Here is a 52,556-nt window from a genome sequence, read left to right as displayed (position 1 = left end):
ACCCGCTCCTGAGGCCAAATATGGCCTCGGCGCACCGTTGCGACGACCCATAACGACTATTATAGTCGTTTTTCTGGTGCGCGCAGATCGTCTGTCGGAGGTGATCATGAATGATCACCGGCCGACAAGTGCGGGCGGCGCGAGCCTTGCTGAATTGGACGCAAGAGATGCTCGCCGAAAAAGCCCTGGTGGCGTTGACCGCCCTCAAACGTCTGGAGTCCGAGCGCGGGCTCCCGACGCACGAGAGCACGCGGGACCAAGTTCGCCGCGCGCTGGAGGCGGCGGGGATTCTTTTTGTCGAATCCGACCGTGGCCGCGGAATCATGCTGCTTCACGAGGCAAAGCCTGCAACGGCTTCAGGGCGAAGGTCGGCAAACTTGAAACGTTGAAACCAGCATGTGTTAACGTTTAAGAAACCGTGTCGTCGAGGAGCTTTGATGCAGTCGCCACCCCGGGATCCAGCAGTGGATGATATCGCGCCGACAGCCGCAATCCTGACCGGCTATGACGAGCGCCACCTCGTGACATATCTCCGTCTGCTTGATGCCGACTCCGATGGCGCCGACTGGCAAGAGGTCGCAAAGCTCGTGTTGCGCATCGACCCGGCGACGGAACCCGATCGCGCACGCCGCGCCTGGGAGACGCATCTCGCCCGCGCACGATGGATGACGGAGAAGGGTTACCGCCATCTTCTCTATGGTGGAGCGCCGCACTAGAAAATAGTTCCGTGCAGACCGCGCAGCATGCGCTGCTGTTGCTGTGGGTTTCAGAACACCACCTGAACGTGCATTCTCCTATCCACATCCGCGCATGAGCGGACGCTGGAGGAGACATCACAATGAGTGCTGCCGATTGGCGATCGGCGGACGCGTACCAGGAACTGCGGTTGCTCGACGCGCCGGCTTTCGCATTTGAATTCTTGCGCCGGAACTCCGAATTTCAGGAAGACCATAGGCGGCTTGCACACCGGAGCCGGGGCCGCGCTATCAATCCCTTGGACGCCGAGACGGCTGCGTTCGCCGAACGCTGGGGGGTGCGATTTCGCCCCCGAATTGCCCGACCTCCCCGCAACGGCCGCTCAATGGACAGCCAAAGCGCTCCCTCGCGTCGTCACCATCACAGATGCGCCCGACGAACTCGTCAATCCTGAACTCGGCTTGCCGCCGAGACTTCTTAGCGCAATTGCAAGAGCGGCCGCCGCACGGGCTCTAACGCTCGGCGGCACGCCGGTCCGTGTTGAATTCCTCAACACGGATGGTCCATACGCTGTGCTCCTACCGCTCGACCGGCTTTTCGAAATCCGCGTCGCTACCGCGTTACGCCTTTGGCATGGCCTCGGCGGGCGTCGAACGCCACCGGATGCCGGCGCCCTTACTCAAGAGCGCCGCAAGCGCTTCATCCTTGCGCTGCGCGCGCTCGATGCACGCCTGCTCGGAACGACATATCCGGACATCGCGGCTGGTCTCTTCGAAACCGCCCCTATCACCAAACGTGACTGGATTTCGCACGAACTGCGGGATCAGACCGGCCGTCTCGTGCGGCTCGGTTTCGAGATGATGAAGGGCGGCTACCGGCAGCTTGTTCTCTATCCTTACCGGCGCCGCATCTGAGACCGGTGCGATCTCACTGCCTGCCGACATCGCACTATTTTGGCCGAGACCCCTCCGCCACCGTGATCGCCAGTAGCCGCCGTCCTCCGACGGCCGCCCCAACGATCACCGAGGTATCCCATGTCCACCACTCTCGCAGGCGTGCCGCAACGCTACCTGCGTACGCCCGAAGCGGCACGCTTCGTTGGTCTTTCCATCCGCACGCTTGAAAAGCACCGCATCTACGGCACTGGCCCGCGCTATTCGAAACTTGGCGGACGTGTCGTCTATCGCGTCGAAGACCTGCAGGAGTGGGTCGACGCAGCCGCCAAGGCGTCGACGTCCGACCCTGGCAAAGCCGTCGTCCTGCCCGCGCGCCGCCATTCGCCTGCCGAGCTCGAGCAGGCGCGTCATCCGCGCCGCTGATCACCGCCATGTCGTCGCGCCACCGCTCACGCTCCGAACGCGAGCAGCTCGAACTGTTTCGGGCGCTGCCAGGCGATCTCGCGCCGCGCGACGCCCAGGACCTCATGGCCTATCCTTTCTTCTCGCTCGCCAAGACCCATCGCATCACGCCGATCGACTACCGGAGCGGCGAGATTGCCATCCGCGTCGAGGCCGTGCCGGAGCACGGCATGGCGACCATCTGGGACGCCGATATCCTGATCTGGGCCGCCTCCCAGATCGTCCAGGCACGCGACAGCGGCCTGCGCACCTCACGCCTGATGGCGGCAACACCCTATGAGATTCTGTCGTTCATCGGTCGCGGTGACAGCGCACGCGACTATCACAGGCTGAAAGCGGCCCTCGACCGCCTTCAATCGACGACCGTCGCCACGACGCTGCGCCAGACCAACGAACGCCGCGCGCACCGCTTCTCGTGGATCAACGAATGGACGGAGCGCGCGGATGCGCATGGGCGCGCCGACGGCATCGATCTCATCGTACCGGACTGGTTCTACAAAGCTGTTCTCGACGAAGCGTTGGTGCTCACGATTGACCGCGACTACTTCAGGCTGACCGGCGGCCTGGAGCGCTGGCTTTATCGCATCGTGCGCAAGCATGCCGGTCGCCAGCGTGCAGGTTGGCGGTTCGCCTTTCGTCATCTCTACGACAAGTCCGCAAGCCTTTCGCCGTTCAAACGCTTTGCCTTCGAATTGCGCGACATCGCGCGCCGCCAGCCGCTTCCGGGCTATCGGCTCGATGTCGAGCGCGACCGCGGCGGACATGAACTGCTCGTTTTCCTTCCGGCTCGTTTGTCCACAGCAGCATGTGGACAGCCTGTGGAAGCGGTCGTGCCATCAGGAACCACCGTTCCCGTGCCATCGGGAACCGCGCGCCCGTGCCATCAGGAACCGGAAGGCGCATTTTCAAACGGAAAATCCGCTGCTTACGACGCCCCTAACTTAGAATCTAACAAACAAGAATCTAACGATTCTGTTGTTTCCCATCGGCCCGCAGGGTGGAAAACCGATGGTGACGCGCCGTGATCGTCGCGCTGCTCAATCAAAAGGGCGGCGTCGGCAAGACGACACTCGCCTTGCACCTCGCAGGACACTGGGCCCGTCACGGAAAGCGCGTGACCCTCATCGACGCCGATCCCCAAGGATCGGCTCTCGACTGGTCCGAGCAGCGCGCCCGGCGCCACCACGCACGTTTGTTCGGCGTGGTCGGTCTCGCCCGCGATACGCTCCACCGTGAAGCTCCCGAGCTTGCCCGCGATGCGGACCATATTGTCATAGACGGCCCGCCTCGCATCGCCGCCTTGTTGCGCTCGGCGTTGCTCGCGGCCGACGCCGTTCTTGTACCGGCCCAGCCATCGCCGCTCGATGGCTGGGCGTCCGCCGAGATGCTGGCCCTGATCGCCGAAGCGCGCATCTTCCGTCCTGCCCTTGTCGCACGCTTCGTGCTCAACCGCTGTGCCGCGCGCACCGTCATCGCCCGCGACACGGCGCAGAGTCTCGCTGACCACGATCCGCCGGCGCTCGCCACGCGCATCAGCCAGCGTGTGGTTTTCGCGGACGCCGCGCGCACCGGTCAGCTCGCCTTCGAGCAAAGCGCGACGAGCGCCGCTGCCCGCGAGATCGCCTCCCTCGCTGTCGAGACCGAAAGGCTCGCACCATGACGGCGCGGCGTTCGAACGGCGGCTTCGCATCCCGACCACGCGATGCGGACGCCTGGATCAAGGCGCCCGATCGCAGCGCCGGTGCGACGCCGGAGAGCGATCCCTATACGGCGCGCCTCACCGTGGACATCACGCCCGCGCTCCGCGGCCGCATCAAAATCGCGGCCTTCCAACGCGGCCAGACGGTCGCCGACATGCTGCGGGCGCTCCTCACGCGCGAATTCCCCAACACCGATGGAGAACAAACATGATGACCAATCCCGCCTTCGCACACGCGCGAGCCGGTTCGCCTGACACGCTGACGGCAGTCGAACTGACGTGGCTCGAGAAACGCATCGAGCACTGGATAAGATTCGGTCACGACACGGGCGAAACGATCATCGATCGTCGCCGACGTGTCCTCACCTTTGCGCCGAACACGATCTTCGGCTTCGTTCGCTGGGCTTCCAACGATTACGGCACGATCGTTTCACGCATCGACATCTTGCGCGCGATCGCGCCAGGCGAGGCCTATCAGACGCTGCCTTTTGTCCGTCCCGGCGGCGAGATCCTGCTCCGGATCAGCGGCTGGCCCAAAGTCGAGCGCGTCCTCGCCACAATCGACACGGTCGAAACGCTCGGCATTGATCCTGCAGCCGTCGCGCCGGACTACTGGAGGCACGTCCACAATCGCCTCGGGGCAGGTTACGAGCCCCGCCCCTACAGCCGCGACCAGCATCGCGCGTGGCTCTTGCGCGACCGGGTGCTCAAGTGACGCGGTTCGGCTACGTCATGACGACGTATCTGGTGCTGCTCGTCTCCGCCTGCAGCGCGATCTTCCCTGTCTCGCCCAAATTCATTTGGAACGCCAGCGACAGCGTGCCGATCGGCCTCTACGCCATCCACTCTGTCGGCGCGCTCCACGTCACCCAACTTGTCGTCGTGCGTCCACCGGACGCCCTGGCCCAATTCCTCTCCGACCGCCGTTATTTGCCCAAGGGCGTGCCCATGCTGAAGCGTGTGCTCGCGCTTCCAGGCCAGACGGTATGCCGCCGCCAGCGCACCATCACCGTCGACGGCATAGCGATGGGCGATGCGCTCGATCGCGACACGCACGATCGACCGCTGCCCGTCTGGCAAGGCTGCCAGCGCATTCCCGACGGCCAGGTCTTCCTCATGAACTGGCAATCCGCAGACTCGCTCGACGGCCGTTATTTCGGGCTGCTTTCCCGCACGACGATCGCCGGCCGCGCCGACCCGATATGGACGCGGGAGGAGGACTGACCGTGCTTCACCTCCAGCCGTCCTGCGGCCGAGCTTCGTCGGCGCACGGTCGATCCCCCTTCTCCTTTCCGGCCTGCCGATCCGGACAGCCATCGCATCTTCGCATCGCGCTGATCAGCGCTTGTCTGTCCGCCGGGGTGATCGCGGCTGGCGGGCCGGTGTGCGCCCAATCGACGCCCATCCATCATATCGCGCGCGTTCCAGATGCCACACGCTTTGCAGCGTTCGTGGCCGAGGCCTCGCAGCGCTTCGGCATTCCGACAACGTGGATGCGGGCCGTGATGCGCGCCGAGAGCTTCGGCGACGTACACGCGATATCGCCGAAAGGGGCGATGGGCTTGATGCAGATCATGCCGCAAACCTGGGCGACACTGCGACAACGCTACCATCTCGGCGCTGATCCCTACGACGTCCATGACAACATCATCGCCGGTGCCGGCTATCTGCGCGAACTGCACGACCGCTATGGGGTTCCCGGCTTCCTTGCGGCCTACAACGCCGGTCCAGCGCGCTGGGAAGATCATCTCGCCACCGGCCGCCCGTTGCCGGCGGAAACGCGCGCTTACCTGACCAGGCTCGCGCCCATTGTCGGTGGCAGCGTGATCGACGACACGACATTGCTCGCGTCCGTCGTCCGATCATGGACCGAGGCATCGTTGTTTCCAAAACAGCCGTCCACCGCATCGGACGACACAACGAAGACCGGCGGGCCGCAGTCGTCCAACGCGCCGAGCGTCCGTTCGCCGCAGGATTGGACCGGACTCGCACCGCAAGCCGACGGGCTCTTCGTCGTGCTGTCGTCTGATCGACGAACCCCATGAGCGGTGTCAGTTCGGCAGGTGCATTGAACTGCGTACCCCGACAGTTGCGAGGGTCGGAAGGTCGGCAGAGGAACCACAACCACGGACGGCAAGGGAAAAGGCCGGCCTTCGGCGCGGCTTATGTGGTTGGTTGTATTGGACAATTTACCGATATCACCGACTACCCCTGCTGGCGCTCACCTCGATTTGTCCAAGCAAATCAATGTCTGAACCGCCGTCGCACGCCTGAACACCCGGATTCGGCCCGATGACGACGCGCGACGACGACCTGCGCATCCGGCCCGGCCGCATCCAGCATGGCAACCGCGGCGGCAAACGTCCGCAGACCTTCGTCGGCGAGGTGATGCGGGCCGCAAAGAAGGCCGGGCATGTCGGGAACAGCTTCCGCTCCGGCCAGGGGCGGAGCCGCTCCCGCTTCGGCCGTGGCCGGCGCGCCGCAGTCTCGATCCGGCTGCGCTCGAATGCCCGGCGCGTCGTCACCAAGGCGCGCGTCGTCCGTCACCAGGGTCCGCGATTCCGCTCGGCGCCTTTGCCGAAGCACATCGCCTATCTCAAACGCGAAGGCGTCACCAAAGACGGTCAGCCGGCGCGGATGTTCGATGCGGCCGGAGACGAAGCCGACGAGCGTGCGTTCGCCGAGCGCTGCAAGGACGATCGCCACCATTTCCGCTTCATCGTCTCTCCAGAGGATGCGGCCGAGATCGGCGACCTCAAGACGTTCACGCGCGAGCTGGTCACCGACATGGAAAGGGACCTCGGCACCCAGCTCGACTGGGTCGCCGTCGATCACTGGAACACCGACAATCCCCATGTCCACCTCCTGATCCGCGGCCGCGCCGATGACGGCCAGGATCTGGTGATCAGCCGCGACTATATCAGCCGAGGAATCCGCGACCGGGCCGCCGAGCGGATCACGCTCGAACTTGGTCCCCGCACTGAACAGCAAATCCACAGCGCGCTTCAACGCGAGGTGGAGGCCGAGCGCTGGACAAGTCTCGATCGGGCGCTGCGCGACATTTCGGACGAATGCGGCGGCGTCGCAGATCTTCGGCCTGGTCCGAACGCCGAGGATCCGGAGCTGCGTCGCCTGTTGCTCGGACGGGCGGCCAAGCTCGAACGTCTCGGCTTGGCCGATCCGGTTGGCCCGGCCTGCTGGACCCTCAAGCCCGGCCTCGACGGAACACTGCGCCAGCTCGGTATCCGCGGCGACATCATCAAGACGATGCACCAAGCCATGAGCCGAAGCGGATCAGAACCGGACGTCAGCCGCTTCGCGCTGCATGGCGACGAGCCTTCCCATCCGGTGCTCGGCCGACTCGTCCAGCGTGGTCTCGATGACGAGCTCAAGGGCACGGCCTACGTCATCGTCGCCGGCGTCGACGGCCATACCCACCATTTGCGGTTTGCAGACCTCGAATTCACCGGCGATGCCACGCCCGACGCGATCGTCGAGGTGCGCGCTTATGACGATCCCGATGGACGACGACGACTATCGCTCGCGACCAGGTCGGATCTGTCCATTTCTGATCAGGTCGGGGCATCGGGAGCGACCTGGCTCGATCGTCAGCTTCTTGCGAAAGACCCACCGCTCAGCGCCAGCGGCTTCGGCGCCGAAGTCCGCGACGCAATGGATGCCCGCGCTGATCACCTGGTCGAGGAAGGCCTGGCCAGACGACAGGGCCAGCGCGTGATCGTCGCCCGCGATCTCCTTTCGACACTCCAGCGACGCGAGCTTGAGGAGGCCACGGCCAGATTATCAGCCGACACGGGTCTGGCGTACCACCCGGCCGCTGAAGGCGAGCGTGTCGCTGGCGTTTATCGCGAACGGGTGACACTCGCGTCGGGGCGCTTCGCCATGATCGATGATGGGTTGGGATTCCAACTCGTGCCGTGGCGTCCGGCTTTGGAAAAGAACCTCGGCCGCGAAGTCCGTGGCGTCATGGCGCCGGGCGGACGAGTCGACTGGGACCCGGGGCGGAAACGGGGACTGGGCCTGTGAAGGCGCGCCTGCGGTGCATCCGATTTCTGACCCAGCGTGTCCGGCCCTTTGATCCCATACGGTTCGTGCTTGCAGCAAGCGATCGCGGAAGCGCTGGTGTGGCGCCATGAACCCGACCAAAATACTCTGGCTGCAAGTCTTCGTTGTGTGCTCGACCACGCTCGGCTTCGTCTGGGCCGCGACGCAATGGACGGCGTGGCAGCTTGCCTTCCAGCCGCAGCTCGGCAGCCCCTGGTTCTCGCTCTTCGGATGGCCGGTCTATTTCCCGGTGGCCTTCTTCTGGTGGTGGTTCTCTTTCGACGCTTACGCACACGACATTTTCGTCACCGGCGGCTTCATCGCTGGCGCAGGCGGGGTCGCTGCCTTCGTCGTCGCGGTCGCCATGTCGGTCTGGCGTGCGCGCGAGGTAAAGCGCGCCACGACCTACGGTTCGGCTCGCTGGGCCGAGGAACGCGAGATCCGCGCAGCCGGCCTTCTTCACCCAGATGGCGTATTGCTCGGCCGCTGGCACGGAGCCTACCTCCGTCACCATGGGCCCGAGCATGTGCTGTGTTTCGCACCGACCCGAAGCGGCAAGGGCGTCGGTCTTGTTGTTCCGACGCTGCTGACCTGGCCGGGAAGCTGCATCGTCCATGACATCAAGGGGGAGAACTGGACGCTCACCGCCGGCTGGCGTGCGCGGTTCGGCCGCGTGGTCCTGTTCGATCCGACCAATCCGCAAAGCAGCGCTTACAATCCTTTGCTCGAGGTCCGGCGCGGTGAGTTTGAAGTCAGAGATGTCCAGAACATCGCCGACGTGCTGGTTGATCCCGAAGGGGCACTGGAACGCAGGAACCATTGGGAGAAGACCAGCCATTCGCTTCTGGTCGGCACGATCCTGCATGTCCTTTACGCCGAACCCGACAAGACGCTCGCCGGCGTCGCCAATTTCCTCTCCGATCCGAAGCGACCAATCGAGAAGACGCTTCGGGCGATGATGACCACGCCGCATCTCGGCGAGAAGGGAGTCCATCCCGTCGTCGCCAGCGCCGCGCGAGAGCTGTTGAACAAGAGCGAGAACGAGCGCAGCGGCGTACTGTCGACCGCGATGTCCTTCCTGGGCCTCTATCGAGATCCGGTGGTCGCGGCGGTCACACAACGCTGCGACTGGCGCATCCGCCACCTGGTCGAGGCTGAGCATCCGGTGACGCTCTATCTCGTCGTGCCACCCTCGGACATCAGCCGCACGAAACCGCTCGTGCGCCTCATCCTCAACCAGATCGGAAGACGGCTAACCGAAGAGCTAGAGAACAAGCGGCGGCGACATCGCCTGCTGCTGATGCTCGATGAGTTTCCCGCGCTCGGCAGGCTCGACTTCTTCGAGTCGGCATTGGCGTTCATGGCGGGCTATGGATTGAAATCCTTCCTGATCGCGCAGTCGCTGAACCAGATCGAGAAGGCGTACGGTCAGAACAATTCCATCCTGGACAATTGCCACGTGCGCGTCTCGTTCGCCAGCAACGACGAACGCACGGCGAAACGCGTGTCGGATGCACTTGGCACGGCCACCGAAATCCGAGCGATGAAAAACTATGCCGGCAGCCGACTCAGTCCGTGGCTTGGACATCTGATGATCTCCCGGCAAGAAACCGCGCGGCCGCTGTTGACTCCCGGCGAGATCATGCAGCTCCCGCCCGACGACGAGATCGTCATGATATCGGGAAGTGCGCCCGTCCGGGCGAAGAAAGCTCGGTATTACGAAGACCCCGAGCTCGCCGGGCGGATTCTTCCGCCGCCCAGATCATCGGGCGGAAACGCTGTTCTTCGACCGCCAGCCCCCAACATGTCCCAGGTGAATACCTGGAGCGGCGCGATCGCGTCAGCGCCAACCGCCGCAGAGACGGACGATCCGGACAATGCGGGAATCCGGCGCGAACCCGAACTTCCGGACCATGAGGAGATTGTTCCCGAGCCACGAAAGCCGGTGCAGGAATTCGAGCCCGTCGAGGACGAGCCAGACGACGACGCCCAGCGCCAGCGGATCATGCAGCGCAATTTCGGCAGCGCGCGACAAATCTCGCTCGACGCGGACGATGACATGCAGATGTAGCCGTGCGCACGAAGCACACCTTTCGGCTTCCACCCGACCTGGCTACGAAGCTCGCCGATTACGCCGCCCGCAAGCGCGTGCCGCAGGCGTTGATCGTCGAGGCAGCGCTCGCCTCTTATCTTTCGCCCGATGCCGCGGACCGACTAGAAGCGGCGCTCGCGCGACGCCTGGACCGTATGGTCCGCGACATGGAGCGCATCGAGCGCCACGTCACGATCTCAAATGAAGCGCTCGCGGTGTTCGTCCGGTTTTGGCTGACCAGCACGCCGCCGCTGCCTGACACGGCGCTTGCCGCCGCGCAAACAAAAGGACGAGAGCGCTACGAAGGTTACATCGAAGCGCTCGGCCGTCGTCTCGCGCGCGGTCACAAACTAGCTGACGAGGTGATTCGCGACGTGCCGCCGCAAAAGGAGGGTTCAGCAGACACGCAGTCAGAATAGCGATCGTCCTTCTCGCTTGTCATTCTATCCCAGAGCCCTCCCGCCTCCTTGTTGTTGTTGCGCAGTCCCAGTTCCGGCTCTTTCTACTCAACCCCGCTGACATCTGCGCCTCCACAGGAGGCTAATTTGCGGGGCTCTTGTGACGACGATCTCCCTCCGATCTGAAGTATTCGCCCGAGGCGCGCGCATGCTGCGCACGGCGCTTGGTCCGGCGATCTCCGGCTATCTCGAAGATCCCAGCATCGTCGAGGTGATGCTCAACCCTGACGGTCGCCTCTGGATCGATCGGCTGTCAGGCGGTCTTGAAGACACCGGCTGTCGCGTCACGCCCGCGGACGCCGAGCGCATCGTGCGCCTGGTCGCGCACCATGTCGGGGTCGAAGTGCATGCCGGCAGCCCGCGCGTCTCGGCGGAATTGCCGGAAAGCGGGGAGCGGTTCGAGGGCCTGGTGCCGCCCGTGGTGGCTGCGCCGTGCTTTGCCATCCGGCGGCCGGCCGTCGCCGTTTACACGCTCGGCGACTACGTCGAGGCCGGCATCATGTCGGCCGACCAGGCCGAGCTGCTCCGCGCGGCCGTGCGCGACCGAAAGAACGTGCTGGTCGCCGGCGGGACGAGCACCGGCAAGACGACGCTGGTCAACGCGATCCTCGCAGAAGTCGCCAAGACCGGCGACCGCATCGTGCTCATCGAGGATACGCGCGAGTTGCAATGCGCCGCGCCGAACCTCGTGGCGCTGCGCACCAAGGACGGGGCTGCGTCGCTGTCTGATCTGGTCCGCTCGTCGCTGCGCCTGCGGCCCGACCGCATCCCAATCGGCGAGGTTCGCGGGGCAGAGGCGCTCGATCTTCTGAAAGCCTGGGGCACGGGACACCCCGGGGGCGTGGGCACGCTGCACGCAGGCTCCGCCATCGGCGCACTGCGCCGGCTCGAACAGCTCATCCAGGAAGCCGTGGTCACCGTTCCGCGCGCGCTCATCGCCGAGACGATCGACCTCATCGCGGTCCTCACCGGCCGCGGCTCCGCGCGCCGGCTCGCCGAGCTCGCAGCGGTGAAGGGCCTCTCGCCCGCCGGCGACTACGTCCTCACCCCCGCAGGAGAACCGTGATGTTAATCAAGGATGCCCGCCGTGCGTTCGCCACGGCAACCGCCTTCGTCTTCGTCGCCCTCGCAACCGCGCCGGCCTATGCGGCCGGATCGAACATGCCGTGGGAGCAGCCGCTCAACCAGATCCTGGAGAGCATCCAAGGGCCCGTGGCCAAGGTCGTGTCGGTGATCATCATTATCGTCACCGGTCTGACGCTCGCCTTCGGCGAGACCAGCGGCGGCTTCCGTCGCCTCATTCAGATCGTCTTCGGCCTCAGCATCGCCTTCGCAGCGTCGAGCTTCTTCCTGACCTTCTTCCAGTTCGGCGGCGGGGTGACGGTGTGATGGAGCAAGATGGCGCCATCGCCGGCTTCTATGCGCCCGTTCACCGAGCGTTGACCGAGCCGATCCTCTTGGGCGGCGCGCCGCGCGCCGTGGCGATCGTGAACGGCACGCTTGCTGCCGCGATCGGGCTCGGTCTTCGGCTCTGGATCGTGGGCGGCCTCATCTGGCTTGTCGGTCACATCGCCGCCGTTTGGGCGGCGAAGCGTGACGCCGCCTTCGTCGACGTCGTGCGTCGGCATCTGCGTTATCCGCAGCACATGGTCTCGTGAGGTTCGCCCGATGATGAACCTTGCCGAGTATCGTCGCCATAACCAGAGCCTCGCCGACTTCCTGCCGTGGGCGGCGCTCGTCGCCAAGGGCGTTGTTCTCAACAAGGATGGCTCCTTCCAGCGCACCGCACGCTTTCGCGGTCCAGACTTGGATTCTTCCACGCCCGCCGAGTTGGTGGCCATCACGTCGCGTCTCAATAATGCGTTGCGTCGCCTTGGCTCCGGCTGGGCCGTGTTCATTGAGGCCCAGCGCGTGCCGGCGCACAGGTATCCGTCAACTCAATTTCCGGATCCCGTTTCGGCGCTGGTCGATGCCGAACGTCGAGCCCAATTCGAAGAAGAAGGCGCGCATTTCGAGAGCGGCTACTTCCTGACACTGCTCTGGCTGCCGCCCGCCGATGACGCGGCCCGCGCGGAAGCTTGGCTCTATGAGAACCGCGCCCAGGGCGCCGCCGACTGGCGTGCCACGCTCGAAGGTTTCGTCGACCGCACCGATCGCGTGCTCGCGCTGCTCGAAGGCTTCATGCCGGAATCGGATTGGCTCGATGACGCCGAGACCCTGACCTACCTGCATTCCTGCATCTCGACGCGGCGCCAGCGCGTGCGCGTGCCGGAAACGCCGATGTACCTCGACGCCATCCTGGTGGACGAGGACCTGACGGGTGGCCTCGAACCACGGCTCGGCCGCGCACATCTGCGCACGCTCACCATCATGGGCTTTCCATCACAGACTTGGCCGGGCCTGCTCGACGACCTCAATCGCCTGGCGTTTTCCTATCGCTGGGCGACACGCGCCATCTGCCTCGACAAGACCGACGCGGCCAAGCTCCTCGGCAAGATCCGCCGTCAGTGGTTCGCCAAGCGCAAGAGCATCATGGCGATCCTCAAGGAGGTGATGACCAACGAGGCGTCGGTGCTGATGGACTCCGACGCCGCCAACAAGGCGCTCGATGCCGACGCCGCTCTGCAAGAACTTGGCACCGACCTCGTCGGCGAGGCCTACGTCACCGCCACTGTTACCGTCTGGGACGATGATCCGCGGATCGCGGACGAGCGCCTTCGCCTGGTCGAGAAGGCCATTCAGGGCCGCGACTTCACCTGCATGCGCGAAGGCGTCAACGCGATCGAAGCCTGGCTTGGGTCTCTCCCAGGGCATGTCTACGCCAATGTCCGGCAGCCGCCGATCTCCACGCTCAACCTCGCGCATATGATGCCGTTTTCGGCGGTTTGGGCCGGGCCTGAACGGGACGAGCACTTCCAGGCGCCGCCGCTTCTCTTCGCCAAGACCGAGGGATCGACCCCGTTCCGCCTCAGCCTCCATGTCGGGGATGTCGGCCACACCTTGATCGTCGGCCCGACGGGCGCCGGCAAGAGTGTGCTGCTCGCGTTGATGGCCTTGCAGTTCCGGCGCTATGCCGGTGCACAGGTCTTCGCCTTCGACTTCGGCGGCAGCATCCGGGCGGCGGCGCTCGCGATGGGCGGCGATTGGCACGATCTCGGCGGAGCGCTCTCCGACAGCGCCGCCGAGCCCGTCGCGCTCCAACCGCTCGCGCGGGTCGATGATCCCGGAGAGCGCGCGTGGGCCGCCGAATGGGTCGCGGCGCTCCTCGGTCGCGAGTCCGTCACCGTCACTCCGGAACTGAAGGAACACCTATGGTCAGCGCTGACTTCGCTTGCGTCCGCGCCTATCCAGGAGCGCACCATCACCGGGCTCTCGGTGCTCCTGCAATCAAATGCCCTGAAACAGGCGATCCAGCCCTACACCGTGGCAGGCCCCTGGGGACGACTGCTCGACGCCGAGACGGAGCGGCTCGGCGAGGCCGAAGTCCAGGCTTTCGAAACGGAAGGGTTGATCGGCGCGGGCGCGGCTCCAGCCGTCCTATCCTATCTCTTCCATCGCATCGAAGATCGCTTCGACGGCCGACCCACCTTGCTCATCGTCGACGAAGGTTGGCTCGCCCTCGACGATCCCGGCTTCGCCGGGCAACTGAGAGAGTGGCTGAAGACGCTTCGGAAAAAAAATGCCAGCGTCATCTTTGCCACGCAGTCGCTTGCCGACATCGACGGCAGTGCGATCGCACCAGCCATCATCGAGAGCTGCCCGACCCGCATCCTGCTTCCCAACGAGCGCGCGCTCGAGCCGCAGATCGCGGCGATCTACCAGCGCTTCGGTCTCAACGATCGCCAAATTGAGATTCTGAGCCGCGCGACGCCGAAGCGCGAATATTACTGCCAGTCGCGACGCGGCAATCGCCTATTCGAACTCGGGCTGTCCGAAGTCGCGCTCGCCTTCACCGCCGCCTCGGCGAAATCCGATCAGACCGCCATCGAAGAGCTGCTCGCGGAACACGGCCGCGGCGGCTTCACCGCCGCCTGGCTGCGCCGAAAGGATCTCGACTGGGCAGCGGACATGCTCACCCACAACCAGGAGACCACGTCATGATCCGTCACCGCTTGCGCGCCTTGCTCATCGCAGGCGCCGCCGCTTTCACCATTACGGCCATCGCCAGCGGACCGGCGCGTGCGCAATGGATCGTGTTCGATCCGACCAATTATGCGCAGAACATCCTAACCGCCGCGCGTGAGCTTCAGCAGGTCAACAATGAAATCCAGATGCTGGAGAACCAGGCGACGTCGCTGATCAATCAGGCGCGCAATCTCGCAAGCCTGCCGTACTCGTCGCTCACGCAGCTTCAGCAGCAGATCACCCAGACCCAGCAGCTCCTCGCGCAGGCGCAGCGCATCGCCTACAGCGTCTCAAGCATCGACCAGTCGTTCACGCAGACCTATCCGCAGGCCTATTCCAGCGGGACGTCGTCGCAGCAGCTTCTCACGGATGCGAAGAGTCGCTGGCAGAACGCACTCGCCGGGTTCCAGGATACGATGCGCGTGCAAGCCGGCGTTGTGAGCAATCTCAACACCACGCGGACGCAGATCAACGCTTTGGTGTCCTCCAGCCAGTCGGCGACCGGCGCGCTGCAGGCCGCACAGTCGGGCAATCAGCTCGTGGCGCTTCAGACCACGCAGCTTGCGGACCTGACCGCGCTGATGGCGTCGATCGCACGCGCGCAGAGCCTCGATGCCGCGCGGACCCTTGAGACGCAGGCGCAGGCACAAGCGCAGACACAGGCATTCCTCAACTACGGCGCTGGTTACCAGGCCGGCTCCGCGCAGATGTTCCATTGATGCGAACCCGGCTTCTCAATCTGCCTGCTGTCGGCCGGGCTGTCGGCTTTTTGCTTGTCGCCATCGCGATCGTCGCGGCGGCACTGCACTTCCACACATCGCCTCCACGCCTCGAGCCGCGTGCGATGGAGGAACACACGCCCGACTCGCTCGCCGAAGAGCTCAAGCGGTGTCAGCTCATCGCCGACCAGGCCAAGGACGATCCGGCCTGCGAGGCGGCCTGGGCTGAAAACCGCCGCCGCTTCTTCACCTATACGCCGGCCTCCGGACCGAAGAACCCGACTCCGGCTCCAGCCAAGAACACCGACAGGTAAGCATCATGGGCGGCACGGGAGTCATCGACAATTTCCTGGGCACCTTCACCCAGTATATCGATTCCGGCTTCGGCCTCGTTCAAGGTGACGTGCGCTGGCTCGCCAGCGTCCTCATCGCCATCGACATCACGCTGGCGGGGCTCTTCTGGGCGATGGCGCCCGACGAGGACGTGCTCGCGCGCCTGATCCGCAAGACGCTCTATATCGGCCTCTTCGCCTTCATCATCGGCAACTACAACAATCTCGCGCAGATCATCTACAACAGCTTCGCCGGCCTCGGGATCAAGGCCGGTGGCGGCACGATGAGCGCTGCGCAGCTCCTGCAGCCCGGCAAGATCGCCGAGGTCGGGATCGATGCCGGCAAGCCGATCCTCACCGCCATCTCCGGTATGATGGGCTTCACCAGCGTCTTCGCCAATCTGGTGCAGATCGTCATTCTTCTGGTCGCGTGGCTGATCGTCGTCATCAGCTTCTTCGTCATGGCGATCCAGCTCTTTGTGAGTTTGATCGAGTTCAAGCTGACGACGTTGGCCGGTTTCGTACTCGTGCCGTTCGGGCTCTTCGGCCGTACGGCCTTCCTCGCCGAACGGGTGCTGGGCAACGTGGTGTCCAGCGGGATCAAGATTCTCGTGCTCGCCGTCATCATCGGCATCGGCTCCACGATCTTCAATCAATTCACCAGCGGCTTCAACAATCCGCCGACAATTTCCGACGCGCTGACGCTGATCCTCGCAGCGCTCTCGCTCCTTGGCCTCACGATCTTCGGTCCAGGCATCGCCAATGGCCTGATCGCGGGCGGACCGCAGCTCGGCGCCGGCGCGGCTGTCGCGACAGGATTGGGAGCGGCCGGGATCGGAGCGGCCGGCATTGCGGCGACCGCCGGGGGTGTCGCCGCGGCCGGCGGCGCGATCGCCGGGACGGCGCGCGCGGGAGCCGCGGTCGCGGGCGGCGCCAGCGCCGCATATCGCGCGGGTGGGGCAGCGGGTGTCGCCCAAGCTGCCGGCTCAGTCGCCATGAGCCCACTGCGCCGCGCCGCCAGCAGCCTTCAAGAAAGCTTCGCCTCTGGCGAGCGTGCCGTCATGAGCGGCGGCGCGCGCTCGTCGTCATCCGCCGGCGCGTCCGCCGCGTCGGACAGCCCGCCAGCATGGGCCCAGCGCATGAAGCGCGGCCAGACCATCAACCGCGGCGTCACCGCCGCCGACCACGCAATCCGCTCCGGTGATCGGGCAAGCGGCGGGCATCAGGTCGATCTTTCCGAGGGGGAATAGCTCATGTTCCGACGATCGACCGTGCGCTATGGCAAGACGCCGGACGCGGAGACGCCATATCAAAAGGCCGGCCAGGTCTGGGACGAGCGGATTGGCTCCGCGCGCGTTCAGGCCAAGAACTGGCGCCTGGCTTTCTTCGGCGCACTCGTTCTCAGCGGTGGGCTCGCCGGCGGCCTGGTCTGGCAATCGGCCCGCGGCACCATCACGCCTTGGGTTGTGCAGGTTGACAAGCTCGGCCAGGCCCAGGCCGTCGCGCCCGCCACCGCGGACTACCAGCCGACCGACCCGCAGATCGCGTGGCACTTGGCGCGCTTCATCCAGGAAGTGCGCGGCATCCCCGCCGACCCCGTGGTGCTGCGTCAGAACTGGCTCGACGCCTACAACTACGTCACGGACAAGGGGGCGCTCGCGCTCAATGACTATGCGCGGACGAGCGATCCGTTTTCCAAGGTCGGCAAGAACCAAGTCTCCGTCGACGTCGCGAGCGTCATCCGCGCCTCCGACTCCAGCTTTCGCGTCGAATGGACGGAGCGTCATTACATCGACGGCGCGCTTGCCTCGACTGAGCGATGGAGCGCCATCCTCACCATCGCGCTGCAGATGCCGACCGACGCCGATCGGCTGAAGAAGAATCCGCTCGGCGTCTACGTCCACGCCCTCAATTGGTCAAAGGAGCTCGGCTGATGCGCCCGCTTGCGATCTCGTCGCTCTTACTTGCGTCTGTCTCCCTCGGCGCCTGCGCCACAGCCTGGAAACCGCCGCAGATCAGCTACGACAACACGCCGAAGCCCGCGGTGCTGCAGGCCGAGCCGCCCAAGCCCATTCAGATCGTCGAGGTGCCGAAGCCGTTGCCGCTGCCCGGACAACTCAAGCCGCTGCCCGGGAACACGAAGCGCGCCCCCGAACCTGCGGATCCGCATGCTCGCGTCGATCAGGCCAATGGCGCGGCCCGCGTCCAGCCGACACGGGCAGGCTATCTCAACGCTATCCAGGTCTACCCCTTTTCCGATGGCGCGCTGTATCAGGTCTATGCCGCGCCGGGCCAAATCACCGACATCGCGCTCGAGCCGGGCGAGCAGTTGACGGGCTCAGGGCCTGTCGCTGCCGGAGATACCGTGCGGTGGATCATCGGCGACACCGAGAGCGGCGCCGGGCCAGCCAAACGTGTCCACATCCTGGTGAAGCCCACCCGTGCGGATCTCATCACCAACCTTGTCATCAATACAGACCGCCGGACCTATCACCTCGAGCTGCATTCCGACGACAAGACGTATATGGCGTCGGTCTCTTGGGCTTATGCGCAGGATCAGCTCATCGCGCTGCGCCAGCAGAATGCGGCCGCCGAGGCCGCTGCCCCCGTCGCAACCGGCGTCGACATCAATGCACTGAACTTCCGCTATCGCATCGAGGGCGATACTCCGCCGTGGCGGCCGCTGCGCGCCTTCGATGACGGCCGGCAGGTGTTCATCGAATTCCCGACCGGGATCTCACAGGGTGAGCTGCCACCGCTCTGGGTGATCGGCGCGGAAGGCGACGGCCAGCTCGTCAACTACCGTGTCCGCGGCAATCACATGATCGTCGACCGCCTGTTCGCTGCGGCGGAGCTGAAGCTCGGCGGCAAGCACCAGGAGCTGGTGCGCATCGTCCGCACCGATGGGAGGCCGCGGTGACGGACGAAGCCAGGGATGACGTGGGGCCGAGCGCGGCCGCACGTCCGGCTGAGGAGATGCGCTTGCGCGCCAAGCGACCGCCGGTAACCCGGCTGTCCCGCAAGGTCCTGCTTGGCGTCGGCGCCGCCGCGGCCATTGGCATTGGAGGCGCACTACTCTTCGCCTTGAAGCCGCAGCATCAGACAACCGGCGCCGAACTCTTCAACACCAACAACCGCAACACGCCAGATGGTCTCGCGAACCTGCCGCGCGATTATACGGGGCTGCCAAAGCCCGTGCCACAGCTTGGACCGCCGCTGCCCGGTGATCTCGGCAAGCCCATCCTCAACGCCGGAGCGCCTTCGCCCAGCATGCCAATGCCGGGACCGACACCGGAGGAGCAACGGCTCGCTCAGGAGATGGAGGCCGCCCGCACCAGTCATCTCTTCGCGACAACGAACGTCGTCGCGCCGAGCATGCCGATCGCGCCATCTCCAACGGCTGTCTCGCCGGGACAGACGCCGGCGAGCACATCGTCTGATCTCACGTCGCAAGATCACAAACTCGCATTCCTCAATGGCAACATCGACCGCAGAACAACGAGCTCCGATCGCGTCCAGCCGCCAGCAAGCCCCTATGTATTGCAGGCGGGCGCCGTGATTCCGGCATCGCTGATCACAGGCCTGCGGTCCGATCTGCCCGGACAGGTCACCGCGCAGGTGACCGAGGACGTCTACGACAGTCCGACGGGCAAGACCTTATTGATTCCGCAGGGGTCGCGCCTCGTCGGCCAGTATGATGCGCAGATCGCATTTGGCCAGTCGCGCGCCTTGCTCGTCTGGAACCGCCTCATCATGCCGAATGGCAAGTCGATCGTACTCGAACGCCAGCCCGGCGCCGACACCGAGGGCTATGCCGGGCTCGAAGACGAGGTCGACAACCATTGGGGCATGTTGTTCAAGGCTGCGATCCTCTCGACCATCTTATCCGTCGGCGCCGAGGCTGGAACGAGCAATAGCGAGAACAACCTCGCCCAGGCGATCCGGATGGGCGCGTCGCAAAGCTTCAACCAGGCTGGCGAACAGATCGTAGGCCGCTCCCTCAATATCCAGCCGACGATCACAATCCGACCGGGCTTCCCCGTGCGGGTCATGGTCACACACGACCTGGTCCTCGAACCCTACAAAGGCTAGGTGCCCGATGAGCAAACTCAAACTAAGCGCATTGGAAGACGACAAACCGGTGAAGATGACGATCGAGCTGCCGGCGGCCGTTCATCGTGACCTCCAGGCCTATGCCGAAGCGCTCTCCCACGAGACCAACCAGAGCGGTATCGAGCCCGCCAAGCTGATTCCACCGATGCTGGCGCGCTTCATGGCGACGGACCGAGCCTTCCGAAAGACCCGCCGGACCTCGTCGTCGCAGAAGACATCGTGATGACGTGCCGAGGCTGCCTCTGCTAAAGCAGCCCGCGATCCTTCGCTTCATCGCGCATAAACGCGACAAACCGTCCTACAACGGGTTCTTCGCATTCAGGAAGCCACACGAGATTCACACAAAATGATGCATTCGCCTCCGAAATCGGCCTGAAGACCACGTCAGGAAATCCGAGCTCGGCTTGGCTCTCTGCCGCGAGCGTCACGCCAAAGCCCGCTGCCACAAACGCGAGAATATATTGCTTGCTGGCGGCGTGCGACTGAAAGTCTACGTTCCTGCCAAGAAGCGAGGCGAAGAATTCGCGCTGCGCCTGACTTTCGCCCCAGCCTTCGACAAGAACCGTCTCGCCCGACAATTCCTTCCAACCAAGCGCCTTACGCCTCGCCAGGGAATGTTTCGCGGGAAGCGCCGCCATCAGCCGCTCACTATAGATGGGCAGCATCGCCGCATGCGGCCACAACGCGAAGCTCGGGACAAACGCGGCGTCAAGTCGTCGATCGGCCAGCGCGGCGGCGATCTCCCGTTCATGCATCTCGAATTGCACCACCGAAACACCAGGGTATCGTCCGTGCCAGCACCGCAACAAATCCCCCAGAGGCTTTCCGATCGGCGGCATTCGTAGGCCCAGACGAATCTCGCCCGTCGTGCCAAGGCCGTTGTGATGACCTGCGGCCTTCACGGCATCGACTTCAGCGAGGACACGTCTAATGTGCCGCATGACCGTCTGTCCGCTCGGCGTGAGCCGCACACCGGCACGGTTGCGCTCGAAGAGGGTGAGGCCAAGCTCATCCTCAAGCCGTGCGATACGCCGACTGATCGTCGACGCATGCAACCCGAGCACGAGCGCTGCACGCGCAAAGTTTCCTGCATCCACCGCCGCCGTCACAAACTGGAGGTCGGCGAGGTCCATTTCATAAGACCGCGGCGTGACGATCCTGCAAATTGATCGCGACCACCGCTATCATTGCGCGCCTTGCAGCTCGGATTCGTTGGCTTCTTCTTCTGCAGTTCCTTCTCGCGCCGGTGTCCCATCAGCGGTGCCGGCACCGTTCAGGATCGGATATGCCAGCGCTGCGATGTGCGAGTGAACGCGCCGGAGGTCTCTGACAATACGCAGAAACTGGCCGCCATCTTCGGCGACACGAGCGACTCCCTCGCCAGCATCCGCTCGCGCCGTGGTAGCCGCGACCCGCAGCAACTGCACATGGAGCGCGGTCGCACGCGCCTCCAGTCGCCGCAGAGCGCTCTTTCGCGAGATGAGCCGGTTCGCCTCGGCGGGATCACGGGTCAGAAACACTGCAAGCCCCATGTGGAGGCTTTCCAGGATTTCCGCATTCATCGAAACGATGAGATCGCGTTCGTCCTTCGCAAACGGCCTCCCCCGCTTGATCCGTTTGACCACGAATTCGATGAGGTTGTTGGCGACGACATCGCCAACGTGCTCGAGATTGATGACGGCTGACAATATCTCCTGGACCCGGGCGCCTTCGCTATCGTCATGCAACGGCTGCTCATTTCCGAGATCTGCCAGATAGCTGCGTATCGCGGCTCCAAGACGGTCGACCGATCGATCCATCCGGCTGATCGCGGTGGCGCGCCGAGGATCGTCTTGTTGGAACACCTCCGAAGCGCCCTTCAACATTGCTTCAACCATGTCGCCCATGCGAAGCGTCTCGCGCGCGGCATTCGCCAACGCGACGGTCGCCGCCCCTAATCCTGCCTCCTCCAAGTAGATTGGTTTTCCGGGATCATCAGGCGCCGGCGGGTCGGGAAGTATGCGGACGAGCAACCGCGCCAACCAATGAGACGGCCCGATAAACACCGCCGCCAGGATCAGGTTGAACGCGGTGTGGAAGTTCACCACGATCCGCCCCGGCGCAGGATCGATGTGGGCGAGAAGCGTCACGCATATTGCCAGCAACGGAAGCGCCACGACCGCGCCCACGATTCGAACCAGGGAGTTGCCGAGCGGAAGACGACGAGCAACCGGTGAACCCGCCTCAAAGAGCGCGGGCAATGTGCCGCCGATGTTGGCGCCAACAACGAACGCCAGCGCGCCGATCGGCGAAACGGTCTGACTCGCAGTCAGCGACACGATAAGAAGCACGACCGCCACGCTGGAATGACAAGCCCAGGTGAGCAGCGTTGCCACCAACACCGCAAGGAGAGGCTCGTTGCCGATTGCAGCGAGAACGTTTTTCAGCAAAGGCGCGTTCTCGATTGGCGCAAACTCATGCGCCATCCCCGACAAGGCCAGCAACATCAGTCCCAGCCCGATCGCGATTCGCCCGGCATTGCGCAGCCGATCATCGTCGAACGAGCGGAAAGCCATGACCCCGAGCAGGACCAAAGGAGGGCCGACGACACCGGCGTCGAACGACAGCACCTGCGTAACCAGCGTGGTTCCGACGTTGGCGCCCAGCATCACCACCAAGGCGGGCCCGAGCCCGATAAGACCGTTCGCCGTAAATGCGGAGGCCATGAGACCCGTCGCGGTGCTGCTTTGCAGAAGCGCCGTAATGCCGACGCCGGCAAGAAACGCCCGCCACCGCCGCGTCAGATTGTGCTCCAGCCATATCCGAAGGACATGGCCGAAGCCTCGCTGGACGCCGGTCGTCACCATATGAGTGCCCCAAAGGAGCAATCCGACGTAGCCGGCGAGCTCGAACAGAACGATGGTCCCGGTCATCAGAACCACCCCCCGTCATCTGGCAAGTACACGCGGTCCATGGCTCAGAACTCCGCGTGAAGACGGCCAGAAAAGACCGACACCGGACCGCGGTCGGCGTTGTATGCAGGGTTGACGATCAGTTGGTAGTCGGCGGTGAAGGTGAGCCCGTTCCCGATCGCCAGCGCGTAATAGCTTTCGAAAATCCGCTCGGTGCTGTAGTTCAGCGCCCCATCACCGATCAGGAGTCCGTTTCCACCAGCGGCAAGGAAGTCGCGATGGGCCGCAGACAGCCCATTGATGGCCCCACCGATCCCAACGGTATCGTTCGGCCGACCCCAAGGATTGCCCTTGATCGAAACGCCGCCTGACAGGCTGCGGTCAATGTCGGTGAACGACAGCGTCTCGTTTTGCCCGTCGTTCCAGCTCACGCGACCGAAAACGCCGATCCCAGGCGCAATCTGCTGCTCCAAGTTCGCGTAGAAGCCGTATTTCGGATTCACGTGGCGAATACTCGCCATTACCGTATTGATGTCTTGCGCGGAATCCTGGCTCTCGATTGCCAGTGCCTGGCGGTAGTTGCCCATGACGCCCTGGGTGCCGAAGACGCCGAGCCGCAGTTTTCCAGGCTCGCCCGCGATGGCGTAACGCTTCTCGAACTCCACCACGGCGCCGCCCGTGTTGAATTTCAAGACATCGCTGTTGGGCTCGGACGGCACCTGAACGAATGCCGCGCGGACTGCCCAGTCCTTCTTATTCAATTCGACGATTGCGCCGCGCGTGTATCCGGGGAGATCCGCGGGGAAATCGTAAGCCGCGGACGACCACAGCGCCCAGTTCATGAAATCGGCGCGAGGATCGTGCGCATAGGTGTTGTTGTCAAAGAAATCGCCGATGGCAAAGCGTCCGACGATCACCGTGATGCGATCGATATCACGTTTGCCCGCGAGCTGGTTGGGACCGTCGTCGACGTCCTCTTGTTCGCCGCCGAGGCCAAAGGTCTGCTTGAAGTAATAGCGTTGCGGCCGAATCTTCGGGAATGCGGCTCCAGCCTTTTGCGCTTCGCCGTTCGGGAAGCCCGCCAGACCCAATGTCCCATTCAGGCCGAATCCCTGCGCCAATTCGGGATTGAAATAGAACTCGCCGCCCTGCCACAGCCGCACCCCGATGAAGGCGGTCGTCGTCCACGTCTCGCGGACCTCGCCGCCCCCCGGCAAGCTGTTCGCACCCGCTTGGGGGGAGCGGAAGCTTGGATATCCCTGCGCAATCACCGTCGTTTGCGCATGGACGTTCCAGTCACTCGAATCCGGCAAGCGTGGCGTCGCGCTCTGCGAGCCGGACGCCGCCCACGGCAGATCGTTGAAGTGGTAGTTCAGTCCGATTTTGGCGAGGTGAAGCCCGGGAGCAAGACGGGCGTTCGGCAGATCGAAGCGGCCCAGATCATAAGTAGCCGCAGAAAGATTCACATAGTCGTACTCAACTTTCGCCGTCCAATTGCCGCTCACCGCGAATTCCGCACCGAGGCCTGCGGTCCAGCCCGTCTGATAGCGGCCGAGCTGCGCACCGCTGCCGTCGTTGACCTCGATATGACCATGCCCCCAGGCGAAGCCACCCGTGACATAGGGCATCCACCGATCGAATGCGTAACCCACTCGGCCACGCGCGGTGCCTACGTAGTCGACCGTAGAATTGAACGGCGACGGCGCCAACGCCGGCTCGTCGGTCGGGCTCGTGAACGACGCATCGGCTTCAACACCGAGCACCAGATGATTGGCGAGTTGCCGGTTATAGCCGACCTGAAAACCACCAATGAGGCCGGTCGGACTATGAGGCAGGAAGACGCCCTGCTCAGGCTTGGGGTGGGAGTCATCGCCCAAGCGGCCGCCACCGTAGCCGAAGTGACCACCGACATAAAAGCCGGTCCAGTCATAAACCCTCTTCATTTCGGCCTCGCTGGGCGGCCGATCCGCTTTGGTCCGAACATCAAGACGCCGTTCCGTGCCCAAGCGGTCGGCGCCGGCCGGAATCTCCTGGGCGTGCGCGTTTCCCGCGCCTGTCGCGGCGACAAGCACCAGAACGGGGAAGCAGGCGCGCGCCGACAGACCGCGTCGACCGAACCGCGGTTCACGGCCGTAATTCCGTACAGGCGCATCCTTCTTGCGAACTTCAATTTCATCACAGATCATCAGCAGCTCCACTGATCACGGGACGAGCAAGCCATCTCGTGATCGACGTGAGGCCGCTCTATTTTCGGGGTATTGGGGCGCTGCGTGAGTATTCACTCACGCAGCAACTAGGAGGTTCTGGCATGGTTGATTCCTTTCGATTTGGTACGCAAAGTTTGCTCACCAGCGATCTGTTCTAAAACGCTCCCGCTGCCGCAGGCGGATACTTTGCCGATTGACCTGCGCCGCCATGCGCAAAAGCGCCTTTGCTTGCGCAACGGAAATCAAGCGCTCCCGCGCGAGTTGAAAGGCAGTGCGGGCGAGCCAATGGGCACCCGCCGCCAACAGCCCGCCGACCCGCAGACGGACAGCAACCCGAAGTGCGGCGCTTGAGCGCCCCCGCGTTTTCACGATGTCCCGTCGCCGCTCGGTCACCAACCGGCTGCCGAATGCGCTTCTTTCGCCATGAAAGAATTCAGCTCGCTTTCTCATTTGCACTGCACGTCTCCTCAGTAGACTTCGCTGCTGGCCGACCGAGCCAGGTCAGTTGGACTCACCCCACATTGCGCTTCGACGGCGGGCTCGCTCGGACTTCCAAATGCGCCACGACCTCCTCGAAAGGCGCGACGAAAGGCGAAACGCCGCGAACGCGCCACGCCTGTTCAGAAACCCCTCCCGCACAAGAATGCGCGCGACCCTCACAACCCAGATCGCACCGAACAGGCAGGCCCGTTCTTCCAAGTGACGCGCGATTGACCGCGGAGAGCGCATCAGCGCTTCCCGCCGGTTTCGTTGCGACCGAGCCTTTGCCGGATTCGCACGTGGCTCTGGTCCACCCATGCGAGAGCGGATCGCGCAAACGGGCCTTTCGGCACGTGTTTGAGAACAAGGACCTCCACTTTCCCGAGCCACCAGAGCTGCAGCCGAACGCTGATAGGCCGCTCCCGATGCTGGATCTTGCGGGTCATCATGGCTGCCTCCGCCAAACAGAGCCGATAAGCTCACGACCTCCAGCCCAACAGAGCCGTCGCGCTCTCTGAGGGCCGCAAGCGTGCAGGCGCGCAACCACAGCTCCGGATCGGCAAACGGGGCGAAACCCGATACAAGCCGGTCCCAGATTGTTGGTCGGCGCCGGCCAGACGCCGCAGTCGTCGAGTGAGGCCGCAGCGATGTGGAATGACGTATGCACATGCTCCCCCCTTCACCGGCCGACGAGCGAAAGCTGCACGATCCGCACGAGGACAAGCCCGCCGGCCAAGATCAGATAACCGCGCAAGACCAGCATCCAGAGACGAGTCATCGGCGTCATCCGAGCTGACGGAAGCTCATCCAGCGGCGGCATGCGGTACGTCGCGCGCACCATCTCGTTCTTCGCGTTGGCCGGCTCTTCGCGGTGGATGAAGAGGAAGGCGACAGCGACGGCGAGCGTGAATACGCCTCCGATCCCGAGTATCGCGAGGATCGTGCTCTCGCTCATGTTTGGATACAGCACCGATGCGGTCAGGATGATTGACAGCATCACGAGGACACCGACGACGGCGCCGGTGAACAGGTTCATCCACCGCCCATTGATCCACGGACCCAGAACGGCTTTGTCGTTGCAAAGCAGCAGCAGGAACACGGTGGCGCTCGGTAGCAACACGCCGGCCAGAGTCTGCACGGCGTTGGTTAGCAGGCCGAGCGGCATGCCGGGGGTCAAAACCAGCGCAGCAGCCAACGTAACGAGGCCGCCATAGACCGCATAGAAGCCCTTGGCGTCCTGCGGCTTCCGATGCAGCGAATGCCGCAGCGACAGCACATCGCCTATCGCGTAGGCCGTCGACAGCGAGACCGCCATCGCGCCGATCACGCTGGCATCGAGCAGCGCAAGGGCGAAGAAGACGCCAGCCGTCTTCCCGACATAGGCGCCAAGCCCGGCAGCCACGGCTCCGGCGTCCTGGAAATTCCCGAACTCCGGACGACCTGCGAACGTCGCTGCGGTGAACGCCATCATCGCCACTGCGCCGATGACGACCAGCACAATGCCAAGGACGAGATCGATGCGCCCGTAGCTCAGAAAGCGCGTCGTGATGCGCTTGTCGATCACATAGCTCTGCTGGAAGAAGAGCTGCCAGGGCGCGACCGTTGTCCCGACAATGGCAATGATCAGGAGCATCACCTCGCTCAGCTTCCCGCCTTCAGGAAACTGCGGCACGACGAGATCATGGGCGATCTGGCTGACCGGGGGATGAACCCAGACGAGCACCGGCACCAACAGAAGACTGCCGAAAACGAGAAACAGCGAAAATCTTTCGAATCGCCGGAAATTGCCCGTCCCAGCCGCGGCGATAATGACGGCCGCTGCGGCAATGACGCCTACGCCTCGCGGAAGCCCGAGGTACTCGAGCGCCAGGCTGATTCCGATGAACTCGGTGACGATGGTCAGAGCATTCAGCAAGAAAAGGTCGACAACGCTGAAGGCGCCCCAGAACTTGCCAAACCGTTCGAGAATGAGCCGCGCGTGGCCGACGCCCGTCACCGAGCCGAGCCGCAAAACCATTTCCTGGTTCACGTACAGGACGGGAATGAGCAGGATGAGCGTCCACAACAGCGAGGTGCCATAGTTCTGGCCCGCCTGCGTGTAGGTGCCGAAGGCGCCGGCATCGTTGTCACCGACCATGACGATCAGGCCCGGTCCAAGGATTGCCAGCAGCGTCATCAAACGAGCACGCCAACCGTTCCTGGGACCCGTATCGTTCTTCTTGATTGTGCCGAGCGCGCCTTTGATGTCGCCGATATGCGCTTCATCCAGCACAGCGTGACGCACGGGAGTATCGAGGTTAGACAGCATGATTAACCGCCTTTGAAATGGCGTTGACTTGAGGGTTCTTGCGTTGGAGCGGTCGTGCGGCTCGACCTGTCGCGCACGACACGCGACCGCGCTCAGTCCGGTGACAGAAACCACCGGCATTCGAGGCGCCCTGCCGCCGTCAGTCGCCAACGGGCTGTCAACCGCGGGCGCCTGCGCTTGAAAGAGAGAACCGAGCTCGCTGGGGAAGTGACGCCTTGCGGACGCACACTGGAAAACTGGAAGGTCATTTTTTGCCTCCTGATGCCTGGGCTCAGGAGGCGGCACGCATCAAAGCAGCGCGAAGTGGATCGCGCGGCCCTCGACAATCGTGTCGTCGCCCTGAGCATAGCCGAGCCGCAGCGAAACGAGAGCAGACGTCGAGCGTCTACTGTCGCATTCGTCGGCCAGACTGCTAGGTCGCGGGTTCATATCGATCCCTTGCTGTGCCAATGGAAAATCCAGCCCACCATAGGCTGGACCTTGGCGCGTGAAATCGTTGCCGGTCTTCACAGCGCCACGGTTTTGATATATACCCGAGGGGGTATATTGCAACTATACCCGGGTATACGAAATGGGCAGATCGCACGTCGTTGCCGAGAAGCAGCGACTCCTTAACCGTGTCCGCCGCTTGCGCGGCCAGGTCGACGCATTAGAGCGGGCTCTCATCGCCGACGAAGCCTATAACGACGTCATGCGCCTGGTCACTGCAACCCGCGGAGCGATCAACGGAATCATGGCGGAAGTTATCAACGGCCACATCCGCACCCACATGGTCGACCCCAACCGCGCGCCCAGCCAGAGCGAGCGAAACGCCGCGGACGAGTTGGTCAGTGTCCTGCGAACATATCTTAGGTGACGTAATGATGCCGCCTCACGCCAAAGCTCAGGGCGTTGACGAGCCGAACGCGCCCGCACACCCGAACCGGGCGCGCCGCTTTGCTCGGCCATGGGCATACTTTGTCTCCCGCCTGGACCCGCGACCACAGGCCCTCTTCTCGCCGATGCTACCGATCTTCACGGCAGCACTCGCCATCGCCATCTTCATTTTCGACACGGTCACACCCTACGAAATCGCGGCCGCGAGCCTCCAGGTCGTGGTCGTCCTCCTGTCCCTGCGCTTTTGCCGGAAACAAGGCGTCATCTTCGTGTCGCTAGGCTGTGCCGCGCTCAGCATCCTCAGCGCCGTACTTACCATCGTGAGCTATGTTCCAACCGCCGGGAGCACCTTCAGTCTCGGTGTCATCAACACGTCGATCAGTCTGACTGCGATCGCAGCAACTGCTTACCTCGCGCTGGCTACCGAGACCGCCCGCCAGACGGCTGAACGCGCGCAAGCGCACCTCGCCCACGTGGCTCGTCTGACAACACTTGGCGAGATTTCCGCCTCAATCGCTCACGAGCTGAACCAACCCCTGACGGCGGTCATCACGAATGCGAATGCCGCCACACGCTGGATCCGCAGTGAGCCGCCAAATCCGCAGAAGGTCACGAGTTCGATCGAAAGCATCGTCGAGGACGCACGGCGCGCGAGTGAGATTATCGCTCGAATTAGAGCCCTGACCACACGCGCTGAACCCCAAAACGCATGGGTCGACATCAACGCGGTGATACAAGAGGTGCTTGTCCTCATCCAGTCTCAGTTGAACGAAAACCGCATCGTGGTCCGAGCTGAACTTAACAACCGCCTGCCGAGCGTCTTCGGTGACCGAATCCAATTACAGCAAGTCGTTCTCAACCTCATCGTCAACGCCATCGACGCAATCGGTGCTGCACAAGCAGACCCCCGAGAAATTCGCATTAGATCACGCAAGACACGGCCGAGTGGCGTCGAGGTCAGCATTGAGGACACCGGCGGCGGACTGACTACGACTGATGTCAATCAGATCTTCGATGCATTCTTTTCGACGAAGACCGGGGGCATGGGCATCGGTCTCTCGATCTGCCGCTCGATCATTGAAGCTCATCATGGCCGCATCTGGGCCGAAAAGGGCGAGCCTTCAGGAGCCACCTTCCACTTCACGCTGCCTGGGACTCAGGAGGCAAACCAATGAACCTCGGCGCTCCAGCCACCCGCACTCAGAAATCAACCGTGGCGATCGTGGATGACGATCCGTCCGTCCGGAAAGCCATTAGCAATCTATGTGAATCCGAAGGGTTCGACGTCGTGGCGTTCTCCTCTACGGCCGAATTCTTGCGCTGGTCGATTCCGGAGACACCCGTCTGCATGGTCTTGGACGTCCGCATGCCGGGCGAAAACGGGCTGGATTTTCAAGTCGAGCTAGCGAAGTCTCACGCTGAAATTCCGATCGTGTTTGTCACGGCGCACGGTGACATTCCCATGTCTGTCCGCGCCATGAAGGCTGGCGCCATCGAATTCCTGACAAAGCCGTTCAGGGATCAGGACCTCCTCGACGCCATCAACGGCGGCTTGGCGAAAAGTCGTATGCGCCGTAACGCGCTCGAGATGAATGCCGAATTGGAAGCTCGATACCAATCGCTGTCCAATCGCGAGCGAGAGGTGATGGATCTGATTACAAAGGGTCAACTCACGAAGCAGATTGCGGCAACACTCAACCTTAGCGAAATCACCGTTAAGGTCTGCCGCCGGCAAATCATGACGAAGATGCAGGCGAATTCCATGCTCGACCTCGGACGCATGTCAGAGAAACTGGAAAGGATGAGAAGCGGACCCGCGGAGCTCCGGTAGAAGAAGCCACGGTCGGATCGCTGCTGCTCGATATACCCGAGGATAGTTGTGCGACGAGCTGATTTGTCGCAACGCTCTATCGGAGTCGTACCTCCGAGAAGAAAAGGGCGGAGATCGTGCCCCACACCGCCACGTTAGGACATAGGGCCCAAGCGATCCTGGCGGTGTTCGCACAGCTCCACAAGAGCGCCGGCGATACTCTGAGATACGACGAGATCACCGATTATATTGGCGACGCTCACGTCCGAAAACTCGGTCAGCAAGAGCTGACTCGCGAAGGCCTCGTTGTTGAACACCAATATACGCTTGAACTCACCTCGACCGGCCGAGCGGCGATCACCTCGCTATTCGGGCCGAGCGGCCGACTCGTTCCCAGGCTTTTGAACGGGATCGAAACAACGACGATCAACAACCATAAGATCAAGGCTTGGCCACGAGAACCTGATAGTCCGAGCATCCGCTACGTCGTGAAGCGCTTTGCGTTAAAGCTCGCAATACTTCTCGTCTTTGCCCTTGCGCAAATACCGTCGCGATGGGGGTTCGGTTACGCCTTCGTCGCTTTGACGGCGTTATCGGGCATGATCTGCATTGGTCTGGCGCTCGTGCGTCGTGAGGCCTGGACGCTCGCGCGCCTGAACTACTGGCACGAAGCCGTCGCGTTTCTTGCTCTTGCATTGAGCGGCTGGACTACGATGCGCTGAACACCGGCGAATCCGCGCGGCGGACGGCCAAAGCGCCACGCCGAATATACCCGAGTATATTCTTCAGACACTTTTCGAGCGAAGAACGCCTCCGGGTATAAGTAGCGCAAACAACGATCGCACTCTATAGACACAGCAAATCTGCTTGGCGGGAATCGTCTAGCCTCGCTTGAGCAGTTCTAGGAAACCGAACGATGCCGAACGACGGTAGTCGACAGCTTACGCCGCCACGGACGTTTCGCCGAGCCTAGACAAGAGCTCGCTCGTGACGGCCGGCACGGCTGACACGAGGGCGCCATGGTCTTTCATTCCAGGAGTGACGGCAAACACCGCCATTTCGATAGGAGCTTGGCGCCTCGTCTCGCCGGGCCAAGTTGGGCAGACCTCGCCGCCATAGCCCTTCTGCTAGTCATCGCATTGCTCGTCATCGTCGGGGTTGGCCAAATGCGCCAACCGCTGACGGCTCTCAATGCCGCGCCCGTCGACCTTCAGCTCCTGCACCTTCCTGAATATGCGCTTCTCTCGACCCTGCGCATGTTCGGGGCACTTGCGGCATCTCTGATATTCACTCTGACTGTTGCGACCCTCGCAGCAAAGAGCCGCAAAGCCGAACTGATCATCGTTCCTGCTCTCGACATTCTACAGTCGGTTCCGGTGCTCGGCTTTCTGACGTTCACCGTCATGTTCTTCATGAACTTGTTTCCTGGGCGCCAGCTTGGGGTCGAGTGCGCCGCGATTTTTGCGATCTTCACAAGCCAAGCCTGGAACATGGCGTTCAGCTTCTACCAGTCGCTTCGCACGGTCCCGAAGGATCTCGATGAGGTAAGCAGGCAGTTTGGCTTTTCGTCCTGGCGCAGATTTGTGCGCCTCGAGCTTCCGTTCGCCATGCCAGGTCTGGTCTGGAACGCCATGATGTCGATGTCGGGAGGATGGTTCTTTGTTGTCGCCTCGGAAGCGATCGCGGTTGGCAACACGACGATCGCATTGCCCGGTATCGGCTCCTGGTTGGCGCTCGCAATTGAGCGGAAAGATTTCGGCGCTGTCGCCTGGGCAGTCTTCGCAATGGCCGTCGTCATCGTCCTCTACGACCAGCTCATATTCCGGCCAATCGTCGCTTGGGCTGACAAGTTCAGATTCGAGCAAACCGCGTCGCGTGAACGACCGCGCTCCTGGGTATACGACCTCGCACGCCGCACGCGCCTTCTGCCGTCGATCATCGAGCTTCTGCTGGTGGCTGGCCGAACCCTGAGTGCGCTGAGCTGGTCGGCCCCACCTCGACGTCAAACGCTCCACCCCAATAAACACATCATTCGTGTCCCCGACGGCCTCTGGATCGGTTTCATCGCCGTGGTCTGCTTCGGCGCCTCGCTCTGGCTGCTGCGCTTTATTTCGACATCCCTGACAGCGGCGGACATCATATCAATTGTTGGCCTGGGCTTTGCGACCTTGGTTCGCGTCGCCGTCCTCATTGCGATCGCCAGCATCATTTGGGTGCCGATCGGCGTGTGGATCGGATTACGGCCGACCTGGTCCGAGCGCCTGCAACCCGTCGCCCAATTCCTGGCCGCCTTCCCGGCCAATGTGCTGTTTCCCTTCGCGGTCGTGATCATCATCGGGCTGAGGCTTGATCCGAACATCTGGCTTTCGCCGCTCATGATTCTGGGCACGCAATGGTACATTCTCTTCAATGTCATTGCTGGAGCTAGCGCACTTCCTAACGATCTGAGGGAAGCGGCGCGGACGTTTAACATGCGCGGCCTGCAATGGTGGCGCCAAGTCGCCTTGCCCGGCATTTTTCCCTACTTCGTGACCGGCGCGCTCACGGCGTCAGGCGGGTCGTGGAACGCCAGCATCGTCGCCGAATCCGTTTCCTGGGGCGACAAACGTCTGCAGGCCACTGGTCTCGGCTCCTTCATCGCCGACGCGACCGCTGCTGGCGACCTGCCGCGGGTCGCCGTCGGCATCGTCGTGATGTCGGCCTTCGTCGTCACCCTCAATCGCACGCTTTGGCGCCCACTCTATCGGTACGCCGAGCGCCGGCTGCGCTTCGATTAAGAGGAGGATCAGTTCATGGTTGTCATTGAGAGCCGCAATTTAGTCGAAGTGCAGAAAGTCCGCCAGGTCTACGGAAAGTCCGGGGGACCCGATTTGCTGGTCCTCGACGACGTTGATCTCACCCTCAAAGAGAATGAAATCGTCGGGCTGCTCGGCCGATCCGGCTCCGGCAAATCGACGCTGCTCCGGTCCATTGCCGGCCTCGTGACGCCGACACAGGGCGTCATTGAGTTTCCCAAAATCGAAGACGGACAGCGCGCCACCGTTTCGATGGTATTTCAAACCTTCGCGCTTTTTCCATGGCTCACGGTCTTACAGAACGTTGAAGTCGGCCTCGAGGCGAAGAACGTGCCCCCGACTGACCGACGCAAGCGCGCGTTGGCGGCGATCGACCTCATCGGCTTGGACGGTTTCGAAAGCGCTTATCCGAAAGAGCTGTCGGGCGGCATGCGCCAACGCGTCGGCTTGGCGCGAGCATTGGTTGTCGATCCGGACATCCTGCTCATGGACGAACCATTCTCTGCCCTTGACGTGCTAACCGCGGAAACGCTGCGCACGGATCTTCTCGACCTTTGGTCCGAAGGGCGCATGCCAATTCAAATCGATCCTGATCGTCACCCACAATATCGAAGAGGCGGTGCTGATGTGTGACCGCATCTTGCTCTTTTCCTCAAATCCCGGGCGCGTCATCGGCGAAATCAAGGTGGAGATTCCGCAGCCACGCAACCGACAGGACCCGACCTTCCGTGCGCTGGTCGAACAGATCTACGTCCGCATGACGCAAAAGAACGACGACAGTCAGCCCCGAGACGGCCTCTTTCCGGGATCCGGCATAGGGATGGCTCTTCCTGTTGTTTCGACGAATGCGTTGGCCGGTCTGATCGAGGCCATAAATGCAGAACCCAATAACGGCCGAGCCGATCTGCCCGAACTTGCGAGCGGTCTCCTCTATGAGACCGACGATCTATTTCCGATAGCAGAGGTTCTGCAGTTGCTCCGCTTCGCCGAATTGGTAGGTGGGGACATCAAACTTCTTCCGGCGGGCAGACGCTATGCACTGGCCGATGTCGATGAACGCAAGAAGATCTTTGCGCAGCAGCTTCTCAGTTATGTGCCCCTGGCCGCACACATCCGGCGCGTCCTCGACGATCGCCCAAGTCACAAATCCCAAGCCCGGCGTTTTCACGACGAGCTCGAAGACTTCATGTCCGAAAGCTACGCCAGCCGAACACTTAAGGCAGTGACGCAATGGGCACGATACGCGGAGGTCTTTGCCTACCACGAAACCACCGATCTGTTCAGTCTCGATGACCCAACTTAGACGAAAACCGACCAGACACCGTAAGCAACACAGAGTCGCGCCTTGAATTTGGCGACGCATCCCGCACTTTGGGAGCATGTTATGACCAGCTATATTCGTATTGCGCGCAACTTAGCGACCGGCACTAGGCAAGCGCTATTTTCGTTCTTTGAGCCACAGTTACGCACGCTCTGTACAGCTCAGGTCAACACCCCGAATACAGTTCCACAACGGTGCGCGCGCGACGGTTTCGATTCCGCCCAGCGACTGGCGCGGTCCTCCCTTGGATCAGATTTCTACGACCGCGAGCCACCAAGACGTTCCGGCAACACGGGCCGGCGCGCCCGAGCAGGCCGTCGCCCCGTCCGATTACAGCTTTGGCTGGCAGGCGTCGTGCTGGCGAGTGCGGACCGTCTCTGTCATGCAACGCTGTGGCTGTACCGTCGCCGCTTGGTCGACGCACGCTTTACCAAGGCAACGCTCCGAGCTGCACATCGCATTCGCGCCTGGGGATTCAAGCTTGCATTTCGATGAGGCGCCGCAAGGCGGAAAGCTGCCATCTTGTGCGAGGTCATCATGGTTTCCGGGCCTGGTATTGGCACGCACGGCAACCTCGACCGCTCTTCTCGCACAGGCGGTTCGCATACAACCGCACAATATACCTCGGTATACGACTTGGTGCCCTCGGGAGGGCTAGCTAAATCGCGGGAAGGAATTGAAATCAATGCAACCCTATGAACGGTGGCACTCGACAGTTCATAGGCTCTCTGAACGTTTGAGGCTGCTCGATACATGAGCAATCCGATAAACAATTCCAGCGGTCGGCGGGATGTCCCTGCAAACGATCGCCGCAACTCTCCGCGCCGGCGCACACTCCTCGCAGGCCGAATAATTTTCAATCAGCAATCCTCGGTCATCAATTGCATGGTGCGAAATGTTTCGGAGTCCGGCGCCCGTCTCGAAGTCGAGCCCTCGATCCACATCCCGGACAAGTTTGAGCTGGACGTACCGAGTGCCGGCATAACGATGTCATGCCGCATAATCTGGCGCCGCGGGAATCTCATCGGAGTTTCAAGAGAATGAGCACGCCTAAAGTGGTCTGATACGGCGAGCAGGTAAGAGCGCCTCATCCCTCAGCGCCTGTGCATTCTCAGCAAGCCAGCGCAACAAGATGAAAGCGATCACGATAGGGATTCGACAGTGAGTGCTACGCAAATAACGCTTGTTGCAAATCTTTTCACCATGATCGTCGTCGTTATTGCCGCCATAAAGCGCCCGATTCCAAGTTACATTGCCTTGGCTACATTGTCCGTCATCGTCTCGATTGTATGTGGGTACGAGGTAATTACGGGAAAGGCCACGATATTTGCGACGTTGGCCACCTTCGCTCTGGTTATCCTCATAATGATCCGAATAAGTCTAAATAAGTTGCGCCGCTAGGCAATCTCTTCTCGAATGCGGCCGGGTAGGCTGACGAGGCCGCCCCCAAGACACGCAATATCACGGATCGGCGCCGACCGATTGGCGTGAAGGCAGGATGGGCCAAGAGGTCCGGGTGGCATGTCTCGTACGATGGCCATCCGATTTCTAACCTCGCCCATCCTGCGGCCCCATCGCAATCAACAACGACTTCCCACAAGCCGCATCAACTCTCATCTTGCTCGTGCGCCATCGTGACAAGCCGGGACGAGCACCTCCACAATGTGACGGAGACATGCGCAGGCTTCCGCTCGATGCGCGACCGGTGACCAAATCCCGGGTCATAGTCTTGGATTTACGACGGAGGTGCAGATGGCCGAAGAGAAATTTCTGACCACCGAAGAGGTCTCCGAGCGATACCGCGGTCAGATCTCTGTCGGCACCCTTCGCAATTGGCGAGCACAGCGCGTCGGTCCGCCATACATCAAAATCGGCAAGTCGGTGCTTTACCCCGTGCCTGGACTCGAGGATTGGGACAAAAAGAATCTCGTGATCTGCCGTGCTTCGCATAAACTCATTGAGACAGAGGCTGAACGAAAGTGAATGTCACGCAACTTCACGATCTACCGACCCCAAACTCATACCCCCGCCCCCTCGGGCATTACCAGAAACCATCATTAATTCAATAGGTTACCGCATGCGACGCGGTTGATGCACAACCACCCCTCGGGCGACCCGACTCCCTCCGGCGCCGACATGCGGATGACGCGCGAGCTCGTCGATATCGCCAAGCCGCTCGGCATCGCGATCCACGACCACATCATCGTCGGCCGCGACGGCCATGCGAGCTTCCGCAGCCTGGGGCTGATCGAGGGCTGAGCGCGGAGGCAGCGATGGCGCAATTATCGGTCAAGCGCGTCTACGATCCCCCCTCCCCGGAGGACGGCACCCGCATCCTGGTCGACCGGCTCTGGCCGCGCGGCGTGAGGAAGGAGCGGATCGATCTCTGGCTCAAGGACATCGCGCCGAGCGATGCCTTGCGGCACGAATTTCACGGTCATCCGGATCAGTGGGAAACCTTCCGCGCGGCCTATGCGGCCGAGCTCGGTGGCGCGCCGGCGCAGGCTGCGCTTGCCATTCTGATGGAGAAGATCGCCGCCGGCCCGGTGACGCTGCTCTATGCCGCCAGGGACGAGACCCGCAACAACGCCGAAGCGCTGCGCCTGTGGCTCGCCGGGCATCCTCCCGCGAGCGGCTGATCGCGGCTGCGCCTTCCGTAACGGCGGGTCTTAGACTATTCGCCGAGCCGGCCCGCCCGCTTCTGCCCAAGGAATAGGCATGCTTGCCCCTTTGGCCGGCTTGCCCCCCTCTTCCCGAACGCCTGCGAATGCGCATAGGCTGACGAAAATGGGGATGACGGCCGCATGGTTGCGTTCGATGAAATGACCGGCTCGGGGCAGGAGTTGAGGCCAGCCTATGACGCGCTCGACCGCTGGCTGAAGGAGGCTCCGGCCGAAACGCTGGCGCTGAGGCGCTCGCAGGCGGAACTCTTCTTCCGGCGCATCGGCATCACCTTCGCAGTCTATGGCGACGAGGAATCGACCGAGCGCCTGATCCCCTTCGACATCATCCCGCGCGTCCTCACCAAGCCGGAATGGACCAAGCTGGAAGCGGGGCTGCGCCAGCGCGTCACCGCCCTCAACATGTTCCTGGCCGATGTCTACGGGCCCAAGGAATGCCTGAAGGCCGGCATCATCCCGCCCGATCTGGTCTATCGCAACGCCTGCTACCAGCTCGAAATGGTCGACTTCAAGGTGCCGCACGGCGTCTATTGCCACATCGCCGGCATCGACGTGGTGCGGGTCGACGCAGACACATTCTATGTGCTCGAGGACAATGCCCGCACGCCATCGGGCGTCTCCTACATGATGGAAAACCGGGAGGTGATGCTCAGGCTCTTCCCGGAGCTTTTCGCGATGCACCGCGTCGCCCCCGTCGACAACTACCCTGACCAGCTCCTGGCGACGCTGCGCTCGGTCGCGCCGCGCAGCGCGCCTTCGGACCCGACGATCTGCCTGCTGACGCCCGGCCAGTACAACTCGGCCTTCTACGAGCACTCCTTCCTCGCCGACAAGCTCGGCGTCGAGCTGGTCGAGGGCTCGGACCTGCTGGTCAAGGACGACGTGGTCTACATGCGCACCACGCAAGGGCCGAAGCGCGTCGACGTGATCTACCGGCGCATCGACGACGACTTCATCGACCCGCTCGTCTTCCGCGGCGATTCGGTACTCGGCGTGCCCGGCATCATCGGCGCCTACAAGGCCGGTAACGTCACGCTGGCCAACGCCGTCGGTACCGGTGTCGCCGACGACAAGGCGGTCTACAGCTACATGCCTGAAATCGTGAAGTTCTTCACCGGCGAGGAGCCGATCCTGAAGAACGTCCCGACCTTTCGCTGCCGCGAGCCCGAGGCGAACGCCTATGTGCTCGACAATCTGGAGAAGCTCGTCGTCAAGGAGGTCAACGGCTCGGGTGGCTACGGCATGCTCGTCGGCCCGCACGCCAACAAGGCGCAGATCGAGACCTTCCGCCGCAAGCTGAAGGCGAGCCCGGAAGGCTTCATCGCCCAGCCGACGCTGGCGCTCTCGACCTGCCCCACCTTCGTCGCCTCGGGCGTGGCGCCGCGCCATGTCGACCTGCGGCCCTATGTGCTCTCCGGCGCCAACGGCATCTCCTGCGTGCCGGGCGGGCTGACCCGCGTCGCGCTGAAGGAAGGTTCGCTCGTCGTCAACTCCAGCCAGGGCGGCGGCACCAAGGACACCTGGGTGCTCGACGCATGACGCGCTCTCCCGATCGCCTCAACGCTCCCTTCCGGATGCTGCCTGCCTCGCCGCGGAAAGGCCCTCGCTGACCATGCTCTCGCGCACTGCAGACAGCCTCTACTGGGTTTCCCGCTATGTCGAGCGGGCCGAATGCCTCGCCCGCATCCTCGATGCGACGACCCGTCTCACCAACCTGCCTTCGACCTATGGCGGCGCCGGCACCGAGTGGCAGAGCGCGGTCCTGACCGCCGGCTGCGAGGACACCTTCGCCCAGGCTTATAGCGAAGCGAACGAACGCAATGTCTGCGACTTCCTGACCTTCAACCCCGACAACCCCTCCTCGATCCGCAACTGCCTCGCCTTGGCGCGTTCGAACGCGCGGGCGGTGCGCACGGCGCTGACCTCGGAGATGTGGGACGCGCTGAACGGCGCCTGGCTCGAGCTGCAACGCTTCGAGAAGAAGCGCATGGACCGCGAGGAATTCGCCCGCTTCCTCGACTGGGTGAAGAATGTCTCGCTGGTCTTCGACGGCTCGGCCTACCGCACCATGCTGCGCGACGACGGCTACTGGTTCTCGCGGCTCGGCGTCTATCTCGAGCGCGCCGACAACACCGCCCGCATCCTGGACGTGAAGTATCACGTCCTCCTGCCGGCCAACGAGCAGATCGGCGGCTCGCTCGACTATTTCCAGTGGACCACGGTGCTGCGCGAGGTCTCGGCGCTGACCGCCTATCATTGGGTCTATCGCGAGGCGGTGAAGCCGGTGCTCATCGCCGATCTGCTGATCCTGAACCGGCGCATGCCGCGCTCTCTCGCCGCCTGCTACGAGAACATCTCGCGCTTCCTCGACTCGCTCGGCGACGCCTATGGCCGGCAAGGCGCGGCCCAGCGCCAGGCGCGCCGGACTCTGGCGAACCTCAGCAACACGCGCATCGAGAACATCTTCCAGCACGGGCTGCACGAGTTCATCGAGGACTTCATCACGGAAAACAACGGCCTCGGTAATACGATCGTCGAGCAGTACCTGCAGTGACCCGCTCGCCTCGCCGCGAACCGGCAGGTAGAACGACAGATATCCAGAGCATTTTCGAGCGAAGTGGACACCGGTTCGCGTGAAGAAAATGCGATAAAACAACGAGATAGATCCTTTCCGCGCTTCAGGGAAACGCGGAAAGGATCTAAACGCCCGGAACGGCCGAGACCCATGCGGATCAGGATCTCCCACACGATCAGCTACGAATATGCCGAGCCGGCCCGGCATATCGCCCAGATCCTGCGCCTGACGCCACGCGACCATGACGGCCAGCACGTCATGTCGTGGCGGATCGAGCCCAGCATCGACGGGCGCCTGCGGGCTTCGCAGGATGCGCATGGCAATATCGTTCACACCTTCTACGCCGACGGCCCGATCTCCGCACTCGGGATCAAGGTCGACGGGCTGATCGAAACCGTCGATCTCGCCGGTGTCATCCGTGGCGGGCTGGAGCGGGTCCCTTGCGACGTCTATCGGCGCGACACCCTTCTGACCGCGCAGGACGATGCGCTGCGCGCCTTCACCGACGAAGCCACCGCTGGCGCCGGCACGCCGCTCTCGCAGATGCATGCGCTGATGGCCGCGGTCCATGAGCGCATGACCTGCCTCGACGCCAGCGGACACACCGGCGTTGGCGCACCGGCTGCCTTCGCGGCGGGCGAGGCGATCCCGCAGGATATCGCCCATGTCTTCATGGCCTGCGCGCGCCATCTCGGGCAGCCGGCACGCTACGTCTCCGGCTATGTCGCGCGATCGGACGATCTGCTCCTGGGCAGCGGCGCCCATGCCTGGGCCGAGGTCTATCTCGATGGCTATGGCTGGATCGGCTTCGACAGCGCCAATGGCCTGTGCCCCATCGACACACATGTGCGTGTCGCGGTAGGGCTGGATTTCGCCGACGCCGCCCCTGTCCGGGGCTCGCGCCAGGGCGGCGGAGGCGAGAACCTCAACGTTCTCGTCACGGCACAAGAAGCCGGCAGTCGGCAGGTCAATCAATAGCCGTAGCTGGCGGCCGAAACTTAAGCCGGCCACGTTGATTCGATTTGGTCGGATCAGGCCACAAGCGATTGACGGACTTAAGGGATCGAAGGACCGCGACCGTGACCTATTGCGCCGGAATCCTCGTGCAGGACGGGCTGGTGATGATCGCCGACACCCGCACCAATGCCGGGCTCGACGATATCTCGACCTTCCGCAAGCTCCACATCTTCTCCTGGCCAGGCGACCGCAGTTTCGGGCTGGCGACGGCCGGCAACCTCTCGATCACGCAATCGGTCATCAGCTTCCTGCACGAGGGCCTGCCCCATCCCGAGACCGGCGAGATCGAGACGCTGCGGAACGCGACCACCATGTTCCGGGCGGCCCAGCTCGTCGGCCGCTGCATCCGCCATGTCCGGGAGATCGACGGGCCGGCGCTCGACGAGGCCGGCGTCAAGTTCGAGATGTCCATGCTGTTCGGCGGGCAGATCAAGGGCCAGCCGATGCGGCTCTTCATGATCTACGGCGCCGGCAACTTCATCGAATGCGGCATCGACGCACCCTTCCTGCAGATCGGCGAGCACAAATACGGCAAGCCGATCCTCGACCGCGCCGTCACCTTCAAGACCCATCTCTACGATGCGCTGAAGGTCGGGCTCATCTCGATGGATTCGACGATGCGCTCCAATCTCGGCGTCGGCCTGCCGATCGATCTGCTGGTCATGCGCCGCGATGCCGAAGACCTCGAGCTCAACCGCCGCATCGAGGCCGGAGAACCCTATTTCCACGATCTGCGCGAGCGCTGGTCCGCCGCGCTGCGGGCCGCCCACATGGCGATTCCGCGCCCGCCCTACGGGCCCAGCTCCCCGTAAAGACTCCGGCCCTTCGTGAAGCCGGCCTCATTTTCGCGGTAAATCCCGGCGCCAAGGCAACGGGATGTCAATACTTACGCGGTTAGCTCGCATCGAAGGATCGATGCCGGACGTGCAATGCTGCAACCTGCCACCGCGAAGATGACGAACGCGGGTTCATCCGCGCGCATGTTCGCGAGCACCGTCGCGACGCTGGGCTGCGCGTTCCTGCTCCTGCTGGCCGTCGGTGCGGCCGTGGTGATCGCGATCACGCGCGAGGCCAATCGGCTCGAAGCCCAACGCCAGCGCGAGCGCATCGAAGCCGCCTTCAACAATCAGATTCGCGCCAGCGAGCTCAGGTTGGAACGGCTGGCCATCGCGGGCGCCTTCCAGGAGACGCTGCGCGGACCGGAGCCCCATACCGGACTGCAGAACGCCTTCAGCCGCCTGGGCGGCCAGCTCGCCGATTTCGACGGAGCCTATATCGCATCGGCATCCGGAACCGTCCTCGCCGGCGTCGAAGCGGGCGAGCCCGCCGGCCAGGCCGGCTATGACGGCCTGCGACATTTCAGCGGCTTCATTCCCGGAGGAAACTCCCGGCCCGTGGCCGGCAGCCTATCCTCCGATCGCGGCTCGGCCTGGTCGACCATCGCCAGCAACGGCAGCGACACGATCCTGCTGATGGTGATCGACTTGTCGCGCATCGCGACGCCGGTTCACTCGCCGTCGCTGGGGCGGCTGTCCTTCGTCGCCTATCGGCGGTTGTCCGGTACCATGCTGGCCGAGCTGGCGGATGGCTACCGCGTCGCCGGCATGCGCCTCGTCGATCGACAGCCCTCCGACGCGCTGTCGAGCCTGCCCATTCCCTCTCCGGACGCATCGGTCAGCACCTGGCTGACCTGGACACCGGACCGCCCCGGCGACGTCATGCTGGAGCGCTTCCTCTGGGCCCTGATCTCGGTCGGCGTGCTTTTCTCCGGCATCATCGTCTTCGTGGTCCAGCGCCTGCGCGCGGCAGCCGTGCAGATCACGCTACGCGAGCAGGAGATCCAGCGCCTGGCCGGCCAGGACGAATTGTCGCTGCTGCCCAACCGGCGCAGCTTCGACCTGACCTTCGACCAGGCACTCGCCCGGCTCGACCGCGGCGACTCGGCGCTTGCGGTGTTTCTCATCGATCTCGATCGCTTCAAGGCCGTCAACGACACTTATGGCCATACGGCCGGCGACGAGCTCATCCGCCAGGTCGCCAACCGGCTCCTCGGCACCGTGCGGGCGGGCGATACGGTGGCGCGCCTGGGCGGCGACGAATTCGGCGTCATCCAGGCGCATGCCTCCCCAACCGGCTCGGCGGCGCTGGGCGAGCGGATCCTGGCCGCTCTCACCGCCCCCTTCACCGTCATGGGCGTCGAGGTCACCATCGGCTGCTCGGTCGGCATCGCCCTGGCACCGCGCGACGGCGCGAAGCGCGAGACGCTGCTCAAGCTCGCCGACACTGCGCTCTACGAGGCGAAGAACAGCGGTCGCAACCGCTGGTCCTTCTTCGAGCCCCAGATGAACCGCGCGCTCCAGGTCAAGCGCATGGTCGAGGACGATCTGCGCAACGCCATCGAGCAGGACAAGCTCACCCTGCACTACCAGCCTCAGGTCTCGATCGACGGCTCCACCATCATCGGCGTCGAGGCGCTCGTGCGCTGGCCGCATCCGGAGCATGGCATGATCCCGCCTTCGGAGTTCATCGCCATCGCCGAGGAGCGCGGGCTCATCGTGCCGCTGAGCGAATGGGTGCTGCGGCGCGCCTGCCAGGAAGCCAGGCGCTGGAAGGGCGTCCGCCTCGCCGTCAACGTCTCGCCGATCCAGTTCCGCCACAAGGACTTCGTCGCCAACGTCATCCGCATCATCGGGGAGACGGATTTCGATCCCGGCCAGCTCGAGCTGGAACTGACCGAAGGTGTCCTGATCGAGGATGCCGACGCGGCCGAAACCGCGATGATGGACATCAGGGCCCATGGCGTCGGGCTCGCGCTCGACGATTTCGGCACGGGCTATTCGAGCCTGATCTATCTGCGCCGCTTCGCCTTCGACAAGATCAAGATCGACCGCTCCTTCCTCGAATACATGGAAGAAACCGGCGAATCCGCGATCCTGGTCCATTCGATGGCGCATCTCGGCCGCGCGCTCGGCCTGCGCGTCTGCGCCGAGGGCGTGGAGACGGCCGAGCAGCACCGCTTCCTCCAGGCCATCGGCTGCCACGAACTGCAGGGCTTCCTCTTCTCGCGGGCGGTTCCCGCCGAGGAGATCGACCGCCTGCTCGCGGTGAACAACCCTTTTGCTGAAGTGCTCGCTGCCTGACCGGACACCCGATCAGAACAGCAGCTCCTGGATGCCGCTGAAGATCGCATAGGCGAAACCGGCACTGAGCGCGAGCCCGATCGCCCCGATGACCGCCCCCGCGATGATCAGCACGCCGTCGCGCTCGACCATCCCGAGCCCGACCAGGCAGACGGCGAGCCCGAGGGGGATCTGCCCGATGAACGGCGCCGCGACGATCAGCCCCAGCGCCAGGATCAGGATGACGAGCCCGAGGATCGGCACCGCATAGGGACCGCCGAGCATCGTCAGCCGCGGCCGTGAGAAACGCTCGAGCCAGATCAGGGGCGGCAGCGCCCGCTCGATGGCGCGGTTGAGCTCCGGCTTGCCGATGCTGCGCCTGAGCAGCGCCTGCGGCAGCCAGGGCGTCTTCCGGCCCGGCAGCATCTGCAGCGCGACGAAGGCCAAGACAAGCCCGCAGACCAGCGGAATCGGCGGCGGCATCGGCAAGCAATTGGGCAGGCCGAGCAGCACCACAAGCAGCGCATAGGCGCGATCCTGCAGCGCCGCGATGATGGTGCCGACCTCGACACGCTCCCCGGGCAGACCGGCCAGCGCCTTCAGAAGTCCGGATGTGCGTAAGGGAGATGACAAGAGAGCCAGGCCGTGCCGGATTGAGCTGCCCGCCTAGCACGGCGGGGCAACCCGCAACAAGCACGCGCGACGCAGGCGCTCAATGCAGTGTCAGCACACCGTTGACGCTGCGGATCTCCGCCGGCCGGATCAGTCGCGAATGCGCGACGGTGACGGAATGCACCGGCCCGTCGAGCTCGCGCCGCCAGAAATCCAGAAATTCATGCAGCACGGGAAAGCGCGGAGCGACGTCGTATTGCTGCCAGATGAAGGTCTGCAGCACGCTGAGATGATCGGGCATGCGATACAGGATCGTCGCCGTCGTCAGCCCATAGCCCTCGAGCTGCCTGATGAAGTCCTCTGAAACCATCTGCACCTCCCCTCCCAGCGGGATTGAAAGCTTAGCCGGATGCGTCGAGGCTGCGCCCGGTTGGTTAACAAAAGCTTGCAAGCTTACTCCCAAACTGCTGCAATTCTTAGGCTCGTCTGCGGCGCAAGGGGGACGCTCGGCGGGCCGGGGGCATGCGTGGCGTGGGGTAGCCGCAGAACCGGTCGGACCAGGCTGGCGATGGTCGTCGCGGCCCTGCCCCTGTCCGTCTGTTCGGCCGCCCTTGCCGAGGACGATGAAGCGGATGAGGAGCGTTCCCGGCTTTCGACCGTGATCTTCGGCTCGATGGAGGCCGGCCCGACCAAGACCTTCCTGTCGGTCGGAATGAAGCGCGCCATCGGCGGCGGCCTGGCCCAGAGCGGCTTCCGCCTCTTCCTGAAGGCTGGCGGATCGCAGGAACAGACGCGGCGCCAGTCGCCGCGCGGCACCACCTACAAGGCCGAGACCCAGACGCTGCTCGGCTATGAATGGCGCATCGGCGACACGTTCGTCGCCCTTTATGCCGGCTCCGACGTCCAGAGCGAGAGGCGCGACGAGCCACTCGGCCCGTCGCTGATCGAGACACGTTACGGCGCGCGATTGCAGGCCGATCTCTGGTCCACGCCGCTGCCGGGCATGATGTTCCAGGCTAGTGCCTATGCCTCGACGCTGGACCGGCGCCTCTGGGCGCGTGCCGCTCCCGGCTGGCAGATGCCGCTCGGCTTCTATGTCGGACCGGAGGTCGAAGCCTATCGCGAACGGGACTATCGCAAGCTGCGCCTTGGACTGCATCTGACGGGCCTGCGCCTGCTCGGCCTCGAATGGCGCCTCGCCGGCGGCTGGCAGCGCACCAGCGACCGGCCCTCGGAGGCTTACGCGACGCTCGGCCTGCACTGGCAGCGCTGACGAAAATGCGCGAACCCTCATCCTGAGGAGTCGCGAAGCGGCGTCTCGAAGGATGCTCCAGATGGCTCCGGAGCCTCGTGAAGCATTCTTCGAGACGCCAATCCCTTGGGAATGGCTCCTCAGGATGGGGGGCTCAGGGCACAAAACGGCCGCTACAGGCGAGCCGTCAGCCCTGCAACGCCCTGAGCGCTTCCGGCGTATCGACGTCGATGGCGATGGCCGGATCCTCGAAGGGAACCTCGACGACGCGGCTGCCGGCCTCGTCAAGCAGGCGGCGAGCCCCGCGATCCCCGGTCAGCAGCGAAACCGCAGGGAAGATCGGCCGCGCCAGCAGCACCGGGTTGCCGCGATGGCCGAACAGCGTCGGCACCACGGCCAGCGAATCCGGCTGCTGGAGATGGCTTTCGGCCAGGCGCTCGATGACCTGAGAAGTTACGTTAGGCATGTCGCCGAGCGAGATCACCGCCGCTTCGGCCTCGGACGGCAGTGCCGCCACCCCGGCGCGAACCGAGCCGGCGAGCCCCGAAGCATAATCGGGATTGTGCACGAAGCGGATCGGCAGGTCGGAAAGAGCGGCCTCCACCGCCTCCTTTTGATGGCCGGTGACGACCAGCACCGGATCGAGCCGGGCCTCGAGCTGCGCCTCGACGGCATAACGCACGATCGGCTTGCCGCGCAGCTCCTGCAGGAGCTTGTTGTCGGCGCCCATCCGGGTCGAGCGGCCGGCCGCCAGGACGATCCCGGCAATATGTCCGGGGCCATGTTGCCCCGGCGCGCGCGGCTGCGGCCGCGAGACGATCTCCATCAGCAACCCGCCCACGCCCATGCGCTGGACATCGGCGCGGCCGACGCGGATGCCCGCCAGATGGCGCTGCAGCACCCAGTCGAAGCTGTTCTCCTTGGGCGAGCGCGCGCAGCCCGGCGCGCCGATCACCGGCTTGCCGTCGATCTCGCCGAGCATCAGCAGATTGCCGGGATCGACCGGCATGCCGAGATGCTCGACCCGTCCGCCCGCCTCGATCAGCGCTTGCGGGATCACGTCGCGCCGGTCGGTGATCGCCGAGGCGCCGAAGACGACGATGATGTCGCTGTCGCCTTTCGCCAGCACCCCGATGCTCTCCGCCAGCGGCGTCGTCTCATGCGGCACGCGCCTGTCGGCCGAAAGGACCGCGGCCGCCGGCGCCAGCCGGTCCATCATGACGCGCATCGTCTTGTCGACGACGCTGGGCTTGAGCCCCGGCAGGATCGTCGAGATCACGCCGACCTTCGAGGGGCGATAGGCCGCGACCGCGATGGCCCGCTCCGGGCCGAGCGCACTGAGCGCCTGCTCGACCCGCGTTTCCGAGACGGCATAGGGAATGATCTTGACGGTGGCGATGAGCTCGCCGGCGACGACCGCCTTGAGTGCCGGCAGCGTCGCCACCGTGATCGCCTCGTCGACGGTGTTGAAGGCGTCGATCGCCGCGACATCGACCGTGAGCACGCCCGCCGTCGTCGCGAACATGTTGACGCGCCCCGTGAAGGGGGCTTCCGCGACGATGCCCTTGCCGGTCAGGCGCGCGGCAAGCCGCGAGGCCGCCTCGTTCTCCGCGACATCCCCGGGCTCCAACCGCACGGCGACGATCTCGCCGATACCGGCTCCGGCGAGCCCGGCCGCGATCTCCGCGGTGACCAGCGCGCCCTTCTTCACCGTCGTCGCGCCGGCCCGAATCGTATGGGCGGCGATGCAGCCGACGGAATCGGCGATGGCGATGGGGCCGAACTTCATGATGCGTGCCCTTTCAGGCGGGCTTCCTGCGCGGGCCGCGCAGGCTGCTCACGATCTCCGCCAGGATAGCGAGCGCGATCTCGGCTGGCGAGACAGCGCCGATATCGAGCCCGATCGGGGCATGGATGCGCCGTGTCACCTCCTCGCCGAACCCGGCCGCAGCGAGCCGCTCCAGCCGCTTGCCATGCGTCTTCCGGCTGCCCAGCGCCCCGATATAGAAGCAGTCCGAGCGGAGCGCCGCCGTGAGCGCGGGATCGTCGATCTTCGGATCATGCGTCAGCGCGACGAAGGCGGTGTAGCCGTCGAGCCCGACCTGCGGCAGGACCTCTTCGGGCCATTCCGGCAGCAGCGCCACGCCCGGAAAGCGCTCCGGGGTGGCGAAGGCCGTGCGCGGGTCGATGATCACGAGATCGAGATCGAGTTCCTTCGCCATCGGCGCCATCGCCTGCGAGATATGGACGGCGCCCGTCACGACGATACGCGGATGCGGCGCCTGCACGGTCAGGAAATAGGAAGCGCCCTCGGCCTCGACCATGCCGCTCTTGCCGGTGCGCAACTGCTTCTCGACGAGTTCGGCCAGCGGATCGGCCGCGATCTCGCCCTGCCGCACCAGCCGCTGCGCGCCGCTCGCGAGTTCGGTCACCAGCACCGCCGCGCGCCGCGCTGCGCGCTCGTCATTGAGCGCGGAGAGGATGGCGAGATCCACCGTTCAGCCCCTGTCGGTCGCGAGCTTCAGGCCGAGCGCGATCATCAGCGAGCCGCCGATCCAGCGCCCGAAGGCGAACCCTGTCCTGGTCTTCTTCATCGCTCCCACGACGAGCGAGGCGCCGAAGACGGTGACGAGATCGGCCGAGGAGAAGGCGAAATTGACCACCATGCCGAGGATCAGGAACTGCGCCCAGACCGGCAGCGAGCCGGCCGGATCGACGAACTGCGGCAACAGCGCGATGAAGAACAGCGCGACCTTCGGGTTCAGGATCTCGACGATGAAGGAATCCAATAGCGCCCGTTTCACCGTCTTCGGCGGCGCGATGGGCTGGTCGGGCGCGCCCAGGCGCGAGCGGATCATGCCGATGCCGATCCAGACGAGATAGATCGCGCCGGCGATCTTCACCGCCATATAGAGTTCCGGCACATGCTTGAACACGGCCGACAGGCCGAAGGCCGCGGCGAAGACGTGGACATAGCAGCCGAGATGGATGCCGAGCATCGCCATCAGCCCCGCCCTGCGGCCATGGCTGATCGTTTGGGCGGCGGTGTAGAGCAGCGCCGGCCCCGGAAAATACGCGACGAGGATGGTCACCGTCGCGAAGGCGACAAGGGTCTCCCAGGAGGCCATCAGTGCTTATCCTTGCTGCGAACCGGCTCGACATAGACCTTGATGCGCCCGCCGCAGGAGAGCCCGACCTTCCAGGCCGTTTCGTCTGCGACGCCGAATTCCAGGACCCGCGGCTTGCCCTCGGCGATGACGTCGGCGGCCTCGGCCACCACCGCCCCCTCGACGCAGCCGCCCGAGACGGAGCCAAGGAAATTCCCCTCCCCGTCGATGACGAGATGCGAGCCCACCGGGCGCGGCGCCGAGCCCCAGGTCTCGACGACGGTCGCGATGGCGACTCCACGGCCGGCCGCCGCCCATTCCTCGGCAGCGCGCAGGATATCGGTTTCGGTGCTGATCATGATGCCAATCTCCTCAGCCCTCATCCTGAGGAGCCGCGAAAGCGACATCTCGAAGGATGTTCCAGAGCAGGCTGGAGCATCCTTCGAGACGCGATCTGCGATCGCTCCTCAGGATGCGGGCTAGCTCCGCTAAGATCATGCCTCAACCCGTCTTCTTCAACCAGAGCCGCGGATCGCTCTCCCGCTCTGCGTCCCGCGACAGCGCAGCGCAGAGATCGGCCATCGCCGCGAGGTTGTGGATCGGCCGGAACGAGTCGACATGCGGCAGCATCGCCTTGATGCCGCTGGCGCGCGCCGCGAAGGCATCGTAGCGCAGCAGCGGGTTGAGCCAGACCAGTTGCCGGCAGGAGCGGTGCAGCCGGTCCATCTCGAAGGCGAGGCTGTCGTCGAGATGGCGCTCCAGCCCGTCGGTGAAGAGCAGCACCACCGCCCCGCCCGACAGAACCCGCCGCGACCAGACGCGGTTGAACATGTGCAGCGCCGTCGCGATGCGCGTGCCGCCCTCCCAGTCGGGCGCCGCCTTGCCGGCCAGCGCCAGCGCCTCGTCGGGGTCGCGCGCCTTCAGCATGCGGGTGACATTGGTTAGCCGCGTGCCGAAGACGAAGGAATGCACGCGCCGGCGCTTCTCGGTCAGCGCATGCAGGAAATGCAGGAAGATGCGCGAATATTCCGCCATCGAGCCGGAGATATCGACCAGCGCGACGACCGGCGGATGCACCTGCCCCCGCTCGCGGAAGGCGAGGTCGATCGAGCCGCCCCCGCCGCGCAGCGAGCGGCGGAAGGTGCGGCGCGGATCGATGCGCAGGCCCCGCGCCGCCGCCCGGAAGCGGCGCGTTTCGATGCTGTCATCCGGCAGGCTGAGCTCGGCGATGAGCTGCTTGGCGCGCGCGATCTCCGCCGCGCTCATCTGGGCGAAGTCGCGCGACTTCAACATCTCGCGATCGGAGACGGTGAGTCGCGCCGTGAGCTCGGTGAGCTCCGCCGGCGGCTCGTCCTCGCGTGGCGGCGGGGTGAAGGCTTCCGCCACCCTGAGCGCCCCGGCTTCCGCCTTCTCCGGCTGGCGCTCGGCGCCGGGCGAGACCGGCGACATCTGCGCCATGATCTTCTCGATCAGGTTGCGTCGGCGCCAGAACAGCCGGAAGGCCTGGTCGTAGACCGCGCTGTCCTCATGCTTCTTCACGAAGATCGCATGCAGCGCCCAGTACATCTCCTCACGCCCGCCGAGCGCGCCCTCGGCCAGCGCCTCGACAGCCTCGGTGACGGCCCCCGGCCCGACCGGCAAGCCGGCCGCGCGCAAGGCACGAGCGAAATAGGCGACGTTCTCGGCGAGCTTCCCGCTCACGCTCCGACCGTCTCCGTCATGAACACCTTCTGGACGATCTGCCAGCGGCTCTCGATCTTCAGCAGGGACAGAAGGTCTGTGAAGTAGCGCGGCGGCATCTGGCACTTGACCTTGACCAGCGCCAGCGTCGGCCCGACGAGATCGATGGTCAGGATGTGGTCGTCGCGCTGAAGCCCGCTCGCCTGTGGCGACGGCCGGTTGCGCACCAGTTCGAGCCATTGATCGCACAGCAGGATCTGGATCGTGCCGTCCTCGCGGGCCGTGGTCAGCGCGCTGGTGGGATGGAAGACATGGGCGAGCTTCTCGGCGTTGCCCTCATAGAGCCCGTCGAGATAGGTCCGCACCGTGGCTTCGACGGCCTTGATGTCCGCATTCATGACAGCCTCCCTCGCGCCTCGCCAATCGGTCTGCTGCCGCGGTCGGTGGATCAGCGCCCCGCCTCGGCCTTGGCCTGATCCAGCAGCTCCTTCACCTTCGAGCCCTGCATCGCCTGGATGTCGTCCTGATACTTCAGGAGCGCGCCCAGCGTATCGGAGACGATCGCGGGATCGAGCGCAACCGCATCGAGCTCGACCAGCGCCGTCGCCCAATCCAGCGTCTCGGCAACGCCCGGCGCCTTGAACAGCTCTTCCTTCCGGATCGCCTGCACGAAGGCGACGAGCTGCTTCGAGAGCTTGCCCGGAGCCTCCGGCACGCGCGCCTTCAGGATGGCGAGCTCGCGCACCGCATCGGGATAGCCGACCCAGTGATAGAGGCAGCGACGCTTCAGCGCGTCATGGATCTCGCGCGTGCGGTTGGAGGTCAGGATCACGATCGGCGGCTCGGCCGCCTTGACCGTGCCGAGCTCGGGGATCGTCACCTGCGCATCGGCCAGCACTTCCAGCAGGAAGGCCTCGAAGGCTTCGTCGGTGCGGTCGAGCTCGTCGATCAGCAGGATCGGCGGCCCGCCCTCCTGCGGCTCCAGCGCCTGCAGCAGCGGCCGCTTGACCAGATATTTCTCGGAGAAGATATCGCCTTCCAGCCGCTCGCGGTCTCCGGCAGCACCACCCGCCTCAGCCAGCCGGATCGCCATCATCTGCCCGGCATAGTTCCACTCATAGACGGCGGAGGCGAGGTCGAGCCCCTCATAGCATTGCAGCCGGATCAGCCGGCGCCCAAGCCCCGCCGCCAGCACCTTGGCGATCTCGGTCTTGCCGGTGCCGGCCTCGCCCTCCAGCAGCAGAGGCCGCTTCATCCTGAGCGCCAGGAACAGCACGGTCGCGAGCGCGCGGTCGGCGACATAACCCTGCCCCTGCAGAAGCGAGAGCGTCGCGTCGATGGAAGCCGGGATGCGGGAGGAATTCAGCATGCTCGTTCTCTAACGCGGCAGCGCCGGCGAAGGAAGGCGTGGCGGCGCACAGCCATGCTGCTGACATGGCGGGGTGGCAGGAATTGTAGCCTCCAGCCGCCGGCCTTCCGACACGAAGACAACGGAGCACGGATCATGAGCACCGAACAGATCGCCAAGGATTTCACCGCCCTCCTCAAGGAAGGCAAGCACGACGAGGCCGCCAGCCGCTTCAACGCCGAGGATATCGTCAGCTATGAGAACATGCCGGGGCCGATGGCGGTCTGCCGCGGCAAGGAAGCGGTCAGGCAGAAGGGCGAATGGTGGGCCGCCCATCACGAGATGCACGACTTCAGCAGCGAAGGTCCCTATCTCAACGGCGACCAGTTCGCGGTCCGCTTCCATGTCGACGTCACCGTCAAGGAAACCGGCGAACGGCGGATCATGGACGAAGTCGGCCTCTACACGATCGGAGACGGCAAGATCGTCGAGGAACGCTTCTTTTATTGACGCGCCTCGCGTCAATCCTGGGCGAAGCAAAGCGCAGACCCGGGAATCTCGTGACGAGAAGGCGCTGATTGGCGCCCTCCCCGGCCCGAGATGCTCGGGTCAAGCCCGAGCATGACGCGCGATGGCCAGCTCAGGCTTTTCCTGTCGCCTGCGCCACGGCCTGCTTGGCCATCACGCCGATCAGATGGGCGCGGTATTCGGCATCGGCATGGATGTCGCCATTGATGCCCTTCGCCGTATGCTTCAGCCCGTCCAGAGATTTCGGCGCGAAGCGGGCCTTCAGCGCGGCTTCAGCTTCGGGCCAGCGGAAGAC

General features: G+C 64.0%; 56 protein-coding genes and 3 pseudogenes. 42 read left to right on the top strand and 17 right to left on the bottom strand.

Annotation, left to right across the window (positions count from 1 at the left end; translation table 11 throughout):
• Positions 1-110 precede the first annotated feature (110 nt).
• From IED13_RS25175 to IED13_RS25060, 25 genes are all read left to right on the top strand, one after another.
• Positions 111-389 carry a helix-turn-helix domain-containing protein gene (locus IED13_RS25175; protein WP_041751091.1) on the top strand — a complete coding sequence of 93 codons (279 nt, stop codon included), beginning with the start codon at positions 111-113 and terminating at the stop codon, positions 387-389.
• A 48-nt stretch (positions 390-437) separates the two neighbouring features.
• Positions 438-716 carry a DNA -binding domain-containing protein gene (locus IED13_RS25170; RefSeq protein WP_012047181.1) on the top strand — a complete coding sequence of 93 codons (279 nt, stop codon included), beginning with the start codon at positions 438-440 and terminating at the stop codon, positions 714-716.
• A gap of 122 nt (positions 717-838) precedes the next feature.
• Complete coding sequence (locus IED13_RS28980; RefSeq protein WP_244424244.1) at positions 839-1,150, top strand: transcriptional regulator domain-containing protein; 312 nt, start codon at positions 839-841, stop codon at positions 1,148-1,150.
• A complete protein-coding gene (locus IED13_RS25165) occupies positions 1,053-1,610 on the top strand; it encodes a DUF2285 domain-containing protein (RefSeq protein ID WP_012047182.1) in 558 nt (185 codons plus the stop codon). The genes IED13_RS28980 and IED13_RS25165 overlap by 98 nt, the downstream gene beginning before the upstream one ends.
• A gap of 120 nt (positions 1,611-1,730) precedes the next feature.
• Positions 1,731-2,015, top strand: coding sequence for a helix-turn-helix transcriptional regulator (locus IED13_RS25160; protein WP_041751092.1), 285 nt, complete (start codon positions 1,731-1,733; stop codon positions 2,013-2,015).
• 8 nt (positions 2,016-2,023) lie between these two features.
• Positions 2,024-3,079, top strand: a complete 1,056-nt coding sequence (locus IED13_RS25155) for a replication initiator protein A (protein ID WP_191125817.1) — start codon at positions 2,024-2,026, stop codon at positions 3,077-3,079.
• Positions 3,076-3,714 carry a ParA family partition ATPase gene (gene parA, locus IED13_RS25150; RefSeq protein WP_012047185.1) on the top strand — a complete coding sequence of 213 codons (639 nt, stop codon included), beginning with the start codon at positions 3,076-3,078 and terminating at the stop codon, positions 3,712-3,714. Before IED13_RS25155 ends, parA begins: the two co-directional genes overlap by 4 nt.
• Positions 3,711-3,965, top strand: coding sequence for a ribbon-helix-helix protein (locus tag IED13_RS25145; protein ID WP_012047186.1), 255 nt, complete (start codon positions 3,711-3,713; stop codon positions 3,963-3,965). The genes parA and IED13_RS25145 overlap by 4 nt, the downstream gene beginning before the upstream one ends.
• Positions 3,965-4,468, top strand: a complete 504-nt coding sequence (locus IED13_RS25140) for a DUF2840 domain-containing protein (protein WP_012047187.1) — start codon at positions 3,965-3,967, stop codon at positions 4,466-4,468. The genes IED13_RS25145 and IED13_RS25140 overlap by 1 nt, the downstream gene beginning before the upstream one ends.
• Positions 4,465-4,977, top strand: coding sequence for a S26 family signal peptidase (locus IED13_RS25135; RefSeq protein WP_041751094.1), 513 nt, complete (start codon positions 4,465-4,467; stop codon positions 4,975-4,977). The genes IED13_RS25140 and IED13_RS25135 overlap by 4 nt, the downstream gene beginning before the upstream one ends.
• A gap of 2 nt (positions 4,978-4,979) precedes the next feature.
• Positions 4,980-5,798 carry a lytic transglycosylase domain-containing protein gene (locus IED13_RS25130; protein ID WP_404801909.1) on the top strand — a complete coding sequence of 273 codons (819 nt, stop codon included), beginning with the start codon at positions 4,980-4,982 and terminating at the stop codon, positions 5,796-5,798.
• 247 nt (positions 5,799-6,045) lie between these two features.
• Positions 6,046-7,797 carry a relaxase/mobilization nuclease domain-containing protein gene (locus IED13_RS25125; protein WP_012047190.1) on the top strand — a complete coding sequence of 584 codons (1,752 nt, stop codon included), beginning with the start codon at positions 6,046-6,048 and terminating at the stop codon, positions 7,795-7,797.
• 106 nt (positions 7,798-7,903) lie between these two features.
• Positions 7,904-9,886 (top strand): conjugal transfer protein TraG, encoded by a 1,983-nt coding sequence (locus tag IED13_RS25120; RefSeq protein ID WP_012047191.1) that lies wholly within the window; start codon positions 7,904-7,906, stop codon positions 9,884-9,886.
• Between the two features lie 2 nt (positions 9,887-9,888).
• Positions 9,889-10,326 carry a ribbon-helix-helix domain-containing protein gene (locus IED13_RS25115; protein ID WP_012047192.1) on the top strand — a complete coding sequence of 146 codons (438 nt, stop codon included), beginning with the start codon at positions 9,889-9,891 and terminating at the stop codon, positions 10,324-10,326.
• A gap of 187 nt (positions 10,327-10,513) precedes the next feature.
• On the top strand, positions 10,514-11,431 hold the full coding sequence (trbB, locus tag IED13_RS25110) for a P-type conjugative transfer ATPase TrbB (RefSeq protein WP_012047193.1): 918 nt from the start codon (positions 10,514-10,516) through the stop codon (positions 11,429-11,431).
• Complete coding sequence (locus tag IED13_RS25105; protein ID WP_012047194.1) at positions 11,431-11,754, top strand: TrbC/VirB2 family type IV secretion system protein; 324 nt, start codon at positions 11,431-11,433, stop codon at positions 11,752-11,754. Before trbB ends, IED13_RS25105 begins: the two co-directional genes overlap by 1 nt.
• Positions 11,754-12,023: a VirB3 family type IV secretion system protein gene (locus IED13_RS25100; protein ID WP_012047195.1), complete on the top strand. Its 270-nt coding sequence runs from the start codon at positions 11,754-11,756 to the stop codon at positions 12,021-12,023. Before IED13_RS25105 ends, IED13_RS25100 begins: the two co-directional genes overlap by 1 nt.
• Before the next feature lie 10 nt (positions 12,024-12,033).
• Positions 12,034-14,466: a conjugal transfer protein TrbE gene (gene trbE, locus IED13_RS25095; RefSeq protein ID WP_041751095.1), complete on the top strand. Its 2,433-nt coding sequence runs from the start codon at positions 12,034-12,036 to the stop codon at positions 14,464-14,466.
• Complete coding sequence (trbJ, locus tag IED13_RS25090) at positions 14,463-15,209, top strand: P-type conjugative transfer protein TrbJ (protein WP_012047197.1); 747 nt, start codon at positions 14,463-14,465, stop codon at positions 15,207-15,209. Before trbE ends, trbJ begins: the two co-directional genes overlap by 4 nt.
• The gene (gene trbK-alt, locus IED13_RS25085) at positions 15,209-15,523 is read left to right on the top strand and encodes a putative entry exclusion protein TrbK-alt (RefSeq protein ID WP_012047198.1); all 315 of its coding nucleotides are present in this window, start codon (positions 15,209-15,211) and stop codon (positions 15,521-15,523) included. Before trbJ ends, trbK-alt begins: the two co-directional genes overlap by 1 nt.
• Before the next feature lie 5 nt (positions 15,524-15,528).
• Positions 15,529-16,791, top strand: coding sequence for a P-type conjugative transfer protein TrbL (gene trbL, locus IED13_RS25080; protein ID WP_012047199.1), 1,263 nt, complete (start codon positions 15,529-15,531; stop codon positions 16,789-16,791).
• Between the two features lie 3 nt (positions 16,792-16,794).
• Positions 16,795-17,475 carry a conjugal transfer protein TrbF gene (gene trbF / locus IED13_RS25075; protein ID WP_012047200.1) on the top strand — a complete coding sequence of 227 codons (681 nt, stop codon included), beginning with the start codon at positions 16,795-16,797 and terminating at the stop codon, positions 17,473-17,475.
• Positions 17,475-18,461 (top strand): P-type conjugative transfer protein TrbG, encoded by a 987-nt coding sequence (gene trbG / locus IED13_RS25070; RefSeq protein WP_012047201.1) that lies wholly within the window; start codon positions 17,475-17,477, stop codon positions 18,459-18,461. Before trbF ends, trbG begins: the two co-directional genes overlap by 1 nt.
• Positions 18,458-19,633, top strand: coding sequence for a TraB/TrbI/VirB10 family type IV secretion system protein (locus IED13_RS25065; RefSeq protein WP_244424249.1), 1,176 nt, complete (start codon positions 18,458-18,460; stop codon positions 19,631-19,633). The genes trbG and IED13_RS25065 overlap by 4 nt, the downstream gene beginning before the upstream one ends.
• A 7-nt stretch (positions 19,634-19,640) precedes the next feature.
• On the top strand, positions 19,641-19,877 hold the full coding sequence (locus IED13_RS25060; protein WP_041751096.1) for a DUF2274 domain-containing protein: 237 nt from the start codon (positions 19,641-19,643) through the stop codon (positions 19,875-19,877).
• Between the two features lie 22 nt (positions 19,878-19,899).
• On the opposite strand, the gene IED13_RS25055 is transcribed toward IED13_RS25060, so the two are convergent.
• From IED13_RS25055 to IED13_RS25025, 7 genes are all read right to left on the bottom strand, one after another.
• Positions 19,900-20,787, bottom strand: a complete 888-nt coding sequence (locus IED13_RS25055; protein ID WP_012047204.1) for a LysR family transcriptional regulator — start codon at positions 20,785-20,787, stop codon at positions 19,900-19,902.
• Between the two features lie 51 nt (positions 20,788-20,838).
• Complete coding sequence (locus tag IED13_RS25050; protein WP_041751097.1) at positions 20,839-22,566, bottom strand: Na/Pi cotransporter family protein; 1,728 nt, start codon at positions 22,564-22,566, stop codon at positions 20,839-20,841.
• Positions 22,567-22,610: 44 nt separating this feature from the next.
• Positions 22,611-24,731 carry a carbohydrate porin gene (locus IED13_RS25045; RefSeq protein ID WP_083780808.1) on the bottom strand — a complete coding sequence of 707 codons (2,121 nt, stop codon included), beginning with the start codon at positions 24,729-24,731 and terminating at the stop codon, positions 22,611-22,613.
• Positions 24,732-24,890: 159 nt separating this feature from the next.
• Positions 24,891-25,202 carry a hypothetical protein gene (locus IED13_RS25040; protein WP_191125816.1) on the bottom strand — a complete coding sequence of 104 codons (312 nt, stop codon included), beginning with the start codon at positions 25,200-25,202 and terminating at the stop codon, positions 24,891-24,893.
• Positions 25,203-25,480: 278 nt separating this feature from the next.
• Entirely contained in the window at positions 25,481-25,681 is a 201-nt protein-coding gene (locus tag IED13_RS25035) for a hypothetical protein (protein ID WP_041751098.1), read from the bottom strand.
• Positions 25,682-25,911: 230 nt separating this feature from the next.
• Positions 25,912-27,540, bottom strand: a complete 1,629-nt coding sequence (locus IED13_RS25030) for an NRAMP family divalent metal transporter (RefSeq protein WP_012047207.1) — start codon at positions 27,538-27,540, stop codon at positions 25,912-25,914.
• 288 nt (positions 27,541-27,828) lie between these two features.
• Complete coding sequence (locus tag IED13_RS25025; RefSeq protein WP_041751099.1) at positions 27,829-28,050, bottom strand: hypothetical protein; 222 nt, start codon at positions 28,048-28,050, stop codon at positions 27,829-27,831.
• A gap of 61 nt (positions 28,051-28,111) precedes the next feature.
• Between IED13_RS25025 and IED13_RS25020 the strand changes: the two genes are divergently transcribed.
• The 15 genes and pseudogenes from IED13_RS25020 to IED13_RS24950 all read left to right on the top strand — a co-directional run bounded on the left by IED13_RS25020 (position 28,112) and on the right by IED13_RS24950 (position 43,755).
• On the top strand, positions 28,112-28,396 hold the full coding sequence (locus tag IED13_RS25020; RefSeq protein WP_041751100.1) for a metal/formaldehyde-sensitive transcriptional repressor: 285 nt from the start codon (positions 28,112-28,114) through the stop codon (positions 28,394-28,396).
• 4 nt (positions 28,397-28,400) lie between these two features.
• Positions 28,401-29,591 carry a sensor histidine kinase gene (locus IED13_RS25015; RefSeq protein WP_210323749.1) on the top strand — a complete coding sequence of 397 codons (1,191 nt, stop codon included), beginning with the start codon at positions 28,401-28,403 and terminating at the stop codon, positions 29,589-29,591.
• Positions 29,588-30,247, top strand: a complete 660-nt coding sequence (locus tag IED13_RS25010) for a response regulator transcription factor (RefSeq protein ID WP_004620406.1) — start codon at positions 29,588-29,590, stop codon at positions 30,245-30,247. Before IED13_RS25015 ends, IED13_RS25010 begins: the two co-directional genes overlap by 4 nt.
• 164 nt (positions 30,248-30,411) lie before the next feature.
• Positions 30,412-30,948: a hypothetical protein gene (locus IED13_RS25005; RefSeq protein WP_041751101.1), complete on the top strand. Its 537-nt coding sequence runs from the start codon at positions 30,412-30,414 to the stop codon at positions 30,946-30,948.
• Positions 30,949-31,245: 297 nt separating this feature from the next.
• A complete protein-coding gene (locus IED13_RS25000) occupies positions 31,246-33,003 on the top strand; it encodes an ABC transporter permease (RefSeq protein WP_035017373.1) in 1,758 nt (585 codons plus the stop codon).
• Positions 33,004-33,018: 15 nt separating this feature from the next.
• A pseudogene (locus tag IED13_RS24995) lies at positions 33,019-34,324 on the top strand (ABC transporter ATP-binding protein).
• A gap of 771 nt (positions 34,325-35,095) precedes the next feature.
• On the top strand, positions 35,096-35,386 hold the full coding sequence (locus IED13_RS29375) for a PilZ domain-containing protein (RefSeq protein WP_012047213.1): 291 nt from the start codon (positions 35,096-35,098) through the stop codon (positions 35,384-35,386).
• Positions 35,387-36,094: 708 nt separating this feature from the next.
• Positions 36,095-36,325: a helix-turn-helix domain-containing protein gene (locus IED13_RS24985; protein WP_004620414.1), complete on the top strand. Its 231-nt coding sequence runs from the start codon at positions 36,095-36,097 to the stop codon at positions 36,323-36,325.
• 105 nt (positions 36,326-36,430) lie between these two features.
• Positions 36,431-36,601, top strand: a pseudogene (locus IED13_RS24980) (JAB domain-containing protein); the annotation flags it as partial.
• Positions 36,602-36,615: 14 nt separating this feature from the next.
• Entirely contained in the window at positions 36,616-36,981 is a 366-nt protein-coding gene (locus IED13_RS24975) for a DUF488 domain-containing protein (protein ID WP_191125813.1), read from the top strand.
• Positions 36,982-37,146: 165 nt separating this feature from the next.
• A complete protein-coding gene (locus IED13_RS24970) occupies positions 37,147-38,562 on the top strand; it encodes a circularly permuted type 2 ATP-grasp protein (RefSeq protein WP_038358494.1) in 1,416 nt (471 codons plus the stop codon).
• A gap of 73 nt (positions 38,563-38,635) precedes the next feature.
• Positions 38,636-39,577, top strand: coding sequence for an alpha-E domain-containing protein (locus tag IED13_RS24965; protein WP_038358495.1), 942 nt, complete (start codon positions 38,636-38,638; stop codon positions 39,575-39,577).
• Between the two features lie 171 nt (positions 39,578-39,748).
• The gene (locus IED13_RS24960) at positions 39,749-40,576 is read left to right on the top strand and encodes a transglutaminase family protein (RefSeq protein ID WP_191125812.1); all 828 of its coding nucleotides are present in this window, start codon (positions 39,749-39,751) and stop codon (positions 40,574-40,576) included.
• Positions 40,577-40,677: 101 nt separating this feature from the next.
• Positions 40,678-41,427, top strand: a complete 750-nt coding sequence (locus IED13_RS24955) for a proteasome-type protease (RefSeq protein WP_112764549.1) — start codon at positions 40,678-40,680, stop codon at positions 41,425-41,427.
• Between the two features lie 168 nt (positions 41,428-41,595).
• The gene (locus tag IED13_RS24950; RefSeq protein ID WP_162720212.1) at positions 41,596-43,755 is read left to right on the top strand and encodes a putative bifunctional diguanylate cyclase/phosphodiesterase; all 2,160 of its coding nucleotides are present in this window, start codon (positions 41,596-41,598) and stop codon (positions 43,753-43,755) included.
• Positions 43,756-43,767: 12 nt separating this feature from the next.
• Here IED13_RS24950 and IED13_RS24945 read toward each other — a convergent pair whose 3' ends face one another.
• Entirely contained in the window at positions 43,768-44,367 is a 600-nt protein-coding gene (locus IED13_RS24945; RefSeq protein ID WP_112764548.1) for an exopolysaccharide biosynthesis protein, read from the bottom strand.
• 79 nt (positions 44,368-44,446) lie between these two features.
• Entirely contained in the window at positions 44,447-44,716 is a 270-nt protein-coding gene (locus IED13_RS24940; protein WP_038358499.1) for an usg protein, read from the bottom strand.
• Between the two features lie 198 nt (positions 44,717-44,914).
• Here IED13_RS24940 and bcsS point away from each other — a divergent pair, with 198 nt between their 5' ends.
• The gene (gene bcsS, locus IED13_RS24935; protein WP_162738004.1) at positions 44,915-45,619 is read left to right on the top strand and encodes a cellulose biosynthesis protein BcsS; all 705 of its coding nucleotides are present in this window, start codon (positions 44,915-44,917) and stop codon (positions 45,617-45,619) included.
• Between the two features lie 166 nt (positions 45,620-45,785).
• On the opposite strand, the gene IED13_RS24930 is transcribed toward bcsS, so the two are convergent.
• The 7 genes from IED13_RS24930 to IED13_RS24900 all read right to left on the bottom strand — a co-directional run bounded on the left by IED13_RS24930 (position 45,786) and on the right by IED13_RS24900 (position 51,754).
• Positions 45,786-47,387 (bottom strand): NTP transferase domain-containing protein, encoded by a 1,602-nt coding sequence (locus IED13_RS24930; protein WP_191125811.1) that lies wholly within the window; start codon positions 47,385-47,387, stop codon positions 45,786-45,788.
• 13 nt (positions 47,388-47,400) lie between these two features.
• On the bottom strand, positions 47,401-48,093 hold the full coding sequence (locus tag IED13_RS24925) for an XdhC family protein (protein WP_191125810.1): 693 nt from the start codon (positions 48,091-48,093) through the stop codon (positions 47,401-47,403).
• Positions 48,094-48,096: 3 nt separating this feature from the next.
• Positions 48,097-48,726 carry a LysE family translocator gene (locus IED13_RS24920; RefSeq protein ID WP_113254881.1) on the bottom strand — a complete coding sequence of 210 codons (630 nt, stop codon included), beginning with the start codon at positions 48,724-48,726 and terminating at the stop codon, positions 48,097-48,099.
• Positions 48,726-49,064 carry an XdhC family protein gene (locus IED13_RS24915; RefSeq protein WP_191125809.1) on the bottom strand — a complete coding sequence of 113 codons (339 nt, stop codon included), beginning with the start codon at positions 49,062-49,064 and terminating at the stop codon, positions 48,726-48,728. Before IED13_RS24915 ends, IED13_RS24920 begins: the two co-directional genes overlap by 1 nt.
• Positions 49,065-49,206: 142 nt before the next feature.
• Positions 49,207-50,406 carry a vWA domain-containing protein gene (locus IED13_RS24910; protein ID WP_191125808.1) on the bottom strand — a complete coding sequence of 400 codons (1,200 nt, stop codon included), beginning with the start codon at positions 50,404-50,406 and terminating at the stop codon, positions 49,207-49,209.
• On the bottom strand, positions 50,403-50,783 hold the full coding sequence (locus IED13_RS24905) for a nuclear transport factor 2 family protein (protein ID WP_191125807.1): 381 nt from the start codon (positions 50,781-50,783) through the stop codon (positions 50,403-50,405). The genes IED13_RS24910 and IED13_RS24905 overlap by 4 nt, the downstream gene beginning before the upstream one ends.
• A gap of 50 nt (positions 50,784-50,833) precedes the next feature.
• Entirely contained in the window at positions 50,834-51,754 is a 921-nt protein-coding gene (locus IED13_RS24900) for an AAA family ATPase (RefSeq protein WP_113254883.1), read from the bottom strand.
• Positions 51,755-51,889: 135 nt separating this feature from the next.
• On the opposite strand from IED13_RS24900, the gene IED13_RS24895 reads away from it, so the two are divergent.
• Entirely contained in the window at positions 51,890-52,243 is a 354-nt protein-coding gene (locus IED13_RS24895) for a nuclear transport factor 2 family protein (protein ID WP_038358516.1), read from the top strand.
• A 130-nt stretch (positions 52,244-52,373) separates the two neighbouring features.
• Here the strand turns inward: IED13_RS24895 and IED13_RS24890 are convergent.
• Positions 52,374-52,556, bottom strand: a pseudogene (locus IED13_RS24890) (FAD binding domain-containing protein); the annotation flags it as partial.

The organism is Allobosea spartocytisi (genome assembly GCF_014764685.1).
GTDB lineage: Bacteria > Pseudomonadota > Alphaproteobacteria > Rhizobiales > Beijerinckiaceae > Allobosea > Allobosea spartocytisi.
The sequence above is the reverse complement of the archived record's forward strand: the minus strand, read 5'-3'. Positions and strand labels throughout refer to the sequence as shown.

What these genes read in the sequence shown, in the direction of transcription:
- IED13_RS25105 (WP_012047194.1), top strand. Translation starts at nt 11,431, where the DNA reads ATGTTAATCAAGGATGCCCGCCGTGCGTTCGCCACGGCAACCGCCTTC.
- IED13_RS25015 (WP_210323749.1), top strand. Translation starts at nt 28,401, where the DNA reads ATGATGCCGCCTCACGCCAAAGCTCAGGGCGTTGACGAGCCGAACGCG.
- IED13_RS25120 (WP_012047191.1), top strand. Translation starts at nt 7,904, where the DNA reads ATGAACCCGACCAAAATACTCTGGCTGCAAGTCTTCGTTGTGTGCTCG.
- IED13_RS25000 (WP_035017373.1), top strand. Translation starts at nt 31,246, where the DNA reads ATGGTCTTTCATTCCAGGAGTGACGGCAAACACCGCCATTTCGATAGG.
- trbB (WP_012047193.1), top strand. Translation starts at nt 10,514, where the DNA reads ATGCTGCGCACGGCGCTTGGTCCGGCGATCTCCGGCTATCTCGAAGAT.
- IED13_RS25170 (WP_012047181.1), top strand. Translation starts at nt 438, where the DNA reads ATGCAGTCGCCACCCCGGGATCCAGCAGTGGATGATATCGCGCCGACA.
- trbF (WP_012047200.1), top strand. Translation starts at nt 16,795, where the DNA reads ATGTTCCGACGATCGACCGTGCGCTATGGCAAGACGCCGGACGCGGAG.
- IED13_RS25040 (WP_191125816.1), bottom strand. Translation starts at nt 25,202, where the DNA reads ATGAGAAAGCGAGCTGAATTCTTTCATGGCGAAAGAAGCGCATTCGGC.
- IED13_RS25145 (WP_012047186.1), top strand. Translation starts at nt 3,711, where the DNA reads ATGACGGCGCGGCGTTCGAACGGCGGCTTCGCATCCCGACCACGCGAT.
- IED13_RS24950 (WP_162720212.1), top strand. Translation starts at nt 41,596, where the DNA reads ATGTTCGCGAGCACCGTCGCGACGCTGGGCTGCGCGTTCCTGCTCCTG.
- IED13_RS25030 (WP_012047207.1), bottom strand. Translation starts at nt 27,540, where the DNA reads ATGCTGTCTAACCTCGATACTCCCGTGCGTCACGCTGTGCTGGATGAA.
- trbE (WP_041751095.1), top strand. Translation starts at nt 12,034, where the DNA reads ATGATGAACCTTGCCGAGTATCGTCGCCATAACCAGAGCCTCGCCGAC.
- IED13_RS24895 (WP_038358516.1), top strand. Translation starts at nt 51,890, where the DNA reads ATGAGCACCGAACAGATCGCCAAGGATTTCACCGCCCTCCTCAAGGAA.
- IED13_RS25155 (WP_191125817.1), top strand. Translation starts at nt 2,024, where the DNA reads ATGTCGTCGCGCCACCGCTCACGCTCCGAACGCGAGCAGCTCGAACTG.
- bcsS (WP_162738004.1), top strand. Translation starts at nt 44,915, where the DNA reads ATGGTCGTCGCGGCCCTGCCCCTGTCCGTCTGTTCGGCCGCCCTTGCC.
- IED13_RS29375 (WP_012047213.1), top strand. Translation starts at nt 35,096, where the DNA reads ATGAGCAATCCGATAAACAATTCCAGCGGTCGGCGGGATGTCCCTGCA.
- IED13_RS24960 (WP_191125812.1), top strand. Translation starts at nt 39,749, where the DNA reads ATGCGGATCAGGATCTCCCACACGATCAGCTACGAATATGCCGAGCCG.
- IED13_RS24940 (WP_038358499.1), bottom strand. Translation starts at nt 44,716, where the DNA reads ATGGTTTCAGAGGACTTCATCAGGCAGCTCGAGGGCTATGGGCTGACG.
- IED13_RS24900 (WP_113254883.1), bottom strand. Translation starts at nt 51,754, where the DNA reads ATGCTGAATTCCTCCCGCATCCCGGCTTCCATCGACGCGACGCTCTCG.
- IED13_RS25035 (WP_041751098.1), bottom strand. Translation starts at nt 25,681, where the DNA reads ATGATGACCCGCAAGATCCAGCATCGGGAGCGGCCTATCAGCGTTCGG.
- trbL (WP_012047199.1), top strand. Translation starts at nt 15,529, where the DNA reads ATGGGCGGCACGGGAGTCATCGACAATTTCCTGGGCACCTTCACCCAG.
- IED13_RS25175 (WP_041751091.1), top strand. Translation starts at nt 111, where the DNA reads ATGATCACCGGCCGACAAGTGCGGGCGGCGCGAGCCTTGCTGAATTGG.
- IED13_RS28980 (WP_244424244.1), top strand. Translation starts at nt 839, where the DNA reads ATGAGTGCTGCCGATTGGCGATCGGCGGACGCGTACCAGGAACTGCGG.
- trbG (WP_012047201.1), top strand. Translation starts at nt 17,475, where the DNA reads ATGCGCCCGCTTGCGATCTCGTCGCTCTTACTTGCGTCTGTCTCCCTC.
- IED13_RS25020 (WP_041751100.1), top strand. Translation starts at nt 28,112, where the DNA reads ATGGGCAGATCGCACGTCGTTGCCGAGAAGCAGCGACTCCTTAACCGT.
- trbK-alt (WP_012047198.1), top strand. Translation starts at nt 15,209, where the DNA reads ATGCGAACCCGGCTTCTCAATCTGCCTGCTGTCGGCCGGGCTGTCGGC.
- IED13_RS25140 (WP_012047187.1), top strand. Translation starts at nt 3,965, where the DNA reads ATGACCAATCCCGCCTTCGCACACGCGCGAGCCGGTTCGCCTGACACG.
- IED13_RS25010 (WP_004620406.1), top strand. Translation starts at nt 29,588, where the DNA reads ATGAACCTCGGCGCTCCAGCCACCCGCACTCAGAAATCAACCGTGGCG.
- IED13_RS25160 (WP_041751092.1), top strand. Translation starts at nt 1,731, where the DNA reads ATGTCCACCACTCTCGCAGGCGTGCCGCAACGCTACCTGCGTACGCCC.
- IED13_RS25045 (WP_083780808.1), bottom strand. Translation starts at nt 24,731, where the DNA reads ATGATCTGTGATGAAATTGAAGTTCGCAAGAAGGATGCGCCTGTACGG.
- IED13_RS24930 (WP_191125811.1), bottom strand. Translation starts at nt 47,387, where the DNA reads ATGAAGTTCGGCCCCATCGCCATCGCCGATTCCGTCGGCTGCATCGCC.
- IED13_RS25060 (WP_041751096.1), top strand. Translation starts at nt 19,641, where the DNA reads ATGAGCAAACTCAAACTAAGCGCATTGGAAGACGACAAACCGGTGAAG.
- IED13_RS25125 (WP_012047190.1), top strand. Translation starts at nt 6,046, where the DNA reads ATGACGACGCGCGACGACGACCTGCGCATCCGGCCCGGCCGCATCCAG.
- IED13_RS25055 (WP_012047204.1), bottom strand. Translation starts at nt 20,787, where the DNA reads ATGGACCTCGCCGACCTCCAGTTTGTGACGGCGGCGGTGGATGCAGGA.
- IED13_RS24975 (WP_191125813.1), top strand. Translation starts at nt 36,616, where the DNA reads ATGGCGCAATTATCGGTCAAGCGCGTCTACGATCCCCCCTCCCCGGAG.
- IED13_RS24965 (WP_038358495.1), top strand. Translation starts at nt 38,636, where the DNA reads ATGCTCTCGCGCACTGCAGACAGCCTCTACTGGGTTTCCCGCTATGTC.
- trbJ (WP_012047197.1), top strand. Translation starts at nt 14,463, where the DNA reads ATGATCCGTCACCGCTTGCGCGCCTTGCTCATCGCAGGCGCCGCCGCT.
- IED13_RS24915 (WP_191125809.1), bottom strand. Translation starts at nt 49,064, where the DNA reads ATGATCAGCACCGAAACCGATATCCTGCGCGCTGCCGAGGAATGGGCG.
- IED13_RS25050 (WP_041751097.1), bottom strand. Translation starts at nt 22,566, where the DNA reads ATGACCGGGACCATCGTTCTGTTCGAGCTCGCCGGCTACGTCGGATTG.
- IED13_RS24905 (WP_191125807.1), bottom strand. Translation starts at nt 50,783, where the DNA reads ATGAATGCGGACATCAAGGCCGTCGAAGCCACGGTGCGGACCTATCTC.
- IED13_RS24970 (WP_038358494.1), top strand. Translation starts at nt 37,147, where the DNA reads ATGGTTGCGTTCGATGAAATGACCGGCTCGGGGCAGGAGTTGAGGCCA.
- IED13_RS25100 (WP_012047195.1), top strand. Translation starts at nt 11,754, where the DNA reads ATGGAGCAAGATGGCGCCATCGCCGGCTTCTATGCGCCCGTTCACCGA.
- IED13_RS24920 (WP_113254881.1), bottom strand. Translation starts at nt 48,726, where the DNA reads ATGGCCTCCTGGGAGACCCTTGTCGCCTTCGCGACGGTGACCATCCTC.
- IED13_RS24985 (WP_004620414.1), top strand. Translation starts at nt 36,095, where the DNA reads ATGGCCGAAGAGAAATTTCTGACCACCGAAGAGGTCTCCGAGCGATAC.